Below are 41,614 nucleotides of genomic sequence, written 5' to 3'. Positions count from 1 at the left end.
AACCGAATCCTACGCCGCATCAGCGCTTTACACCACGCTCGCCAGCCTCTCATCGCCCTCTGACGAATAAGACGGGCTAACTGGGACCTGCTCGGCGTTCCCGGCGCTGCCGATTTGCCCGCAATCAAGTGGAAACAGATTAATCTCGAAAAACTGAGCTCCGCTGCGAGGAGTGCCCTCGTTGCGCAGCTCGAAAAAACATTGAACGAAGCCTAACGAAGGGCAGTCCATCCCATGCCAACCGGCAACATACGCGACGATCAATCCGTTCGGTGCTGTCCGTATTTAAGCCCCCGCGCAGAAAAAGCGCGGAACTCCATTGACCCACGGAGAACCCCGGTAACACTTCTCCTCTGGAGGGAGAACAGTTGGCGGACCATAAGAATTGCTAAGGGCAGAACATTGGATTGCCGACTCAGTAGTCCTACCGAGAACACCGACCAAGCAGGACAGCACCATCCGTTCAGACGGCGGTGAGAAATATTTTTTTGGGAAGTGCTCCCGAGCGAGAATCCGATCTGTCGCAGATGTGGGTGGACCTTGACCCGAAATTCCAGCTGACGCCAGACACCCATGAAGGCGAAAATATCATCATGGATGCGGGCGCTTATCGTTATGTCCGCTTCAACCATCGCGTCCTGCGCGCATTTTGGATCGCCGGATACACTGCTTGGGAGGGCTACCGCCTGATTGCCGAAAGCACACCGCTTGAGACACTCCAGCAGATCGCTTTACCAGCCTGATCGCAGCCTTTGAGAAAACCATTTCTAGCGATCAGCCTGAATTGGAGGCCCTGCCTGCGGGCGTTGCCGAGCCGGGCAGCTACGCGGATGCCGGCACGGAACCCCAGAGTCGCGCGGCTGGCGAGCTCGCGACTATAGCGGTTGCTTGGGCGCTGCTGCACGAAGTTCGCCATATCCGGCATCAGCGTGAAGGAACGGGCGCTGCTCCATATGGATCGGACGCGACCGAAAAACACAGGGAAGAGTTCTCCTGCAATGAGTTCGCCACGGCGTTTCTGTTAGAGCAAATCGAGCAGGAAACGAAACAACCCGCGGAGCTGGTAAGGCAGAAACGCCAGCTGGGTAAGGCAGGAGACCAAAAACGTCCCGATTACGTCCGTGGTGCTCTTAGCCGTCGCGGGTTCATGCAGCGCAATTAGGAGACCTTACGCATGTTAACGAGCGATGACATTTGTGGAAGTCAGCGCTCGCTGACATTTTTCAATTGTCGTCGAACGCGGACATATGGTAATGTAAGCGAACGACAACATTTTGAATTGCCATGCTCATACGCACATCGGCCGATCTCGGGGCCATCATTCGGGATACCCGCAAACGGCACAAGCTTGATCAGTCCAGCCTCGCCAAGCGCATTGGCGTCAGCCGTCAGTGGGTCATCGAGGTCGAGCGCGGCCACGCGCGCGCCGAACTCGGCCTCGTACTCCGCGCTCTTGACGCTCTCGGCATCCATCTAGACGCAGGCAGCGAACAACCACATGGCCGCGGTTCAGAAAAGTCAGCCGTCGATATCAATGCAATCGTGTCAAAAGCCAAAAGAAGCAGACCATGACCAGCGAACTCGTCGCGCTCCTGGACGGCAGGGAAGTCGGCCGCGTGCACAACGACGCTCGTGGCCGCCTCACCTTCGTCTATGACAGCGATTGGCGTCAAACGAGGGGCGCGTACCCCATTTCGCTCTCCATGCCACTCGCGGCCGAGGAACACGGTCCCGCCGCTGTTCAGGCCTTTCTATGGGGACTGCTCCCGGACAATGAGCGCGTTCTCGATCGTTGGGCGAAGAAGTTTCAGGTCTCGGCTCGCAACGTCTTTGCCCTGATTTCCCATGTCGGCGAAGATTGCGCCGGCGCCATTCAATTCGTCACGCGCGATCGTTTGGAGGAATTGCGAAGCGGTACGAATGACAAGGTTGAGTGGCTTGACGAAACCGCCGTCGCAAAACGTCTGCAAGCATTGAGAGAAGATCATGCCGCGTGGCGGTTGCCGCGTGACACGGGGCAATTCAGTCTTGCCGGCGCCCAGCCGAAAACCGCGCTGCTTCTGCAAAAGGGGCGATGGGGGATACCGTCTGGACGCATTCCGACAACCCATATCCTTAAGCCGCCGACCGGCCATTTCGACGGCCATGCCGAGAACGAGCACATCTGCCTCAATCTCGCGCGCAATCTCGGCTTGCCCGTCGCCGGAACCAAAGTCGTGCGGTTTGAGAAAGAGATCGCCATTGTCGTCGAACGCTACGATCGGCAGTTCAGTGGCAATGACGTCATTCGCGTCCATCAAGAGGACGCGTGCCAGGCACGCGGCATCATGCCAACCAAGAAGTATCAAAGCGAGGGCGGCCCGTCCGCTGCGGATATTATCGAACTTTTACGCACCTACTCCACCGACAGTGTTGATGATCTCGATACATTCATCGATGCCCTCGGCTTAAATTGGCTCATCGGAGGCACCGATGCACACGCTAAGAACTACTCACTACTCCTAGCCAGCGGCCCCACGGTGCGACTTGCGCCACTCTACGATGTTGCCAGCATCCTTCCCTACGACGATGTCGACTTGCAGAAGATGAAGCTTGCTATGAAGGTCGGCGGGGAATACAGGCTAGCCCAGATAGGTGCGCGCGAATGGCAGAAATTCGCCCGCGAGACCCGTTTCGATGCGGAAAAAGTGATTGCCGGATTGAACTCGCTGGCCGAACTGCTCCCCGACAACGTGAGCGACGTGTGCGCTGCCGCGCAAGCGGAAGGGCTAGATAACGCCATTATCGAGCGCCTTTCCGCCAAGTTGATCGAGCGAGCCAAAGACTGCCAACGCCTTCTGAAAGGCTCCTAAGCTTGCACAAGCTCGCGGTTCGCGGTCCGCAAGCACCGACGGAGTCGACGTTCATTCGCGGCCAACTCAAGAAACCACGCTGGGCGGCTGTCTGCGAACTCGGACTTTCCAAATTGTCGCGCTGGGTTACCAAGGGGAGTATTGCCCGACTCGAATGCGCACTTGGTTCGTCGGATAGCTTCGAATCGATAGCTGACAGCGCCCTAACTGCCTTTTGTTCTTTGGAGTGTAGGCCGTGAGGCCTTACTCTTCGTCTTCGTAGAACACTCCAGCTGACCAGCGACTTGCCGATCCAGTCCCGCGCGATCACGTTGGAGGGGCCCATCGCAATCGCCGCGCACGCATCGCGGAAGGAGCCCAATTTGGAGATACTCCGACAGGGCCGCTAACCGAGGGGCAGCAGGTCCTAGGACTGCCATCTGGGCTTGATCCGGTTTCCTGGAGCACCGGGCGCAACTTGGCGCTTCAGGGACTCCAAGCAAATCGTCCGTTTCGTAGTCGTAGGCCGCCGATTGCACCACCCACGCTGCGGCGGGCCCCTCGAAGAGCAGATTTCGTATACACGTAAGCCCTAGCGCCTGATCCAAAGGCAGTGCGAACTAACGAGCACCGCGTTCAAGACATGCCGAAGCGCAAGATCGATAAGCTCGCCCGCGCAAAAGCTCGCCCCGATCCGACCCAATGGGGCGACGATGAAGTAATGACCCTTATCGAGGCCGGCGCCGTGTTTTTTCCGCACGGTCCGCTGACATTATCATCGTTGCGCAGGGCTGCGGCCTCAGGGGCTCTTGAAGTCGCCAAAGTGGCAGGCAAAGATCTCACGACACCTCGCGCAATCCGCAAATTAGTGAAGCCGTCATGCCGGGCCGCAAAGCCAAGCCGCCACGACTCTGGTTTAGAGAGGACGACGCCACCTGGATCATCCTCGATCGTGGCCGGCAAATCCGCACAGGCTGCAGCCGCGACGACGTTAACGGAGCTGCGAAGGCGCTCGAGACCCACATTAGCGAGCGGCATACCAGCACTATCGGGGCCACTGATCCGAACGTCCTCGCAATAGCCGACGTTCTCACAGCCTACGAAATTTCAAAGCGGCCCAAGGACGAGGGGGACGAACGCCCGTGGGCGCAACATGACCTGCTTCTCATTCGCCTGCTCGATCTCAATAACTTTTTTGGCGATAGAACCGTCAGTGAGCTCAAAGCGCAGCTTTGTCGCGACTTTGTCGATTGGTCTACCGGCACTGCGAACGACAACAATAGGAGAGCCGGCATCTCGCCACGCAACGCGACCGTCTCCGATCAAACCGCGCGGCGCCGGCTCGAAGATCTACGCGCTGCGGTGAACGCCTACCACGCCGAACACACGCTCAGCGTCGTTCCAAAGATCACTCTTCCCCCTAAAGCTGAAGGACGACGCCGCTGGTTGACCCGTAACGAAGCCGCACGCCTGCTCGGAGCGGCAATCGGCTACGTTTGGGATACCGAGCAGGAGAGGTGGAAGCGCAGAGACGATGGCGCGCTCGTGCGCCGAGAACGGTGGATCATTCGTCGTCGCTATCCCGCGGTGCGCTTCTGCTTGATTGGCCTCTACAGCGCTCGTCGAGAAGAGACCATCCGGCGCACCCAGTGGCTGCCATCAACGACCCATCCGTGGATGAACCTGGACGCGATGGTCTACCAGGGTAAGGGAGCACTGGAGCGATCAACCAAGAAGCGGCGACCGCCAGCAAAGATCGCGAACCGCCTGCGTCCCCACTTGGTTCGTTGGCACAGGATCGACCAAGCTCGGTCTGCAGAACTCCGCGCCTCAGGGGTCATGAGAGACGGTGAGCAAATCCGGTTCGTCGTGAGCCGCATGCACGACGGCCAGCCGCTTGCCGGAAAGATCAGGTCGGCTTGGGAAGGTATTCTGGAGGATGCGGGGCTGGGCGATGATGTCGTTCGGCACTCATTGCGTCACACAGCGGCGACGTGGCTGATGCAGGCGGGCGTTGACATGTGGGAGGCTGCCGGCTGGCTCGGAATGACGGTTGAGCAATTAGAGGCCAACTACGGCCACCACCACCCGGATTTTCAGGTAGAGGCGGCGGAAGCGTTCGGGGGCAGGCGCTGAGCTGAGGACTACTCGCCGCGAGCTATTCGTGCTTTGATGTCCAAGGTGCAAAGGGAGGACATGTGGTGCTTGGCGATGTCCCGCGCAACGTCGCGACAGGGCCCGTTTCCCTTGCGCTACCCAATTGCCCCGCGTCTGGTTCCGAGCAGCGCAAGATCCTAGCGGCTCTGTCTCACGATTGGCCGACCTCGAGTGGGTCCGAAACTCGACGGACAAGGCTGCCGTGCCTCAAATCATTGCGCATTTCGTTGCGCGCGAAAAACACAGAAACTATAAGTGCTTGGAAGAATGGTCGGAGTGGCAGGATTCGAACCTGCGACCCCTGCGTCCCGAACGCAGTGCTCTACCGGGCTGAGCCACACTCCGACTAAGAGGCCGGCTTATAGCGTCGGGCTTCAGGGACCGCAAGGGACGACAAGGCACCGAATTGAGGAATCTAGTCACAGTGGAAACAGGCCTGAAAACACACGTTCTGCCGGCTGGCGCAGCCGCCACGGCAACCGCTGCCGGGGTTTTGGCCGAGGGCGGTCTGGTGGCCTTTCCGACCGAGACGGTTTATGGCCTTGGCGCCGATGCCGGCAACGCCGCCGCGATCGCCCGGCTGTATGAGGCCAAGGGCCGGCCGGCCTTCAATCCGCTGATTGCCCATGTCGCCGATCTCGGCGCCGCCCGCCGGATCGCCCTGTTCGATGGCCAAGCCCTGCGGCTCGCGGAAGCGTTCTGGCCCGGTCCGCTGACCCTGGTGCTGCCGAAGGCCCTCTCCTGCCCGGTCGCGGAACTCGCGACCGCCGGGCTCGATACAGTCGCGATTCGCATCCCGGCCCACAAGGTGGCGCGCGACATCATCAAGGCGTTCGGCGGTGCCGTGGTAGCGCCGTCGGCCAATCTCTCCGGCCATGTCTCGCCAACCACCGCCGACCATGTGAACGGCGATCTTGCGGGCCGCATCGACCTGATCGTCGACGGCGGGCCGGTCGAGGTCGGCGTCGAATCCACCATCGTCGGCTGCTTCTCCGATCCGGTGCTGCTGCGGCCGGGCGGGCTGACCCGCGCCGAGATCGAGCGCGTGCTCGGCCACCCGTTGCAGTCGCCGCCGCCGGACGCCGAGACCGACGCTCAGCCGATCGCCCCCGGCATGCTCGCCTCGCACTACGCGCCGCGGACGCCGGTCCGGCTCAATGCCAGCGACGTTCATGTCGGCGAAGCCCTGCTGGCGTTCGGGCCGGCCAAGGTCGCGCGGCGCGAATGCGCCTCGGTGGAGATGAACCTGTCCGAGCGCGGCGATCTCGCCGAGGCCGCCGCCAATCTGTTCGGTTACCTCCGCACCCTCGACAAGAGAAACGCGGACGCAATCGCGGTGATGCCCATTCCCGAGGACGGGCTGGGCGAAGCCATCAATGACCGGCTGCGCCGTGCAGCGGTTGGGCGGTAAATCCCGACACACGTGAAAGACCAAGAAAAAATGAACATCGTCCAATCAGCGGTGCCACCGCTTCCGCCCGAATTGCTTGCAAAATTCCGCGCCATCGTCGGCGACAAATATGCGGTGACCGACGCCGCCGACATCAAGCCTTACGTCACCGAGGAGCGCGACCTGTTCCAGGGCCGCTCACCGCTGGTGCTGCGCCCCGGCTCGACCGCCGAGGTCGCTGCGATCTGCAAGCTTGCGACCGAACACAAGATCGCGCTGGTGCCGCAGGGCGGCAACACCGGCCTGGTCGGCGGCCAGACACCGCATAATGGCGAGGTGGTCGTGTCGCTGCGGCGCCTCGACAAGATCCGCGACATCGACGTCGAATCCAACACCATGACCTGCGAGGCCGGCGTGGTGCTGCAAATCGCGCAGCAGAAGGCCGCCGAAGTCGATCGCCTGTTCCCGCTGTCGCTCGGCGCGGAAGGCAGTTGCACCATCGGCGGCAACCTCTCGACCAATGCCGGCGGCACCACGGCGCTCGCCTATGGCGTGGCCCGTGAAATGGCGCTCGGGCTCGAAGTCGTGCTGGCCGACGGCCGCGTGCTGAACGCGCTGTCGAAGCTGAAGAAGGACAACACCGGCTACGATTTGCGCAACCTGTTCATCGGCGCCGAGGGCACGCTCGGCATCATCACCGCGGCGACGCTCAAACTGTTTCCGCAGCCGCGCGCGATCGAGACCGCCTATGTCGGCCTGAAGTCGCCGGCGGCGGCGCTCAAATTGTTGTCGATCTCGCGCAACGAGGCGGCAGGTAGCCTGACGACCTTCGAACTGCTCGCCGACATCGCGGTGGATTTCTCGATCCGCCACGGCATCGATATCCGCGATCCGCTTGAGAGCAAGCACCCCTGGTACGTGCTGATGGAATTGTCGTCGCCGCGCGACGACGCGCGCGACACGCTGGAGGCGATCCTCGCCCAGGGCATGGAGGACGGCATCGTCGATGACGCCGTGATCGCCGCCAATTTGAGCCAGTGCCAGGCGTTCTGGAAGCTGCGCGACGAGATGTCGGCGGCGCAGAAGCCGGAGGGCGGCTCGATCAAGCACGACATCTCGGTGCCGGTGGCGGCCGTGCCCGCCTTCATCGAGGAGGCCAATGCGGCGGTCGTGAAGCTGATCCCGGGCGCGCGGCCGGTGCCGTTCGGCCATCTCGGCGACGGCAACATCCACTACAATGTCAGCCAGCCGGTCGGCGCCAATACCGCTGACTTCCTGGCGCGCTGGCATGACGTCAACGCCGTGGTGTTCGAGATCGTGCTGCGGATGGGCGGCTCGATCTCGGCCGAGCACGGCATCGGCGTGCTTAAGCGCGACGAACTGCCCGACGTCAAGGACAAGGTCGCGATCCAGCTGATGCGGCAGGTCAAGGCGATGCTCGATCCGCTCGGCATCATGAATCCGGGCAAGGTGCTGTGACCGCGCAGGCGACGATGCCCTCCCTTTCCATTGCTGCAATTGCCGATGCCGATGTGAGCAACGTCGTCGCACTGTGGCAGGCGTGCGGCCTGACGCGGCCGTGGAACGATCCCTCCGCCGACATCGCGCTGGCGCGCCGCGGACCGAATTCGGCCGTGCTGGTCGGCCGCGACGCCGGCGCGATCGTTGCAACCGCGATGGTCGGCCATGACGGCCATCGCGGCTGGGTCTATTACGTCGCGGTCGACCCTCGCTGCCAGGGCAAGGGGCTTGGCCGCACCATGATGCAGGCGGTCGAGGACTGGCTGCGCCAGGCCGGCGTGCCGAAGTTGCAATTGCTGATCCGCCGCGAGAACGCCAAAGCCAGCGCGTTCTACCAGACGCTCGGCTACGAGGAGTCGACCTCGGTCATGCTGGCGAAATGGCTCGACGGCCGCGAAGCGACGCCGTAAGGGAGTTGAAGGGTAACGCATGAGCATCGCCGACCGCGTTCGCGTCAAGGACGTCCGCGTCCTCTCCAAGGCCCGTTACCTGCTCACCAGCACCACGTTCGACTACCGCCGCCGCAATGGCGAGTGGCAGACCCAGGTCCGCGAAAGCTATGACCGCGGCAACGGCGCGGTGCTATTGCCCTACAATCTGAAGACCCGCAGCGTCGTGCTGGTGCGCCAGTTCCGCTATCCCGCTTTCGCCAACGGCTATGACGATCTCCTGATCGAGGCCGCCGCCGGCATGCTCGACGACGCCGCGCCGGAGGCACGCATTCGCGCCGAGGCGGAGGAAGAGATCGGCTACCGGCTCGACCACGTGCGGAAGGTGTTCGAAGCCTTCATGACGCCGGGCGCGGTGACCGAGAAGCTGCATTTCTTCGTTGCCGAATACGACGCCGCGATGCGCATTGGCGAAGGCGGCGGACTCGCCGACGAGGGCGAGGACATCGAGGTGCTCGAACTCTCGATCGACGACGCACTCGCCATGATCGGCGATGGCCGCATCGTCGATGCCAAGACCATTATGCTGCTGCAATACGCGGCGCTGCATCTGTTCAGGTGAACGCCCTCCGTCCCGCCCTGTTGCCGGGACGGCATCGCGCGCGCACTCAATGCTCTACCGCATCGTGATCGCAAGGCCGCTCAGATCGGCATTGGCCATCAGACCGACCTGGTGGCCGGTCAATTCGAGCACCGCGCCTTTCTGATTGGTCAGCACGATCGCGCGGGCACCGCGGCCGACCGCAAGCCCCGCGCCCGCTGCACCGTAGACGCCGGCAACATCGGACGGGCGGTTGATGTTGCTGACGCGACCGCGCAGCACCGTCTTGGAGCCGCCGAACACAAGGCCGTAGTCGAGACCGCCGGTGGAGAGCGCATAGGAGCGGCCGCGGAAGGTCAGGACACCGCTGCCGCCGGAGCCGCCAATGATCCATCCCGCCTTGTAGATCGTCAGCGTCACGAAGCCGCTGTCGGCACGGGCCGCCGAAGAGAAGGCAAGGCCGGTGAACGCCATCAGCGCGACCAGCGCGGCGCGAAGGGTGGATGAAAGTTTCATGTACGGTCTCCCCAGGATTTACTCAGTCGATCTGCTCACATCGATTTGCGCGCGTCGCGACGCGGGTGCGAATCGCAACGCGCCGACTGTAGCAAGCGCATCACCCGGCGCAATTTGGCACGGCGCCGACCGGTTTGCTGACGGATATTTCCGCGCAATCGGCGTTGAACCTGTTCCCGGGGTTGTAACACTCACTGCATGTCCGGGGCGATCGGCCCCAGGGCTCCACAATTGCCTTGCGGAGCGTGCATTTTTTCACACCGGAGATTTCCCCATGCGTCGTCTTGCGATCGCCTGTGCCGCCATTGCCGTCACCGTGCTTGCCGCGGCAAGCCCGGCCAGCGCCAACCCCTATCACCTGATCCGCTGGCAGGACACCGGCTTCTGCCAGATCTGGGACCAGAGCATCCCGACCACGCCGTGGCCGGCGAACTTCTCGGTCGTCAGCGAGGAATTGCCGACCTTCGATGCCGCGTTCGTCTACAAGACGGGCCTCCTGAACAACGGCACCTGCGCGTTCTGAGCCGTATTCGAACTGTGGGGTGGGCAACGGCGCGCTCGCGCCATGCCCACCATTTCGTTTCGAACGTGAGATGGTAGGCACGCTGGCGATTTGCCCACGCCGCGTTATGCTGTCGTAGATCCCCCTGTTCAACCTTTGGGACGGTGCGACATGCTCACACTCTATTCCTACCCGCCGCTGTTCGGCGTCGCCGACAACAACGGCTACGGCTTGAAGGTGTTTGCCTTCCTGAGACTCGCCGGTGTGCCGTTCCGTCACGAGCACATCTTCGACGCCTCGAAGGCGCCGCGCGGCCAGCTGCCCTATATCGTCGACGGCGCCGACACGGTCGGCGACAGCGAGACCATCCTCGCTTGGCTCACCCGGAAATATCGCCTTTCGATTGATGCCGCGCTGACGCCGCAACAGCGCACGCAGAACTTGCTGATCACACGGATGCTCGACGACCTCTATTGGGTGATGTCGTATTCGCGCTGGAAGGACGAGCGCTACTGGCACTTGTTCCGCGATGAGTTGAGGCGAGAGCACCCGGCGCTGACGGACGAGGGCCTGCTCAAGGCAAAAGAATACAATGCCCAGCGCTACTACTACCAGGGCATCGGCCGCTTCGATCCCGATGCGGCGATGGCGCGCGGCCTTGCAGATCTTGCCGCGATCGCGGCGCTGATCCCGCAGCAAGGCTATGTGCACGGCGACACGCCGACCGCGATCGATGCCGGACTCTATGGTTTCATCGCCAACATCTATTTCTACGATATCGAGACGCCGCTGAAGCAGTTCGTCGTCGCCCACGACAACATCGTGCGGCATTGCCGCGCCATCCATTCCGCCGTGAGCGCCTGACGCCTAGAGCCTTCTCTAGTGATGCTTGATCAAGGCGTCGCGCGCGGCGGTGAGTTCGAGGAACGCCGCGCCGTTGCCGCCACCGTCGGGATGCACCGTCTTGGCGGCGCGCTTGAAGGCCTGATGGATTTCGGTCGCCGCGAGGTGGCGGCCAAGCGGCAGGCCGAGCAATTGCCGGTACCGCTCTTCCTGGGTCAGCGCCCTCGGCGTCAGGCCACGCCGGCCGAACCGCGGCGCAGACAGCGTATGCAGCGCATCGTTGACGATGCCGAGACGGCGCAGCGCCATTGACCTGGTGCGGCGGTCGGCCGATTTCAGCGCCGCCTGGCGCAGGATCGGCAGCACCTGTGCGGCCGCATGCCGCAGCGTCTCGTCGATGTCGGTCGCGGCGATCTCGGCGATCATCCTGGCCATCTCGCGATAGTCGGGGTCCGGCACCGCGCAGAAGTGCTCGATCGCAACTTTCCAGTGTCTGATATGCGGGTCCATGTCCGCCGTCCGTCCTGTCATCCGAATCCGGATAACAGCAACGCGCAAACGCGGCTTGGCGTTTCGCTTGGCGCAGTTTTGAATAGTGTTGTCGACAACGCTCAAAAATCAGAACGAGGAAACGCCATGGCCCTTCTCGACAATCACATCGCCGTCATCACCGGTGCAGGCTCGGGCATCGGACGCGCCATCGCGCTGGGTTACGGCCGCGAGGGTGCGCGTGTCGTGCTGCTCGACATGAACGGCGATGCGGCAACGGAAGCGGCCAGGGAGATCCGCAGCGCCGGCGGCAAGGCGGAGAGCTTTACGCTCGACGTGACCGATCGCGACGCCTGCGTCGCGATGGCGAAGCAGGTGGCCGACAAGGTCGGAGCCGTCTCGATCCTGGTCAACAACGCCGGCATCGCGCGTCGCAACGGCATGCTCGGCACTGAGGAGGCCGTGATCAAGGATTGGGAAGACATCATCTCGATCAATCTCACCGGCGTCTTCAACGTGACGCATTCCTTCCTCGCGCCGCTGCGCAAGAACAAGGGACGCATCGTCAATATCGGTTCGATCCAGTCCTTCGTGCATCTGCGCACGCCGAGTTCGCCGGCCTATACCGCCTCCAAGCATGGCGTGCTCGGCTTCACCAAGGCGCTGGCCGCCGAGCTCGGCAAGGATGGCGTGCGCGTCAATGCGATCGGCCCCGGCTTCATCGAGACGCCGCTGAACGAGAAGGTGCGCGCCACCAATCCCGACCTGGTGAAGGTCTTCATGGACCACACCCCGCTCGGCCGCGCCGGCAAGCCGGAGGACATCGTCGGCCCCGCGATCTTCCTCGCCTCGGACCTGTCGGCCTACGTCTCGGGATCGATCCTGATGGTCGATGGCGGTTACCGGACATTGTGACGGATGGAACCGCAATCATGGCGATTTCTGGGTATTTTGCTTACAGAGCAGGGAGTTAGGTGGATATTAAGGACTTGTTAACCAAACCGGCACACCGTTGATCTACGGGGTAGTTGTTTCTCGATGTCTTCGCTTCACCGACGAAGCGGGCGTTGATCGGGAGGAGTACATGTCCTACGCGTCCACCGTGCCGTCGCCGGAAGCACTGCTGCCGTCGCTGGCTCCAAATGAAATCGTTCCACTTCTGATCGGCGCGACCGTCGATGAAGTCGAGCGGGAACTCGTGCTGCAGACGCTCGCGCGCTGCGACGGCAACCGCACCCGCGCTGCACGCGTGCTCGGACTGTCGGTCCGGACCTTGCGGAACAAGATCCGCGAATATTCCGCCGAAGGCATCGACGTGCCGTTGAGTGAGCACGCCGCAGCCTGAGTGGACTTTAGATCAGGTCGATCGCAAGGCGCCGCCAGCGCGACAACAGCTGGCGGTCATCGTCACCGAGACAGCGTGCGAGATGCACGTCGGTCGTCGCTGTCAGTTGCAGCGTTCGGGCGACCAGTGCGGTCGCATAGTCCCAATAGTCGCGGCGGCCGATCGGGTCCGCCGCGACCAGGGATTTTGCGAGGATCTCGACATAGATCGCGGTCGTGGCCTGGTGCCACAGCGGAGCTGCGCGCATCTCCGCAGAGGGCGCGCCGGTCCGTGCCTGCCGCATCAGCCAGTAGCTCTCCTCTCCATTCGCCCAATCCGATGACGGCAGGGACGGATCGAGGCACGGCGAGCAGCATGCAAGCGGCCGCATCGTGCGCGCGTCGCAGAACACGGAATAGCCGAGCCTGTCGTACCAGCTGACGCGGAGCAATTTGCGGAGCTCGGCTTGCTCGTCCGCCTCGAGCTGCCGCCTGCCGGTTCGTTCGAGACTGGCGATGATCGCTTCCAGGCGGTCGCGATCGAACGGCTCGACTTCGAGCACCACGCCGATGTTGCGCGGAAACAGCGCATCGAGCATGCCGACCATCTGGCGATAGAACGCGTGCGCCAGGCCGCCGCCGCGCCACGCCGTCCCGATGCCGACATGGTTGCAATAGATCAAATCGCTTGCATGATCATAGGTGAAGAAGCCGAGTCCGATCGCACGCCCGGCGGCGCGCAGGATGAAGCAGCGCGAGTCGAGCCGATAGGACATCTCGCGGCCGCCGACGCTGAAATGCCGCCGCTCGCCGACATCATCCGACAGCAGCCAGCGCACGATGTCGTCAGCGCTGTCGCGCTCACTTGCGGGAAACAGCTCCTCATAGAGATCGAGCACGCCCGTGCTGCGAAAGCTCGCTTCGTCAAGCACATCGCGTCGCGTCACGACAATGTCGAGCGGTTGCGGTCCTTCCCCTGCGGCTTCGCCGTGCCTGTCGTTCGGAAACCGCAACCCGCCCTCCGTTGTCATATGCACATGGAATTATGACTGTTGATCGCTTGCATCCGTGCGGACGGGCAGAATTGAAGCCGTCCTCCAACCTCTGTTACAAGCGGCTTCACATCGCGACGGAGCATATCAGTGGCTGACGAAACAACTTCCCGCCAGGGGTCACGAGGAGCGCAGGGGCCGCAGGGTCGTCAGGGCGAGCCGGGACGGCCCGGTCCGCAAGGACATCCGGGCCGGCCGGGGCCGGAAGGTGTGCGCGGCAAGCCGGGTCCGCAGGGCAAGGCCGGAGCGGTCGGAAAGCCAGGCCCCCAGGGCAAGCCGGGCGCGCAAGGCAAGGCGGGTGTGCAGGGTCCGCGCGGCGAAGCCGGCCCTCAGGGGCCGCAGGGTCCGGCCGGCCCGCGTGGTGAAGCCGGCCCGCCCGGACAATTGCCGTCGATCGAGCAGGTGATGCCGTGGCTGCACATGATCTTCGACGCCTGCAAGACTACAAGCGCACCAGGGAGCGCGAAGCCGCTGAGCTCGCCGAGCGCGATGCCGCCGAGCGCGCCGCCGCGGAGGCGATCGCGCTTGACGTCGATGCGATCGACTTCGCGGAAGATGACGACGAAGACGACGACCACAAGAAAAAGAAGAAGCACCGCAAGAAGGACAGGAAGTAACCGTTCCTGTCTCAAGAGCGTTTTCGAGCGAAGTGGCCGCCGGTTCGCGTGAAGAAAACGCGTCAAAACAAAAGCTCTATCCGCGCGGGCACTCCTTGTACCCGAAGCGGTCGATGATCATTGCGCCCGGGATCGCGTGGAATTCCAGCGTGTCCATGTAGTGGCGCGCGAGGACGTATTGCCGCAGCGCAGGCTTGTAGGCGTCCAGCATCCGCTGGGTCGACATCGCATTGATGTTGCGCTGACGGTCATGGCCGGCATGAAACAACAGCGTCGCGCTGCGCTCGACACAGACGTTGCGCAGCCCGAGAAACAGCGTGCAGTTCGACTGGCAATGCCCCTTGATGCGGAACAGTTCGCCGGAGGCGTTGGCGCGATCGATCTCGGGCTGGAATTTCGCGATCCAGCCGCCCATGCCGTAGCCTTCGGACGTGCCGGCAAAAGCAGCTGACGACGTCAGCGCGACGACGAGCGCGATGATGATGCGCATGGTGCCCCCCAGGTCGCAACAAACAACGCCCGTTGCAGCCGGTTTGCAAGGGTGAGACGCCCTGTGTGACGCCCTGCTTATCGCTCCGGGTCCGGATTGGCCGGGGGATCGGGGGGCCGGACGAGGTGCATGAACTGGAAAGCCCAGCGCATCGCGTAGTACCAGGCGACGCCGGCGAACGCCCCGCAGACCGACAGGATGATGACGTTGGCAAGGTCGATCGTCCCGCTCGACCACAGCATGCCGCTCGTCCACAGGATGGCGAACGCGATTGAGCAGAGGGCGAGCAGGACGGCACGCTTCATCGTGTTGCTCCGGGGCCGGGATGAACGGCAAATCATGCCCCGGGGGTGGACGCCGTACCGTGACCTGCATCACGGACTGGCGATGGCCTCAGCCGAACCGCAGGCGCGAACGCTCCCTCGCCTTCTCCGCCTCCACCTCGCGATCGCGGGTGGGCGCCGCGGTCTGCAACGAGATCAGGAGCTTGCGCGCGGCGTCCGAGACCTCGGTCACCGCAAGATTGAAGGCAGCCTCATTGGACTGCGACGGCCTGTTAAAGCCGGACAGCTTGCGCACGAATTGCAGCGCGGAGGCGTGGATTTCGTCCTCGGTGGCGGGCGGCTCGAAGTTGAACAGCGTCTTGATATTGCGGCACATGTCGGTCTCCCTCGCCCGCAGCAGCGGGGCGGCTCTCTCAAAGACGATCGGCTGCTGCAAAATACGACATCGTGGGCTATTCTGGCAGCCTCATCGTCCCACGGCGCAGCGAGGTTCCGGATGAGCCACGTGATCTACAAGGTCGTCCAGCACGATGGCGGCTGGGCCTATACCGTCAACGGGGTGTTCTCGGAACCGTTTCCAACCCACGCCGCGGCGCTTGCCGCGGCCCGGCGCGCCGCCAATGAGCAACGTGTTCCCGGGCGCACCGAGGCGATTCAGTATGAGACGTCGGACGGCAAATGGCTGACCGAAACCGCCGCCGGCAACGACCGCCCGGAGACCGAGGTTGAAGACGGGCGCTAATTTGCTTCCGCGGCTCAGAACGGAACCTGCACGCCAAGCCGATCGAAGAACGCCCGTCCCCGGTCGGTGATCCGCAACGCCCGCGGAATCCGATGCGGCGCAACGCCGCGCATCTCGACCAGCCGCGCCAGCACGGCATTGGCGAAGGGACCGGCGAGATGCGGTACGCGCTCGGTCCAGTCGTTGCAAAGCCGCAGATGCGGCTGCCGCGCAGGATCGAAATCGATCTCTTCGGCCCGGCACCAGGCCAGCCCCTGCTCGGTCACGCGACCATCGCGGCCGTCGATGACGACAAGCCGACGGCGGATCAGCGCATTGGACAACAGCACCCCGAGCTGGCCCGCAAGGTGATGGTAGCAGGTGCGAGATTGCCTGAGCTGCTCGGCCGGCATCGCACGCCGGCGCCCCGTGCTCTTTGCGGCGAGATCGACGAGGTCCTCGATCAGCGCCGCGACATCGTCGTCCCTGATCCGGTAATATCTGAACCTGCCCTGCGCCCACACCGACAGCACGCGCGCATCCACCAGCTTCTGCAGATGCGCGCTGGCGCCTTGCGGTGAAATGCCGGCAACCGCGGCAAGCTCGCCCGCCGGCAGCGCCTTGCCGTCGGCCAGCGCACTGACCATAGCCTCGCGCACCGGATCGCCCAACGCCTCGGCGATCTGCGAAAATCCCGTCTGCACCGATTGGGATGATCCCACCGCATCGTCCTCCGTATCGGACCGGAAGGTCCTACAAGCATTCGCAAGGCCGCGAAACTCATTTCAGATTTTCCTGAAACGTCGCGGCCGCCTGATCCGGTCAGATCGGCGCCGTTCAACGAAGCCCAAGGGAACAATCATGACGGCCAACAGCACCGACGCGGAACGCATCTACAAGCTCTGGGACGAAGCCCTCGGCAACAAGGACCTCGAGGCGGCACTGGCGCTCTACGCATCCGACGCCTCGATCGAGAGCCCGTTGGTTCAGCACCTGATGCAAACCAGGGACGGGATCGCCCGCGGCCGCGAGGCGCTGCGCGAGTTCATCACGCGCGTGTTCCGCACCAACCCGCCACAACGCCGCCGCTTCAAGCAGGGCTTCTTCAGCGACGGCCGGATCCTCACCTGGGAATATCCGCGGCAATCGCCCGACGGCGATCAGATGGATCTCGTCGAGATCATGGAGATCGAGAACGACCTGATCCAGCGTCACCGTGTCTATTGGGGATGGTATGCGCTTAACGTGCTGAAGGGGAGCTAGCTAGAAGGACACATCTCCGTCAGCCGCGCCGCGCAGCTCTCGGACATCGCTTTCCGTCATGTTAGGCTTGCGGCCAAGCGGCTGGACAAACGTGCCGCGCGTGGGAAGAAGCATGATGTTCCGTTGGTGCGCGGCGCTTGTGGCCGCTTTCGTCTCGATGTCGGTAATGGCCATGGCTGCAGATTATCCCGCCCCGCAGGATGGCGAGTGGATCGCGAAGGACTTCGGGTTTCACAGCGGCGAGGTGATGCCGGAACTGCGGCTGCACTACACCACGCTCGGCCCGCCGACCGGGCAGCCGGTGCTGGTGCTGCACGGCTCCGGCGGCTCGGCCGCCAGCATGCTGACGCCGACCTTTGCCGGCCAGCTGTTCGGCCCGGGCCAGCCGCTCGACGCGTCGAAATACTACATCATCATCCCGGACGGCATCGGGCACGGCAAGTCCTCGAAGCCGTCGGATGCAATGCGGACGAGCTTCCCGAAATACGACTACAACGACATGGTCGATGCGCAGTACCGGCTCGTCACCGAGGGGCTCGGCATCAAGCATCTGCGGCTCGTGATCGGCAACTCGATGGGCGGCATGCACAGCTGGATCTGGGGCGTGCGCTATCCGCAGATGATGGACATTTTGGTACCGATGGCCTCGCAGCCATCAGCGATGGGCGCGCGCAACTGGATCCTGCGGCGAACGATGCTGGAAACAATCCGTAACGACCCCGACTACAATGGCGGCAACTACACCAGCCAGCCGCGGATGATGAAATACGCCATCGCGGCCTACCGCTTCGCGAGCGCCGGCGGCACGCTCGGCTATCAGACGCTGGCGCCATCGGCGCCGCAGGCCGACAAGATGGTCGATGACCAGCTGGCCCTGCCGGTCACGGCTGACGCCAACGACTACATCTACCAGTGGGAGGCCTCGCACGATTATGATCCGTCCACCGGGATGGAGAAGATCGAAGCCAACCTGCTCGCGATCAACGCTGCCGACGACGAACGCAATCCACCGGAGACCGGCGTCACCGAAGCCGCGGTGAAGCGGATCAGGAACGGCAAGATCTATCTGATCCCGGCGAGCACCGAGACGCGCGGCCACCTCACGACCGGCGACGCCAGGTTCTATTCCAGGCAATTGCAGGAATTGCTGCAGACCGCGCCCCAACACGCGACGTAGCGATCGAGGTCAGGCGATGTCGGCAAATCGCTTCCGTCGCGTTGCGCTGAGCCTGCCCGAGGTGGTCGAAGGCGCGCATCACGGCCACGCCGATTTCCGTATCGGCAAGCGCATCTTCGCAACGCTCGGCTATCCCGACCAGGATTGGGGCATGGTGAAGCTGACGCCGGAGCAACAAGCGATGGTGGTCGAGGCCGAGCCGGAGATCTTCCGGCCGGTGCCGGGCGGCTGGGGCAGGAACGGCAGCACCAACGTCCGTCTCGCGAAAGCCGATCAGGTCACGCTGCGCAGCGCGCTCAGCATGGCCCGGGACAATATCGCGGTGAAGCCCGCGAAGAAGGCGCGCGCGAAGACAGCATCCTGAGCGCAGCGACCTCGCACCGCATCAAGCCGTGCCGCGTTGCTTCGCTCATTCTTTGAGCATGCATCTCGCGTGCGGTTCGTGCCTAATCGCGCAAACACCGGATTCGCGCACGACCCGCGCGGGTGACGCAGAAGTTTTCGCCGGAGGAAGGCAATGCGAAGGCTCACGCATATCGCGGTGCTTGGGTGGCTCGCCATGATGGCGGGCGCTGCGCTGGCTTTCGACAACGGTCAATACGAGAACGTGCCGCCGGATATCCGCGCCTGGTTCAAGAGCGTGATCGCACCGAATGGCGTGCCGTGCTGCGACATCTCCGACGGCCATCGCACCAGTTACGACGTTCGGGGCGGCGCCTATTGGGTGCCGATCGAGGGCGAATGGATGATGGTGCCGGAACGCGCCGTGATCCGCGATCGCGGCAATCCGGTCGGCGAAGCCGTGGTGTGGTACGTGCATCACCGCGGCGGCATCATCATCAGCTGCTTCGTTCCTGCCGATGCGGTCTGACAGCCTCCGCCGGCTGCGCCGCGCGACGGCGCGATCAGATCGCGCCAATTTGAAACATTTACCTCCTGTTAACCTTACTTTTTAACCAATAATTAAGGATGAGTTTGCCGGCGCAACGCGGCCCGTCCTAGCGTCCGCACAATGCTCCGTAACCGAATGGTGCGTGCCATGGCTTATCGAACAATGGCGTATCGAACTTATGGGGCGCTGATTGCGTCCCTTGGCGTTGCAGCGCTGCTTGCTTCCTCGACCGAGACCTATGCGAGATCCGGGACGGCGCCACGCGGCACGTTTAGCTCGCACCATCCAGCCTTCCGCCATCACCTGCGCGTGCCCGGCATCGTCCTGCCGGATGCGGGCGGATATTATGACGGCGCCGCCGGCGTGCCCTTCGCCGCCGACGTCCCCCCTCCGGTCTCGAACGACGTTCGCTACACCTACACCCAGGACGTGCCCTGGGATTGGGCGCATCGATATCCACCGGCCGTGGTGCCGTCGGATCGCCCCTATGTGTCGAGCTGCCCGACGGAGAGCGTCACGGTGCCCGGGCGCGGTGGCGACCGCACCATCAACATCATCAGGTGCTACTGACCGGCGCCGCTGCAATCGGAAGCGCGAAAGCAGAAGAGGCCGCCGGCAAGGACGGCCTCTCGCAGTTTGGGAGCCGCTCTCCGAGCGAGGGAGCCGATCAGGACTCCTCGCCCTTCAGATGACCGACGTGCTTCTGGGTATAGAGTTCAAGACCGATGCGCTTGATCAGGTCGAGCTGGGTCTCGAGGAAGTCGATGTGGTCTTCCTCGTCCTTCATCAGCTTCTCGAACAGGTCGCGGCTGACGTAGTCCTTGACGCCGTGGCAGTAGGTCGCCGCCTCCTGATAGAGCGTGCGGGCGCCGATCTCGGCGGCCAGATCGCACTCGATGATCTCCTTGACGTCCTGGCCGATCTTCAGGGGATCGAGCACCTGCAGGTTCGGGAAGCCGTCGAGGAACAGGATGCGATCGACGAACTTGTCGGCGTGCTCCATCTCCTCGATGGACTCCTTGCGCCAGACCTTGGCCATCTCCAGAAGGCCCCAATTGTTGAGCATCCGGTAGTGCAGCCAGTACTGATTGATGGCGGTCAGTTCGCTGCGCAGCCCCTTGTTCAGATAATCAATGACCTTCGGGTCGCCTTGCATGATCCACTCCACCTGTCGCGGCCAACGCTGGCCGGTTTGAATTTAGAATGTTTCTAAATCAGATTCACGGCAAGAGCAACCCTGCGCAGAAACGGCGCCTGGATAACCGGATTCGGGTGGATTTGCGGGGCGTTTTCGCGCGAAGCGGAAGCCGGTTCGCGTGAAGAATAAAGCGTCGAAAAAAGGCAGCCTTAACAGGCCGCGAGCGCGAATTCGGCCGGCTCGGCGTCGTCCTCGTTGGCAGCATGCGGATGGCCGGCGTGGGGGCAGCCGGCGCAGCAGGCCTTGGCGCAGGGACCGAGCGCCTCGTCGATGATCGCCTTGATGGTGCGCGCGCAGCGGCCGCATTCGGCACTGCAGCCGAGGCAGCCATAGACCTGCTTGGCATTTCGTGTCACGGGCCCGCCGGCGCTCACGGCATTGCGGACATCGTGGTCGCTGAGGACGTTACAGGAACAGACAATCATCGGAGAAAGGCGGGTCCATCGGTGATGCTTGGCAATATGGATATTGTCGCCCCCGGCGGGATGCAAAAGGAAAAAGCAGTTCTTGTAGCAATTCCAAACTGATGCGGGATTCATATTGGAACGAGTCTAAATCGAAACCGGGGTTCGCCGCGGATTCGGGGCGGTTTGTGGCTCAATTCCCCGCTCCACCGCCTGGCTCGGTTTGTGCGGTGCAAGATATGCAACTGACCGGAGGGATTTGGACGCGATTGCGGCGGCCTCGTTCATTGATCATTCAAGCAGAATATGGAACCCTTGAGCTCGACAGATTGCTTGCATACGCTGTCCTCGGCTCCCGTGAGAAAGGTCATGCCATGAAGAAGACATTGCTGGCGCTCGGCGCCGCCGCCACTCTGGCGATTTCAGCTGTGGCGATGCCCGCCCCGGCCCAGGCACAACGCGGTGTCGCCGCCGGCGTCGCCGCGGGATTGATCGGTGGCGCCATCGTCGGCGGCGCGATTGCATCGCAGAACGGCTACTACGCGCCCGGCTACGCACCCGGTCCGGCCTATGTCGCCGAGCCCGGTTACGGTGCCGATTGTGTCTGGCAGCGCCAGCGATTCTGGGACGGCTACTCCTGGCGCGTGCGCAGGGTCCGCGTTTGCGACTGATCGCCGTTCATCTCGATTAAATCGAACCAGATGTCCCGGAAAACCGACTGTTCTCCGGGACATCCGCTGTTGAAGGCCAGAAAAAACCGCTTTTCTACGCGATGAGCCTGCGGACGTTTACTTTCGGTTGACTGTTCTGCGCTGTTTAGCAAGACAGCAGTTCGAGATCAGCGTGCTGAGTCACCCAAGCCCGGCGTCGAACCAAGACGCCACCACCTTTCCAGGAGAGCCAAAGACATGAAGAAGACTTTAGCTGCCCTCGTTGCCGTTACCACGATTGCCGGTTCGCTGGCGGTTGCTCCGGCTGCCAAGGCTGGTGACGGCGGCGCCGTCGCGGCCGGCGTTGCCGGCGGCCTGATCGGCGGCGCCCTGCTGGGCGGCGCGATTGCAGGCGCCCGTCCGGCCCCGGTCTATGTTGCACCGGCGCCGACCTACGTCGAAGAAGCTCCCTGCCGCTGGGTTCGCGAGCGGTTCTGGGACGGCTACGGCTGGCGCTTCCGTCGCATCCAGGTTTGCGACTGATCGATCGGGCTATCTGCATCACCCTCGAAAACCCGGCCTCGCGGCCGGGTTTTTGTTTTCTGGAGCGTTTTCGAGCAAAGCCTGTCCCGCACTTGATGCGGGATGGACACCGGTTCGCGTGAAGACAACGCGTCAAAAACAAAAAGCTAGAGCCTCAGCGCGCCCCGTTCATCGCGCGCAGCACCGCCTCGCTCGGCCAGCAATCGACCTTCAGCCCGGCCTGCTTCTGATAGGCGCCGAGCGCCGCGCGGGTCTGCATCCCGGCCTTGCCGTCGAGCTTGTCCTTGTAGAGACCGATCCGCGTCAGTTGCTGCTGCATCGCCTCGACATCGGCCGAGCGCAGCTGCTTGGAGGCCGCCCATGGCGTCGCGAATGGCTGCGGGCTCGTCATGCGGTCGGCGAGATGGCCGACGAACAGCACGTAGAGATCGGAGAAATTGTACTCCTTGATCACGAAGTAGTTCGGCGTGGTCAGGAACGCGGGACCGTAGATGCCCTCGGGCTGCAGCAGCGAGGCCGATTGCGCCTGCTCGGTGGCGTTGAGCTTCTGTCCGCGTACCGGCACGAAGCCTGCCCGCAGCCACTGGCTGATGGGCTTGGTCACTTCGGGCACACCCATCGTGCAATCGACATTGGCAGGCGGGGTCACCTCATAGGCCCAGCGCACGCCGGGCTGCCAGCCCTTGTTGACAAGCTGCTGCGCGGCCGAAGCGAGCGCGTCCGGCACCGAGTGCCAGATGTCGACCCGGCCGTCGCCGTCGAGATCGACGCCGTGCTTGTAATACTCCGACGGCAGGAACTGGGTGTAGCCGGTCGCGCCCGCCCAGGATGAGCGCAGCTCCTTGCGCGTCACCGCGCCCTCGCCGAGGATCTTCAGCGCGAGGATGAACTCGGTGCGATACTGATCCTTGCGGCGGCCGACATAGGCCTGCGTCGCCACCACGCGCAGCGTGTCGTAGGGCAGCGAATAGCGGCCGTAGTCGGTCTCGCGGCCCCAGATCGCCAGCACGATGGTCGAGGGAACGCCGAACCGCTTCTCGATCGCATCGAGCGAAGGACGATACTTCTGCAACAGCCTCTGGCCCTCCGCCGCGAGCCGCGCGATCGAGGCTTCCTTGATGTAATCGGCCGGCACCTGCACGAACTCGGCCTGCGCCGGCGCGCCGGTCTTCGGACGTCCGGGCAGGATCAGATCGGGCAGCTTGTAATCGGGCTCGAGCGAGCGGGTCTCGCGATCAAAGGTTTCTCGCGACACGCCGGCCTCCCTGGCTTCCGGCCAGAGCGAGGCGATGAACTGCGTGAACGCCGCATCGGCCGCGTGCGCGGGCCGCTGCAACGGCGCACACAGCAGCAGCGCGAATGCGGCAATGGTTGCTGGCCACTTCATGATCGATCTCATCCCGCGGAAACAGGCATTGCAATGTGAACTCGGCAATTGTCAGAATTCAATTCTGGGTGGTAGGTTTTGCCATGCGCATATTTCTGTCGTTTCCCTCCGAACTGGAATCGCAGGCTGACAGCATCGCCCAGTCGCTGCGCAATTGCGATCATGACGTTTTCTTTTCACACGACGATCTTCCGCCGGGCGACAGTTTCGATGCGCGCGTCGAAAAAGCCATCGAAAGCAGCGATTTTATGGTGTTCCTGATCAGTCCGGAATCGGTGACCAAGGGGCGATACACGCTGAGCGAACTCGCCTTTGCCCGGACCAAATGGCCGAACCCGAGCAACCGCGTGCTGCCGGTGATGATGGCGCCGACCCCGCTCGACCAGGTTCCGACCTATCTCAAGGCGGTCACAATCCTCGAACCGCAAGGCAGCGCCGCCGCCGAGACGCGGGCCGCGGTGGACCGCATGCTGGCGGCCGAAAGCGCGCAGTCGCGAGGCCGGGCCAGCTTGCCCTTCGTCGTGCTGGCGCTTGCATCCGCCGTCATCTGCAGCCTGATCGCGACCTATGCGCTCAACGTCCTGCAATATTCGTTCGTCGTCTCCGACGCCGGCGGGATCACGATCCTGCCCGGCGTGGTCTTTGGCATGGCGGTTGCAACGTGCAACGTCATGTTTGGCGCCAGGGACCGGCTTCAACTGGCGCTGGTGGTCGCCATCACGACTGCGGCATGGATCGCGGCCTACGATGCCAGCGCCGTCACGCTTCAGGCGCTCGGCCAGTATGCGAGGACCGTCCCAATCGACGGCAATGCCGCCAACTCGGCGCAGATCACCGAGACGCTCGGCAACAATCCCTACATGGGTTATCTGATCGGCGGCATCGGCGGCGCCGTCGGCGGAGCCATCACCATTCTCGGCGTGCTGCTGACCAACCCGGCGTTCAGGCGGATCGACAGCGTCGTGGTGACATGGATCGCGGCCATCGCTGCCGGAATCATTTACGGCGCGATCGTCAGGCTGCCGACCTTGCTGGGTTGGCTGGTGCTGTTCGGCGTCTGGCAGACCGCGTTCATCCTCGCCATGGCCCGCGGATTTCCGCGCGGCGCGGCGCAGATCCCCGAATGGCTCGGCAGATCCGCGCCGGCATTGTTCGGCTCACGCGCGGCGCGGTGACGCCGCGCCGCCGTTAGCTAGTGCGTGACCTGCTGCTTGGCACCTTCGATCGAGTCGTTCGACAGCTTGTCAACGATGGCGATGCCGATGGCCGACAGGATGAAGACGCAGTGGATGATGGTCTGCCACATCACGCCGGTTTCGGTGTAGTTGCCCTTGCCCGACGACAGCGCGCCGGCCTCGATGAAGGTGCGCAGCAGATGGATCGAGGAGATGCCGATGATCGCCATCGCCAGCTTGATCTTCAGCACGCTGGCGTTGACATGACTGAGCCATTCCGGCTCGTCGGGATGTCCCTGCAGGTTGAGCCGAGACACGAAGGTCTCGTAGCCGCCGACGATCACCATCACCAGAAGGTTCGAGATCATGACGACGTCGATCAGGCCGAGCACGGCCAGCATGATCTGCTGCTCGCTGAAGTCGAAGGCGTGGGCGAACAGGTGCCAGAGTTCCTTCAGGAACAGCACGACATAGACGCCCTGGGCGATGATGAGGCCGACATAGAGCGGCAATTGCAGCCAGCGCGATCCGAAGATCAGCATGGGAACGGGACGCAGCGACCGGCCCTTCGCGGGCGCGCGCGCGTCTGAAATAGCGGACATATTGGAGTGCTCGCGGGATTCGATTTGCGGAACGCTTTATCTACGCAATCCCGCGCCGTTGAAAAGCGACAACTGGCCGCAGATTGCGCCGCGATGCCGTCACGTCCTGCAAACGAAGAGCGGTCGAACGCGGCGCGATGGCCGCGCTCGACCGCTCGAACCGATCAGCGCGTCAGCTTCTTGTATTTCACGCGATGCGGAATGATGCTGTCCTGGCCGAGCCGGCGCATCTTGTCGTTTTCGTAATCCTGGAAATTGCCTTCGAACCATTCGACATGGCTGTCGCCTTCGAAGGCCAGGATGTGGGTCGCGATGCGGTCGAGGAACCAGCGATCATGGCTGATGATGACGGCGCAGCCGGCAAAATCCTCCAGCGCCTCTTCCAGCGCGCGCAGCGTGTCGACGTCGAGGTCGTTGGTCGGTTCGTCGAGCAGCAGCACGTTGGCGCCCGACTTCAGCATCTTGGCGAGATGCACGCGGTTGCGCTCACCGCCGGACAGCGCGCCGACCTTCTTCTGCTGGTCGGCGCCCTTGAAGTTGAACGACGAGCAATAGCCGCGCGAGTTGACTTCCTTCTTGCCGAGCAGGATCAGCTCGTTGTTGCCTGAAATCTCCTCCCACACCGTCTTCTTGCCGTCGAGCGCGTCGCGCGACTGGTCGACATAGCCGAGATGAACGCTTTCGCCGACCGTGATGGAGCCCTTGTCCGGCTCTTCCTGCTTGGTGATCATCCTGAACAGCGTGGTCTTGCCGGCGCCGTTGGCACCGATCACACCGACGATGCCGCCCGGCGGCAGCTTGAAGGTAAGGTCGTCGATCAGCATGCGGTCGCCAAACCCCTTGCTGAGGCCTTCGAAGTCGACGACGTTCTGGCCCAGCCGTTCGGCGACCGGGATCGTGATCTGCGCGGTCTGGGTCTGCTTTTCACTGGCCTGTTTCAGCAGCTCTTCGTAGCGCTGGTAGCGCGCCTTGGACTTGGCCTGACGCGCCTTTGGCGAGGACGCGATCCACTCCTGCTCGCGGGCCAGCGTCTTCTGGTGGGCGGCGTCTTCGCGGCCTTCCTGCTCCAGCCGCTTCTGCTTCTGCTGCAGCCAGGACGAATAGTTGCCCTCGTAGGGGATGCCGCGGCCGCGGTCGAGTTCGAGGATCCAGCCGGTGACGTTGTCGAGGAAGTAGCGATCGTGGGTCACGATCAGGATCGCGCCCGGATAGTTGCGCAGATGGCCTTCCAGCCACGACACCGACTCGGCGTCGAGATGGTTGGTCGGTTCGTCGAGCAGCAGCAATTCCGGTTGGTCGAGCAGCAGGCGGCACAGCGCAACGCGGCGGCGCTCGCCGCCCGAGAGCTTGGTGACGTCGGCATCGTCGGGCGGGCAGCGCAGCGCGTCCATCGCCTGGTCGACCTTGCTGTCGAGATCCCACAGGCCCTGCGCCTCGATCTCGTCCTGCAGTTTGGTCATCTCATCGGCGGTCTCGTCCGAATAATTGACCGCGAGCTCGTTGTAGCGGTCGAGGATCACCTTCTGCTTGGCAACGCCGAGCATGACGTTTTCACGGACGTTGAGCGCGGGATCGAGGTGCGGCTCCTGCTCGAGATAGCCGACGCGGGCGCCCTCGGCGACCCAGGCCTCGCCGTTATACTCCTTGTCGAGGCCGGCCATGATCTTGAGCAGCGTCGACTTGCCCGAGCCGTTGACGCCGAGCACGCCGATCTTGGCGTCCGGGTAGAACGACAGATGGACGTTATCGAGCACTTTTCGGGTCGGATATGCCTTGGTCAGACCCTGCATGAAATAGATGAACTGGCGAGCCATCCGCTGTCCCTGGAATTGATCCGATTTGTGGAAATTTTGCTGCCGCCGATGTAGCGGCCGGCCCCCGAAAGCGCAACCGCGGGTCCTCTGTTTTCCGTCCGTTCACCACGTTTCGTCTGTTCACCACGGGTGACTACGGGTTCGCCACCATGTGTGCGCCCGATCATGACAATTGAAACCATCTTTTAATAAATCAGGCGAAAACTCGTTCTCAACGCCGAAAAATGGCGTTTTTCGCGGCAGAACCGCGAGCAAGACAGCAGAGGCCGCGTCATGGCTACCATCATTTCAGCACCTCTTTCGCGTCCGGCGATCAAGGGCGAGGCGACGCCGTTCGCCGAATTCCGCGCCTTTTTGCGCGCCTTCGTCGCCAAGGCCTTCAACCCCTACCGGCCGGAACTGCACTATATGCGTGGTCCGGGTCCGGCCTGCCGCGCCAAGCAGATGGCATTGTCGCCGGTGGTCCGGACGATGCTGGCCGACATCCGCTCCACCAAGGCCGAGAGGCCGTCTCGGCCGGTGTGACAATCGCCGCTTTTTGAAACCGCACCCGCTTGCGCGCCTGCCGATTGCGCGCGACCATCAGGGATCCCCGGCGGTTAATGTCCTTGCCGTCGCCCTCACCCTGAATGGATCTTCCCGATGACGCGGCTGCGCTGTGCAATCCTCGACGACTATTTTGACATCGCGCTTTCGTTGGCCGACTGGCCGGCGGTCAAGGACCGGGTCGACGTGACAGTGTTCGACAAGCCGTTCACGAGCGAGGCGGATGCGGCAGCGAAGCTGAAGGATTTCGAGATCGTCTGCGCGATGCGCGAGCGCACGGCGTTCCCGCGCAGCCTGCTCGACGCGCTGCCCAAGCTCAAGCTCCTGATCACCTCGGGCATGCGCAACGCCGCAATCGACATGGAGGCCGCCAAGGACCGCAAGGTCGTGCTGTGCGGCACGCAATATAGCCGCGATCCCACCGCGCCCCTGACCATGGGCCTGATCCTGGAATTGACGCGCGGCATCGGCCGCGAGAATGCGCGCATGCACGCCGGCGAACCCTGGCAGACCTTTGCCGGCACCGAGATCGAGGGCAAGACGCTCGGTGTCATCGGCCTCGGCAAGCTCGGCAGCAAGGTCGCCGGCATGGCCAAGGCGTTCGGCATGAACGTCATCGCCTGGAGCCCCAACCTCACGCCGGAAAAGTGCAAGGAGGCCGGCGTCGGCTATGCCAGCAAGGACGAGTTGTTCGCGACCGCCGACATCATCACCATCCATGTCGTGCTGAGCCCGCGCTCGCGCGGACTGGTCGGCGCCGCCGATCTCGCGCGCATGAAGCCACAGGCCTTTCTCGTCAACACCGCGCGCGGGCCGATCGTCGACGAAGACGCACTCCTTGTCGCTCTCCGTGAGAAGAAGATCGCCGGCGCCGGCATCGACGTGTTCTCGGTCGAGCCGCTGCCGTCAGATCACCCGCTGCGCAAGCTCGACAACGTCGTGATCACGCCGCATCTCGGCTACGCGACGCGCGAGAGCCTGCAGATTCACTATCAGCAGATGGTCGAATGCATCGACGCCTTCACCAAGGGCGCCGAGCCGCCGCGGCGACTGGGCTGAGACCAGGCGTATATCAGCAACAAAAAAGGCGCGCTGTTCGCGCGCCTTTTTCATGATGAATTGCAGGTCGGCCTAGCGCACCGTCACCGGCGCGGGCAGCGGCTGGACGGTGGTCGGCTGCGTGCCGGGCAGCGGCGCGGCTTGAGCCTGGGTCGGCGCCATCGGGTTGGCGGGCATCGGCGCGGCGGAGGCCGTCGCCGTTCCCGGGGCAGCGCCGCCAGGCAGGACAACCACGCGGGTGCCGACCTTGGTGCGCTCGAACAGATCCGAGACGTCCTCGTTCAGCATGCCGATGCAGCCCGACGAGACGAACTTGCCGATGGTCGACGGCTGGTTGGTGCCGTGGATGCGATACACCGTCGAGCCGAGATACATCGCGCGAGCGCCGAGCGGATTGCCGGGTCCACCGGCCATGAAGCGCGGCAGATAGGGCTGACGCTCGATCATCTCCGTCGGCGGATGCCAATCCGGCCATTCGGCCTTGCGGGTGATCTTCTGCACGCCGGTCCAGGTGAAGCCGTCGCGGCCGACGCGGACGCCGTAACGGATCGCCCGGCCATTGCCGAGGATGTAATAGAGGTAGGTGTTCGGCGTATCGACGACGATGGTGCCGGCCGGCTCCTTGGTCGCGAACGCCACTTCCTGCCGACGCAGGTTCGGCGCCAGTTGCGCCGGCCCGTCTTCCGGCTGCTCGTCCGCCGGCAGCGACGCGATTTGCAGCGGCTTGCCATTGGCATCGACCGGCGCCTGCTGCTGCGGCACCGTTCCGGTGACACCGGCGGCGCCAACCGCCTCGGGCGGACGCATGCCGTTGCGGTCGTCGCCATAGGCAACGCCGGCGGCCGGAACACCATTGTCCCGGTAGCCCTGCGGCGGCGCGCCCGGCGAGCGATCGCCATAGATCACCGGGGGCGGTCCCATCGGCCGGCCATAGCGCGGATCATCGGGCGACATCACCGGGCCAGTCGGCGCACCACGGTCGGAATAGACCGGGGCGTTCATCGGACGGCCGTAGCGTGGATCGTCAGGCGACATCACCGGACCGGTCGGTGCGCCACGGTCGGAATAAACCGGCGGAGCGTTCATCGGGCGGCCATAGCGCGGGTTGTCCGGCGAGATCACCGGGCCGGGCGGCGGCAGCCCAGCCGAATTGCGCGGCTCGTCTTCATCGTCGAGCCCATCGAAGTCCGGCATGCTGCCCTGCGAGTAGGGCTGCGGCGCGGCCGAATAGGCCGGGCCCTGGGGCGCCGGATAACCCTGCTGCGCATGCGCAAGCGAGGTTCCTGCCACGCCAAGAGCCGCGGCAGCGCAAATCGTCAGAATGCGGTTGATCATCATTGCTCTTGTATAGTCCCCAAGCCACACCGGACCGTTAACGGCCCAATGCAGGAAGATAGCGGCGCATTCAAGACAAATCCGCGAAACCCGGGCTGTTTCGGGCCTTTTGTGATGTCGCGTTATCGTTGCGGCAAAGATGTCTCATGGGTCGGGAATGTTTGTCCACGTGCCCAAAGTCATCAAGCACCCGCATTTTGTAACAAACAGTCTTCGGGCGTTGCGATATCCTCGAATCGGCCTGATTCGCGCTCGCGACACCGGCTTTCTCGTGTGGTCACCGCGTTCCCTCGACATCAAAGACCCTCCCGCAGAAGGGGGAACCCGCGCCCATGCTCCCCGGCCTTCGTTTCCTGTTCGCTGCGATCGTGCTGGCGACGTCGCTTCTGGTGTTCGGGTTAGGCGCGGCCGCGCTGCTGCGCGCCGCACATGAGGAATTCGCCAGCATTCCGGCTCGCCGGGCGCCGCCCGAGCCGCAGTTCGCGCAGCAGCCGGAACCATCACCGGTGCTCGCCATGGTGCGCGTCGAGCCGCCCGCCGCCGACAAGGTGACGGCCGATATTGCGTCCCCCGCGACCCCGGCTGTGTCGGAGCCCTCCGCTCGCGCCGAGGCCGCGCCTCCGGCCGAGCCGGAGCAGCTCGCCGCCGTGAAAGCCGACGATCCGTCCCCGCCCTGCCCGCCCAAGCCGGAAGCGGCGGCGGTGGAAACGTCAGCGCCAGCGCAATCAGCCGAGACTGCCTCGGAGGCCCCTGCCACAGATCCCTCGCCGACATCCCAGCCGGCACCGGCACCCACCGAAGCGGCGCCGGCCAGCACTGAGGTCAAGGTCGCCGCAGTGGCCGATCCGCCCGCCGCAAGCAGCGAGCCCGCGCCTGCCGCACCGGCACCAGCAATGGCTGCGCCGGAGCCGGCACCGCCGCCTTCACCCGAGGCGATCGCGGCCGCGACGAAGATCGCAACGCTGGGCGGACCGGAGGTGGTCGTCGCACAGCCGGCGGCGCCGAAGGCCGTTGAGGCGAAGAGGCCGGAGCGCAGCGCGACCAGCAAGCCCGAGCACCGCAAGAAACGGCGTCGGATCGTCCGCGCGCCGCCAGCGCGGCAGGTCGTTCAGCAGCTCGATCCGTTCGGCCAGCCGATACCGCTCACCCGGCGCTAGGGATTGGCAATCAGGCAGGTCCGGTCGCGATCGGCGGGCCGCTGGCCTGTCCCCATTCCGACCACGAGCCGTCATAGAGCGCGGTGTCGGTGACGCCGATCCGGTAGAGCGCGAGCGTCAGCACGCCGGCCGAGACGCCCGAGCCGCAGCTCGTGACAACAGGCGCATCGAGCTTCACGCCGGCACCGGTGAACGACTTGCGCAGATCGTCGAGCGGCTTCATCTCGCCGGTCGCGGCATCGAACAGATTGTTGTAGGGCACGTTGCGCGCGCCCGGGATGTGACCGGCGCGAATGCCCGGCCGCGGCTCCGGCGCGCGGCCCTCGAACCGATCTGCGGCGCGCGCATCGATCACCTGCTCGGCACGGCTTTCGACATTGGCGATCATCTGCTCGATGCTGCGCACGCGCTTCGGATCATAGCTGGCCGTGAAGGTCGCAGGCTTCGGCTTCACCTCACCGCTCTCGACCGCCCCGCCCTCGGCGCGCCATTTCTTCAGACCGCCGTTGAGAATGCGCACGTTGCGATGGCCATAGGACAGGAACATCCACCAGGCGCGCGGCGCGGCGACCCAACCGCCGGCGTCATAGATCACGACGGTGTCGGCATTACTGACACCGAGCGCGCCGATGTCGCGGCCGAACTGCTCGGCGCTCGGAAACATGTGCGGCAGCGGATTTGAATGGTCGGACACCGCGTCGACGTCGAAGAACACAGCACCCGGCAGATGCGCGGCGAGGTAATCGTCCTTCGGCAGCGGCAGCACGCCCGGAAGCTTGAAGGTCGCGTCGAGCACCTTCACATTGGCGTCACCGAGATGCGCAGCCAGCCATTCGGTCGAAACGAGCGGATCGTCGGTGGCCGTCATCTTGCATGTCTCTCCATCGTCATTGCCGGACTTGATCCGGCAATCCATCTTCCTTTTGAAACGATGGACACGCGGGTCAGGCCCGCGTGTGACATCCACTAGCCCTTCTTCTTCGGCTCCCACGCCTCGATCGGCCCGCCGGCTTCGCGCCAGGCGGCGAAGCCGCCGCCCATATGCGCGACCGGATTCAGACCCATGTCTTTCGCGGTCTTGGCGGCGAGCGCCGAGCGCAGGCCGCCGGCGCAGTGGAAGATGAACTTCTTGTCTTCCTGGAAGATCGGTTTGGCGTAGGGGCTGTTCGGATCGATCCAGAACTCCAGCATGCCGCGGGTGCAGGAGAACGCGCCGGGGATCTTGCCGTCGCGTTCGATCTCGCGGGGATCGCGGATGTCGACAATCACGACGTCGTTCTTGCCGATCAGCGTGATCGCATCGGCCGCGCTGATGGTCTCGATCTCGGCATTGGCCTCGTCGATCATCACCTTGATGCCGCGGTGGATGTTCTGGGGCATGGCGCTCTCCCTGACGTTATTGGCGCGCCCACAGGCGCGCGACGCATTGCGCGTTTACCGCACCAGCTCCCGCATCGCATGCTCCAGACCCTCGATCGTGATCGGATACATGCGCTCGGAGAACAGGCGGCGGATGATGGTGGTCGATTCCGAATAGTCCCAGTGCTTCTGCGCCACCGGATTGAGCCACACCGCGTGCGGATAGGTGCGGGTGATGCGGTCGAGCCAGACCGAACCGGCCTCCTCGTTGACGTGCTCGACCGAACCGCCGGGAACCATGATCTCGTACGGCGACATCGAGGCGTCGCCGACGAACACCACCTTGTAGTCGTGCGGATATTTATGCAGCACGTCCCAGGTCGGCGTGCGATCGGTGAAGCGCCGCTTGTTCTGCTTCCAGACGCCTTCATAGAGGCAGTTGTGGAAGTAGAAATATTCCATGTGCTTGAATTCGCTCTTGGCGGCCGAGAACAGCTCCTCGACCTGCTCGATATGCGAATCCATCGAGCCGCCGATATCGAAGAACACCAGCACCTTGACCGCGTTGCGCCGCTCGGGCCGCATATGCACGTCGAGATAACCGTGGTTGGCGGTCTCCTTGATCGTGGTGTCGAGGTCGAGTTCATCGGGCGCGCCGGTGCGGGCGAACTTGCGTAGCCGCCGCAGCGCCACCTTGATGTTGCGGATGCCGAGCTCGACATTGCCGTCGAGATCCTTGAACTCGCGCTTGTCCCACACCTTCACGGCGCGGTTGTTGCGGTTCTTCTCCTGCCCGATGCGGACGCCTTCGGGATTGTAGCCATGGGCACCGAACGGCGAGGTGCCGGCGGTGCCGATCCACTTGCTGCCGCCCTGGTGACGGGCCTTCTGTTCCTCGAGCCGCTTCTTCAAGGTCTCCATGAGCTTGTCCCAGCCCATGGCCTCGATCTGCTTCTTCTCTTCCTCGGTGAGATATTTCTCCGCGAGCTTCTTCAGCCACTCCTCGGGGATCTCCGCCTTGCCCATGGCGTCGAGTAGGCTCTCGAGCCCCTTGAACACGGTGCCGAACACGCGGTCGAACTTGTCGAGATTGCGCTCGTCCTTCACCAGGGCGGCGCGCGACAAATAGTAGAAGTTCTCGACCGTCTGTTCGGCGAGATCGGCGTCGAGCGCTTCCATCAAGGTCAGATATTCCCGTAGCGTCACGGGGACCTGGGCGTCGCGCAGCGATGTGAAGAACTGCAGGAACATACCCACCTAGATCGCCCGCTGGACCGGTGACGTCAAGGGGCACAGCCATGTCAGGGCCGGCGATCGGCTTTGATCTGTCCCCCTGCAGCCATATTTTGCCGGGGCCACCCCAGCGACGTCGCCCCCGCGCATCTGTGCCGCAGTCATTCCGCAGGGCGGAAACATGATGCCCAACATTCCATGCACCCGGTGCCGTTCAGGGTACCGCTGCGCTGCGGAATCCGCCCTAGACCGTCCGGCTTTTTCAATTACAATTGCGCCTGACAAGACATTGGGCAGGACGTTTGAATGGGCATCATTGCGGCACTGGTGATCGGTGCGATTGCCGGCTGGCTCGCTGGGCTGATCGTGCGCGGCGCGGGCTTCGGGCTGATCGGCAACATCGTTGTCGGCATCATCGGCGCGCTGGTGGCGAGCTGGCTGTTGCCGCAACTCGGCATCAGCCTCGGCGGCAGCGCGATCCGCGACATCGTCAACGCGACCATCGGCGCGGTGGTCGTGCTGGTGATCGTGTCGCTGATCAGACGCGCGTGACCAGAAAATTTGCATTCCCAACGGCCGCTGCGAGAGCGGTCGTTTCATGTTGAGGCCCAAGTGGCGGCCCATGCGGCCAACGAACCAAGCAAGGCAAAGAGATCGATGAAATTCACGGGTACCAAGGACTACGTCGCCACCGATGACCTCAAGGTCGCCGTCAATGCCGCCATCGTGCTCGAGCGCCCGCTGCTGGTGAAGGGCGAGCCCGGCACCGGCAAGACCGTGCTGGCCGAGGAAGTCGCCAAGGCGATCGACGCGCCGCTTTTGACCTGGCACATCAAGTCGACCACCAAGGCGCAGCAGGGTCTCTACGAATACGACGCCGTCTCGCGCCTGCGCGACAGCCAACTCGGCGACGCCCGCGTGTCCGACATCAAGAACTACATCAAGCGCGGCAAATTGTGGGAGGCCTTCACCCACGGGAAGCGCCCGGTGCTCCTGATCGACGAGATCGACAAGGCCGACATCGAATTCCCCAACGACCTCTTGCTCGAGCTCGACCGGATGGAGTTCCATGTCTACGAGACCGGCGAGACCATCAAGGCGAAGCTGCGCCCGATCGTGATGATCACGTCGAACAACGAGAAGGAACTGCCGGACGCCTTCCTGCGCCGCTGCTTCTTCCACTACATCAAGTTCCCCGACGCCGACACCATGGGCAGGATCGTCGACGTGCACTTCCCCAACATCAAGAAGCGGCTGGTGGAAGAGGCGCTGCGGATCTTCTTCGAGGTGCGCGAGGTGCCGGGCCTGAAGAAGAAGCCCTCGACCTCCGAGCTGCTCGACTGGCTCAAGCTGCTGCTGAACGAGGACATCACGCCGGAGATGCTGAGGGAGCGCGACCCGCGCAAGCTGATCCCGCCGCTGCACGGCGCGCTGCTCAAGAACGAGCAGGACGTCCATTTGTTCGAGCGGCTGGCGTTCCTCAGCCGCCGCGAAGTCTAGTTCCGATATCGGCAGGCGCCGGGGCATTCGCTCCGGCGTTTTGCTTCCACAGCTCAAACAAAAAGAAGACCAGGGAAGATGAACGTCCAGACCCAAATCCGCGCTGCCGAGCCTGTCACGACCGAGCATTTCGACGTCCTGATCGCAGGCGCCGGCATCTCTGGCGTCGGCGCCGCCTATCACCTCACCACGCAATGCAAGGGCACCAGCTTCGTGGTGCTGGAAACGCAGAAGACCTTTGGCGGCACCTGGTCCACCCACCGCTATCCCGGCATCCGCTCCGACAGCGACCTGCACACTTTCGGCTATCGCTTCAAGCCGTGGACCAGCGCGCCGATCGCCAGCGCGGCCGAAATCCTGAAATACATGGGCGAGGTGATCGAGGAGAACGATCTCGCCCGCCACATCCGCTACCGCCACACCATCACCGCGGCGAAGTGGTCGAACGAGACCAACCTCTGGACCGTCGATGCGACGCGTATCGACACCGGCGAGAGGCTGCGCTTCACCACCAACTTCTTCTGGATGTGCCAGGGCTATTACAGCCACACCGAGGGCTACACCCCCGAGTGGACCGACATGGCGAAGTTCAAGGGTCCGATCATCCATCCCCAGACCTGGCCCGATGACCTCGACTACAAGGGCAAGCGCGTGGTCGTGATCGGCTCCGGCGCCACCGCCGCGACGCTGATCCCGGCGATGGCCAAGGATGCCGGCCATGTCACCATGCTGCAGCGTTCGCCGACCTACTTCCGCACCGGCCGCAACGCGATCGAGATCGCCGAGGAACTGCGCAAGCTGCAGGTCGACGAGAGCTGGATCCACGAGATCACTCGCCGCAAGATCCTGCTCGACCAGGACACCTTCACCCGCAAGACCTTTGCGGAGCCCGAGGCTGCCAAGAAGGACCTGCTGTCGGCGGTGGAAGCCTATCTCGGCAAGGACTACGATATCGCCACCCACTTCACGCCGCGCTACCGGCCGTGGCGGCAGCGCATCGCCTTCATTCCGGACGGCGACCTGTTCCAGGCTATCAAGGGCGGCAAGGCCTCCGTCGTCACCGATGAGATCGACCGCTTCACCGAGAGGGGCATCCTGCTCAAGTCCGGCAAGGAGCTCGAGGCCGACATCATCATCACCGCGACCGGCTTCCACCTCTCCGCCAATGGCGGCATCGACTTCGAGATCGACGGCAAGCCGCTCGAGTTCAAGGACACCGTGACCTATCGCGGCATGATGTTCACCGGCGTGCCGAACCTGGTCTGGGTGTTCGGCTATTTCCGCGCCAGCTGGACCTTGCGCGTCGATCTGGTCGCCGACTTCGTCTGCCGCCTGCTGCAGCACATGAAGGCAACCGGCGCGAACAAGGTGACGCCGGCGCTCCGCCCCGAAGACCACAACATGCCGCTGCAGCCGTGGATCGATCCGGAGAACTTCAACCCCGGCTACATGATGCGCGGCATGCACCTGTTGCCGAAGCGCGGCGACAAGCCGGAGTGGCAGCACAACCAGGACTACTGGGCCGAGAAGGACGAATTCCCGGCGATCGATCTCGAGGACAAGGCGTTCGTCTACGGCTGAGCTCCCTCTTTCAACTTCTCATTGCGAAGAGCATAGCGACGAAGCAATCCATCTATCGGCTGCGCGGCGATAGGGATCGTTTCGCTCGCACTGACATTGGCGGTGGCTACGCATCTACCAGTGTACCGGCAATTGCATTGAACAACTCAATTAGGGCTCTGACGCCGAGAACATAGTCGAGGTCACTGCCCCATCGCCCGTACATGCCCGCCCCGGGAACTAGCCGGTCGAGTACGGGGGTTCCCTCGGTATCGAACGCATACTTTGGTTCATCCACGTGGAAGATTCGAAACTTGAGTGGAGACCACATGCGAAAAACATTACCACCGAGCCACACGCCAACCTCAAAGACAAGACCGCCGCTCACCTTCTTCCGCCAACGGTTGCGCGAACGAGCCTCGAATCCCAACGCGCCACAGAACTGATCGATGAAAGGGACAACATCCGTCTTCTTGATCAATCTGCGCTCAACGTCGAGGCCCAGCCGCGCCCCTTCCGCCTTCTGCAATCCACTGTAGAGCGTAATCCGGCTTTCTCGGAATTCCCGATCCTCCGACACCTTCTTGGTGTGGTCGAGCAAACACCTGAGAAGCGGTGGATTCCGATATGGCAGTTCAATCGGCGGTCTAGCGGCAAACAGTTCGTCCAAGAAAACAGAACGATATTGTGGCTCAATGACGAAGGCGCGCTGGTCTGAATTTCCTTGCCCGAGCGACTGCATCGTTTCAATAGCCACTTCGTCCCAGTATCGATTGAGCAACTCCGAATGCTTTTCTCCGCAGAATTCGCCGATTTCCTCTTGCCAAGCTCTGTGGATCGAAAACCCAAGCGCCTCAAATGCGAGCTGCGCCGGGCATCGACCCGGCCAACCCGCCACCGCCCTCAGCAGCGGATGCTCGTCCATTCGTTCTCCCTAGCCAATGCATGTCGAAGTCCTTCCTCACGCATACTCCGGCAGTTTCGCCGCCACCTCGGGCGTCTTGCCGCGGATCATGTCGGAGGCCTTGTCGGCGATCATCAAGGTCGAGGCGTTGAGGTTGGCGGAGATCATCCGCGGCATGATCGAGGCGTCGATCACGCGCAGGCCCTGCATGCCATGGACCCGGAGCTGGTCGTCGACCACGGCCCATGGCGCGTCGGCCGGTCCCATCCGGCAGGTGCAGCCGGGATGGAAGGTGGTGGTGCCGCGCTGGGTCGCGGCGGCGAGCAGCTCCTCGTCGCTCGTCACCTTCGGACCCGGAAAATCCTCGTAGGCGTAGTACGGCTTGAGCGGCTCGGAGGCGAGCAGCCGGCGCGCCAGCTTCATGCCGGCGACGACGACGCGGCGGTCGATCTCCTCGGCGAGATAGTTGGTCTGGATGATCGGCGGCGCGAACGGATCGGCGGAGCGGATCCGGACATAGCCGCGGCTCTCCGGCCGCTGCTGCCATGACGCCACCGTCATGCCGGGCTCGTCCTCGAGCTGGCCCTGCACGCCTTCCTTGTAGCTCGCCGGCGTGAAGGTGAGCTGCAAATCGGAGCTCTCGGTGGTCTCGCCGGAATGCCAGAAGCAGTAGACCATGGTCGGCGACAGCGACAGCAGACCGCGCCGCGTCGTCGCCCATTTGATTGCTTCGCCCCACAGGCTGAAACCGCGGCGCATTTCGTTGATGGTCCGGATGTTCTTGACCCGCGCCACCGAGCGCGGCGCGTAGTGATCCTGCAGGCCTTCGCCGACACCCGGCAGTGCGTGCCGCACCTCGATGCCGTGCGCCTGCAACAGCTCAGGCGAACCGACCCCGGAGAGCTGCAACAGCTGCGGCGAGTTGTAGGCGCCGCCGGAGAGGATGACCTCCTTGGTGGCGCGAATCTCGAGCGGGTCGCCGTATTTGCCGCCGCGGTTGTAGCGCACGCCGACCGCACGCTTGCCCTCGAAGATGATCCCGGTGACATGGGCATGCGTACGCACATCGACATTCGGCCGCCGCCGCGCCGGATGCAGATAGGCGGTCGCCGCACTGACGCGCAGGCCGTTCAGGATGGTACGCTGGCAATAGGACACGCCCTCCTGGATCTGGCCGTTGTAGTCGGGATTGCGCGGAATGCCGAGGCTGACTGCGCCGGCCATGAAGGCCTCGCAGAGCGGGTCCTGCCAGTCCATCGTGGTGACGGTGAGATTGCCGTCACGGCCGCGATAGGTATCGTCGCCCTCGCCGATCCTTCGCTCCATGCGCCGGAAATACGGCAGCACGTCGGGATAGCCCCAGCCGCGATTGCCGAGCTGCGCCCAGGTGTCGAAATCCTGGCGCTGGCCGCGGTTGTAGATGTGGCCGTTGATCGACGACGAGCCGCCGAGCGTCTTGCCGCGCGGCGCATAGATGCTGCGCCCGCCGGTGTAGGGACCCACCTCCTGCTGGTAGGCCCAGTTCACGCTCTTCATGTGGAAGGTCTTGATGAAGCCGGCCGGCAGATGGATGTAGGGATGCCAGTCGCTCGGCCCCGCCTCGAGCACGCAGACCCTCGTGCCCGCATCTTCGCTCAACCGGTTGGTCAGCACGCTTCCGGCGGAACCTGCGCCGATGATCACATAATCGAACGTTTCCATCGTCTCGTTTCTGGCGCCGACTGCGGTCTCAGCGCGGTTTTTCGTTGAGTTGATAGTTGAGATGGGCCTTCACCGTCGGCCATTCGCTGGCGATGATGCTGTAAACCACGGTATCGCGCAACGTGCCGTTGGGCGCGATCTGATGGCTGCGCAGGATGCCGTCCTGCTTGGCGCCGAGACGCTCGATGCCGCGCCGGCTCTGGTGATTGAAGAAATGCGTGCGGAACTCGACCGCGATGCAATCGAGCTTCTCGAAGGCATGTTGCAGCAGCAGCAGCTTGCACTGCGTGTTGACCGCGCTGCGCTGCACACGCTTGGCGTACCAGGTCGAGCCGATCTCGACGCGGCGGTTCGGCGTGTCGACATTCATGTAGGTCGTCATGCCGGAAATCTTGCCGTCGGCATCGAACACCGTGAACGGCAGCATCGTGCCCGCGGTGTGCAGGCCGAGCCGGCGGTCGATCTCCTTCGTCATGTTCTCCGGTTGCGGAATCGCGGTGTACCAGAGGTTCGAGAGACCGCCGTCTTTCACGGCTTCCGTCAGTCCATCGACGTGAGCGTGCGACAGCGGTTCAAGCCGCGCATGCGCGCCGCGAAGGGTGACAGGTTCAAGCCAGGGCATTCGAACATCCTCTACGTAGAAGCAGGACCTCACTTTAACCCGTCATTGCGAGCGAAGCGAAGCAATCCATCTATCCGCGCATGTGGAGGGATGGATTGCTTCGTCGCTGCGCTCCTCGCAATGACGGCAAGTGCATCATTTGTTCAAGAAGTTGAGCGGCAATCCCGGCCGCGGCCAGTCCATCGCGATCAGCTCGCCCTTGCCCGACAGCGTGATGTACGCGGTCTTCAGCTCGGGGCCGCCGAAGGCGATGTTGGTGGTGACGCGATCGCCGGTCGGCACCTGCTCGACCACGGTGCCGTCGGGCGCGATCACCGAGATGCAGCCCGAGACCAGCGTCGCGACACAGATATTGCCTGATGCCTCCACCGCGAGCGAGTCGAACATCTGGTAGCCGCCGAGGCCCGCGATCGGCTTGCCGCGCTCGCCGCGATAGATGATGTCGCGCGGTTTGACGGTGCCGGGCTCGGACACCTCATAGGCCCACAGCCGCGCAGTCGGCGTCTCCGCGATGTAGACGGTCTCCTCGTCCGGCGACAGGCCGATACCGTTGGCCGGCAGGATGCCGTGCACGGCTTCGACGATCTCGTTCATGCCGGGCTTCAGATAGTAGAACGCGCCGACATCCATGTCGCGGGCGCGGCGCTTGCCGAGATCGGAGAACCACAGGCCGCCCTGCCTGTCGAACACCAGATCGTTCGGGCCGCGCAGCCCATGCTCGCCGCATTTCGTCACCACGGTCTCGACCTTGCCGGATCGCAGATCGACGCGCTGGATCGAGCCGCCGAGATAATCCTCGGGCTGCGGACCCGGCATGATCATGTGCTTGGTCGGGATCCAGGAGAAGCCGCCATTGTTGCAGATGTACATCTTGCCGTCGGGACCGAGCGCGGCACCGTTCGGGCCGCCCGGCACCTTGGCGACGATCTCCTTGCGCCCGTCGGGATAGACTCGCGTCAGCCGCTGGCCGCGGATTTCGACCAGCACGACCGAACCGTCGGGCATCACGACCGGGCCTTCGGGAAACTCCAGATCAGTGGCGAGAACTCGGATATTGGCCATGGCATCCTCCCGGCTCTTGGGCTGCAGGCGGATTCCGAACGGCCCCGCACGCGCAACATGTTATTTCCCCTGTTATGGCAAAGTGGGTTTGGCTTGCCAAGCAATCAGCGGCGCAACGCTGCCCGGCGTTGAGGTGGCGGGCTCCATCATGACCACACCAACGGCGTCGTCCTGGCGAAAGCCAGGACCCATAACCACCACACTTGGTGATGAATGGGATCGTTGCCCCCGACATCGCACAACAATTCTCATTTGGGGTAATGGGTCCTGGCTTTCGCCAGGACGACGATGAAGATGGTCTTCGATTCGACCGGCCAAACAGCTTGTTCGGTGTCATCACCCGCGCATGCGGGTGATCCAGTATTCCAGAGACGCCGGTGCTTGAACCGAGGGGCCGCGGCGTACTGGATCGCCCGGTCGAGCCGGGCGATGACAGATGTGGTGGGGACGCGGCTTCGCATTCTCGCGACATGAATTGTCCGAGCTTTGCTCTTCGTTTCGCCCCCTCTCTCGCAGAGGGCGCAGGGAAAGCCGGGTGCCGATCGCACCCATGGGCCCCGAGCAATGGGTAGAAAGCTCGGGGGTAGGACCACAGGTGTAACCGGAAACTCCGGCTTTCCCTGCGCGATGGGTTACGGCTTACTTCGCGCTCTCCCCGGCGAGACTGGGCTTGTTTGTCACCGCCTTCGCAAGACGCAATTGCGTCTTACAAGGGGACACCGGCCGCTAGGGCGTCAGGACCACG

General features: G+C 63.5%; 49 protein-coding genes, 1 tRNA gene and 1 pseudogene. 29 read left to right on the top strand and 22 right to left on the bottom strand.

Translation table 11 applies throughout. The annotated features are described in order from the left end of the window. The first annotated feature begins 473 nt into the window (after positions 1-473). The 5 genes from K359_RS0138915 to K359_RS0138895 all read left to right on the top strand — a co-directional run bounded on the left by K359_RS0138915 (position 474) and on the right by K359_RS0138895 (position 4,967). Entirely contained in the window at positions 474-743 is a 270-nt protein-coding gene (locus K359_RS0138915; protein WP_156928901.1) for a hypothetical protein, read from the top strand. A 41-nt stretch (positions 744-784) separates the two neighbouring features. Beyond that, positions 785-1,162: a phage exclusion protein Lit family protein gene (locus K359_RS0138910; protein ID WP_029084073.1), complete on the top strand. Its 378-nt coding sequence runs from the start codon at positions 785-787 to the stop codon at positions 1,160-1,162. Between the two features lie 122 nt (positions 1,163-1,284). Continuing rightward, complete coding sequence (locus K359_RS0138905) at positions 1,285-1,572, top strand: helix-turn-helix domain-containing protein (RefSeq protein WP_029084072.1); 288 nt, start codon at positions 1,285-1,287, stop codon at positions 1,570-1,572. Further along, a complete protein-coding gene (locus tag K359_RS0138900; RefSeq protein ID WP_029084071.1) occupies positions 1,569-2,852 on the top strand; it encodes a type II toxin-antitoxin system HipA family toxin in 1,284 nt (427 codons plus the stop codon). Before K359_RS0138905 ends, K359_RS0138900 begins: the two co-directional genes overlap by 4 nt. 858 nt (positions 2,853-3,710) lie before the next feature. Further along, positions 3,711-4,967, top strand: a complete 1,257-nt coding sequence (locus K359_RS0138895) for a tyrosine-type recombinase/integrase (protein ID WP_029084070.1) — start codon at positions 3,711-3,713, stop codon at positions 4,965-4,967. A 289-nt stretch (positions 4,968-5,256) separates the two neighbouring features. Here the strand turns inward: K359_RS0138895 and K359_RS0138890 are convergent. After that, positions 5,257-5,333: transfer RNA gene (locus K359_RS0138890), tRNA-Pro, on the bottom strand. 79 nt (positions 5,334-5,412) lie between these two features. Here K359_RS0138890 and K359_RS0138885 point away from each other — a divergent pair. Genes K359_RS0138885 through K359_RS0138870 form a run of 4 tightly spaced genes read left to right on the top strand, consistent with a single transcriptional unit; the run spans position 5,413 to position 8,910 of the window. Continuing rightward, positions 5,413-6,399, top strand: coding sequence for an L-threonylcarbamoyladenylate synthase (locus K359_RS0138885; protein ID WP_029084069.1), 987 nt, complete (start codon positions 5,413-5,415; stop codon positions 6,397-6,399). Between the two features lie 30 nt (positions 6,400-6,429). Continuing rightward, on the top strand, positions 6,430-7,857 hold the full coding sequence (locus tag K359_RS0138880) for an FAD-binding oxidoreductase (RefSeq protein WP_029084068.1): 1,428 nt from the start codon (positions 6,430-6,432) through the stop codon (positions 7,855-7,857). 14 nt (positions 7,858-7,871) lie between these two features. Continuing rightward, positions 7,872-8,309 carry a GNAT family acetyltransferase gene (locus tag K359_RS0138875; RefSeq protein WP_029084067.1) on the top strand — a complete coding sequence of 146 codons (438 nt, stop codon included), beginning with the start codon at positions 7,872-7,874 and terminating at the stop codon, positions 8,307-8,309. Positions 8,310-8,328: 19 nt separating this feature from the next. After that, complete coding sequence (locus K359_RS0138870; protein ID WP_029084066.1) at positions 8,329-8,910, top strand: GDP-mannose pyrophosphatase; 582 nt, start codon at positions 8,329-8,331, stop codon at positions 8,908-8,910. Between the two features lie 54 nt (positions 8,911-8,964). Here K359_RS0138870 and K359_RS0138865 read toward each other — a convergent pair whose 3' ends face one another. Then, entirely contained in the window at positions 8,965-9,405 is a 441-nt protein-coding gene (locus K359_RS0138865) for a hypothetical protein (protein WP_029084065.1), read from the bottom strand. Between the two features lie 274 nt (positions 9,406-9,679). Here K359_RS0138865 and K359_RS0138860 point away from each other — a divergent pair, with 274 nt between their 5' ends. Both K359_RS0138860 and K359_RS0138855 read left to right on the top strand, forming a co-directional pair. Further along, positions 9,680-9,928: a hypothetical protein gene (locus K359_RS0138860; protein ID WP_029084064.1), complete on the top strand. Its 249-nt coding sequence runs from the start codon at positions 9,680-9,682 to the stop codon at positions 9,926-9,928. A 150-nt stretch (positions 9,929-10,078) separates the two neighbouring features. Beyond that, entirely contained in the window at positions 10,079-10,771 is a 693-nt protein-coding gene (locus K359_RS0138855; RefSeq protein WP_029084063.1) for a glutathione S-transferase family protein, read from the top strand. 15 nt (positions 10,772-10,786) lie between these two features. Here K359_RS0138855 and K359_RS0138850 read toward each other — a convergent pair whose 3' ends face one another. Next, the gene (locus K359_RS0138850; RefSeq protein WP_029084062.1) at positions 10,787-11,260 is read right to left on the bottom strand and encodes a hypothetical protein; all 474 of its coding nucleotides are present in this window, start codon (positions 11,258-11,260) and stop codon (positions 10,787-10,789) included. Positions 11,261-11,386: 126 nt separating this feature from the next. Between K359_RS0138850 and K359_RS0138845 the strand changes: the two genes are divergently transcribed. Next, positions 11,387-12,154 carry an SDR family NAD(P)-dependent oxidoreductase gene (locus K359_RS0138845; RefSeq protein WP_029084061.1) on the top strand — a complete coding sequence of 256 codons (768 nt, stop codon included), beginning with the start codon at positions 11,387-11,389 and terminating at the stop codon, positions 12,152-12,154. Positions 12,155-12,323: 169 nt separating this feature from the next. After that, complete coding sequence (locus K359_RS0138840; RefSeq protein ID WP_029084060.1) at positions 12,324-12,584, top strand: helix-turn-helix domain-containing protein; 261 nt, start codon at positions 12,324-12,326, stop codon at positions 12,582-12,584. 7 nt (positions 12,585-12,591) lie between these two features. On the opposite strand, the gene K359_RS0138835 is transcribed toward K359_RS0138840, so the two are convergent. After that, positions 12,592-13,575: a hypothetical protein gene (locus tag K359_RS0138835; RefSeq protein WP_029084059.1), complete on the bottom strand. Its 984-nt coding sequence runs from the start codon at positions 13,573-13,575 to the stop codon at positions 12,592-12,594. 129 nt (positions 13,576-13,704) lie between these two features. Between K359_RS0138835 and K359_RS59505 the strand changes: the two are divergent. Further along, positions 13,705-14,231: pseudogene (locus K359_RS59505) on the top strand (collagen-like protein). Positions 14,232-14,307: 76 nt separating this feature from the next. Here the strand turns inward: K359_RS59505 and K359_RS0138820 are convergent. The 3 genes from K359_RS0138820 to K359_RS0138810 all read right to left on the bottom strand — a co-directional run bounded on the left by K359_RS0138820 (position 14,308) and on the right by K359_RS0138810 (position 15,381). Next, positions 14,308-14,721 carry a hypothetical protein gene (locus K359_RS0138820; protein ID WP_029084056.1) on the bottom strand — a complete coding sequence of 138 codons (414 nt, stop codon included), beginning with the start codon at positions 14,719-14,721 and terminating at the stop codon, positions 14,308-14,310. Positions 14,722-14,798: 77 nt separating this feature from the next. Beyond that, positions 14,799-15,026, bottom strand: a complete 228-nt coding sequence (locus K359_RS0138815; RefSeq protein ID WP_029084055.1) for a hypothetical protein — start codon at positions 15,024-15,026, stop codon at positions 14,799-14,801. Positions 15,027-15,114: 88 nt separating this feature from the next. Beyond that, on the bottom strand, positions 15,115-15,381 hold the full coding sequence (locus tag K359_RS0138810) for a DUF2277 domain-containing protein (protein ID WP_029084054.1): 267 nt from the start codon (positions 15,379-15,381) through the stop codon (positions 15,115-15,117). Positions 15,382-15,501: 120 nt separating this feature from the next. Here K359_RS0138810 and K359_RS0138805 point away from each other — a divergent pair, with 120 nt between their 5' ends. After that, positions 15,502-15,747, top strand: coding sequence for a DUF2188 domain-containing protein (locus tag K359_RS0138805; protein ID WP_029084053.1), 246 nt, complete (start codon positions 15,502-15,504; stop codon positions 15,745-15,747). Positions 15,748-15,761: 14 nt separating this feature from the next. Here K359_RS0138805 and K359_RS0138800 read toward each other — a convergent pair whose 3' ends face one another. Continuing rightward, complete coding sequence (locus K359_RS0138800; RefSeq protein WP_245284851.1) at positions 15,762-16,448, bottom strand: helix-turn-helix transcriptional regulator; 687 nt, start codon at positions 16,446-16,448, stop codon at positions 15,762-15,764. 139 nt (positions 16,449-16,587) lie between these two features. Here K359_RS0138800 and K359_RS0138795 point away from each other — a divergent pair, with 139 nt between their 5' ends. After that, positions 16,588-16,989, top strand: a complete 402-nt coding sequence (locus tag K359_RS0138795) for a nuclear transport factor 2 family protein (protein WP_035977869.1) — start codon at positions 16,588-16,590, stop codon at positions 16,987-16,989. Here K359_RS0138795 and K359_RS63615 read toward each other — a convergent pair whose 3' ends face one another. Further along, positions 16,990-17,163, bottom strand: coding sequence for a hypothetical protein (locus K359_RS63615; RefSeq protein WP_165123008.1), 174 nt, complete (start codon positions 17,161-17,163; stop codon positions 16,990-16,992). Between K359_RS63615 and K359_RS0138790 the strand changes: the two genes are divergently transcribed. The 4 genes from K359_RS0138790 (at position 17,105) to K359_RS0138775 (ending at position 19,628) form a co-directional block, all read left to right on the top strand. Next, positions 17,105-18,166: an alpha/beta fold hydrolase gene (locus tag K359_RS0138790; protein ID WP_029084050.1), complete on the top strand. Its 1,062-nt coding sequence runs from the start codon at positions 17,105-17,107 to the stop codon at positions 18,164-18,166. The genes K359_RS63615 and K359_RS0138790 overlap by 59 nt on opposite strands. Before the next feature lie 16 nt (positions 18,167-18,182). Then, positions 18,183-18,530, top strand: coding sequence for an MmcQ/YjbR family DNA-binding protein (locus K359_RS0138785; protein ID WP_029084049.1), 348 nt, complete (start codon positions 18,183-18,185; stop codon positions 18,528-18,530). 153 nt (positions 18,531-18,683) lie between these two features. After that, positions 18,684-19,037, top strand: coding sequence for a hypothetical protein (locus K359_RS0138780; RefSeq protein ID WP_029084048.1), 354 nt, complete (start codon positions 18,684-18,686; stop codon positions 19,035-19,037). A 168-nt stretch (positions 19,038-19,205) separates the two neighbouring features. Then, the gene (locus K359_RS0138775) at positions 19,206-19,628 is read left to right on the top strand and encodes a hypothetical protein (protein ID WP_245284850.1); all 423 of its coding nucleotides are present in this window, start codon (positions 19,206-19,208) and stop codon (positions 19,626-19,628) included. Between the two features lie 97 nt (positions 19,629-19,725). Here the strand turns inward: K359_RS0138775 and bfr are convergent, their stop codons facing one another. Continuing rightward, positions 19,726-20,214: a bacterioferritin gene (gene bfr, locus K359_RS0138770; protein WP_029084046.1), complete on the bottom strand. Its 489-nt coding sequence runs from the start codon at positions 20,212-20,214 to the stop codon at positions 19,726-19,728. Between the two features lie 191 nt (positions 20,215-20,405). Further along, positions 20,406-20,681 carry a bacterioferritin-associated ferredoxin gene (locus tag K359_RS0138765; RefSeq protein WP_029084045.1) on the bottom strand — a complete coding sequence of 92 codons (276 nt, stop codon included), beginning with the start codon at positions 20,679-20,681 and terminating at the stop codon, positions 20,406-20,408. 353 nt (positions 20,682-21,034) lie between these two features. Between K359_RS0138765 and K359_RS0138760 the strand changes: the two genes are divergently transcribed. After that, positions 21,035-21,331: a hypothetical protein gene (locus K359_RS0138760; protein WP_029084044.1), complete on the top strand. Its 297-nt coding sequence runs from the start codon at positions 21,035-21,037 to the stop codon at positions 21,329-21,331. Between the two features lie 237 nt (positions 21,332-21,568). After that, on the top strand, positions 21,569-21,853 hold the full coding sequence (locus K359_RS0138755; protein ID WP_029084043.1) for a hypothetical protein: 285 nt from the start codon (positions 21,569-21,571) through the stop codon (positions 21,851-21,853). 154 nt (positions 21,854-22,007) lie between these two features. On the opposite strand, the gene K359_RS0138750 is transcribed toward K359_RS0138755, so the two are convergent. After that, entirely contained in the window at positions 22,008-23,240 is a 1,233-nt protein-coding gene (locus K359_RS0138750; RefSeq protein ID WP_029084042.1) for a lytic murein transglycosylase, read from the bottom strand. An 83-nt stretch (positions 23,241-23,323) separates the two neighbouring features. On the opposite strand from K359_RS0138750, the gene K359_RS0138745 reads away from it, so the two are divergent. Continuing rightward, complete coding sequence (locus K359_RS0138745) at positions 23,324-24,415, top strand: toll/interleukin-1 receptor domain-containing protein (RefSeq protein ID WP_029084041.1); 1,092 nt, start codon at positions 23,324-23,326, stop codon at positions 24,413-24,415. Positions 24,416-24,432: 17 nt separating this feature from the next. Here K359_RS0138745 and K359_RS0138740 read toward each other — a convergent pair whose 3' ends face one another. Together K359_RS0138740 and ettA are read right to left on the bottom strand one after the other, a co-directional pair. Then, positions 24,433-25,017, bottom strand: a complete 585-nt coding sequence (locus K359_RS0138740; protein ID WP_029084040.1) for a TIGR00645 family protein — start codon at positions 25,015-25,017, stop codon at positions 24,433-24,435. A 164-nt stretch (positions 25,018-25,181) separates the two neighbouring features. Next, positions 25,182-26,831 carry an energy-dependent translational throttle protein EttA gene (ettA, locus tag K359_RS0138735; RefSeq protein WP_029084039.1) on the bottom strand — a complete coding sequence of 550 codons (1,650 nt, stop codon included), beginning with the start codon at positions 26,829-26,831 and terminating at the stop codon, positions 25,182-25,184. A 273-nt stretch (positions 26,832-27,104) separates the two neighbouring features. Here ettA and K359_RS0138730 point away from each other — a divergent pair, with 273 nt between their 5' ends. Both K359_RS0138730 and K359_RS0138725 read left to right on the top strand, forming a co-directional pair. Continuing rightward, positions 27,105-27,356 carry a hypothetical protein gene (locus K359_RS0138730; protein ID WP_029084038.1) on the top strand — a complete coding sequence of 84 codons (252 nt, stop codon included), beginning with the start codon at positions 27,105-27,107 and terminating at the stop codon, positions 27,354-27,356. A gap of 117 nt (positions 27,357-27,473) precedes the next feature. Continuing rightward, entirely contained in the window at positions 27,474-28,436 is a 963-nt protein-coding gene (locus K359_RS0138725) for a D-2-hydroxyacid dehydrogenase family protein (protein WP_029084037.1), read from the top strand. Positions 28,437-28,508: 72 nt separating this feature from the next. Here the strand turns inward: K359_RS0138725 and K359_RS0138720 are convergent, their stop codons facing one another. Beyond that, positions 28,509-29,771: a L,D-transpeptidase gene (locus K359_RS0138720; protein WP_029084036.1), complete on the bottom strand. Its 1,263-nt coding sequence runs from the start codon at positions 29,769-29,771 to the stop codon at positions 28,509-28,511. Between the two features lie 332 nt (positions 29,772-30,103). Here K359_RS0138720 and K359_RS54410 point away from each other — a divergent pair, with 332 nt between their 5' ends. Further along, positions 30,104-30,928, top strand: a complete 825-nt coding sequence (locus K359_RS54410) for a hypothetical protein (RefSeq protein ID WP_035977868.1) — start codon at positions 30,104-30,106, stop codon at positions 30,926-30,928. 10 nt (positions 30,929-30,938) lie between these two features. Here the strand turns inward: K359_RS54410 and sseA are convergent, their stop codons facing one another. From sseA to K359_RS0138700, 3 genes are all read right to left on the bottom strand, one after another. Next, on the bottom strand, positions 30,939-31,796 hold the full coding sequence (gene sseA / locus K359_RS0138710) for a 3-mercaptopyruvate sulfurtransferase (protein ID WP_029084035.1): 858 nt from the start codon (positions 31,794-31,796) through the stop codon (positions 30,939-30,941). A gap of 98 nt (positions 31,797-31,894) precedes the next feature. Beyond that, the gene (locus tag K359_RS0138705; protein ID WP_029084034.1) at positions 31,895-32,308 is read right to left on the bottom strand and encodes a rhodanese-like domain-containing protein; all 414 of its coding nucleotides are present in this window, start codon (positions 32,306-32,308) and stop codon (positions 31,895-31,897) included. Between the two features lie 54 nt (positions 32,309-32,362). Continuing rightward, positions 32,363-33,538: a VWA domain-containing protein gene (locus tag K359_RS0138700; protein ID WP_029084033.1), complete on the bottom strand. Its 1,176-nt coding sequence runs from the start codon at positions 33,536-33,538 to the stop codon at positions 32,363-32,365. 288 nt (positions 33,539-33,826) lie between these two features. On the opposite strand from K359_RS0138700, the gene K359_RS0138695 reads away from it, so the two are divergent. From K359_RS0138695 to K359_RS0138685, 3 genes are all read left to right on the top strand, one after another. After that, a complete protein-coding gene (locus K359_RS0138695; protein WP_029084032.1) occupies positions 33,827-34,072 on the top strand; it encodes a GlsB/YeaQ/YmgE family stress response membrane protein in 246 nt (81 codons plus the stop codon). A 105-nt stretch (positions 34,073-34,177) separates the two neighbouring features. After that, positions 34,178-35,020, top strand: a complete 843-nt coding sequence (locus K359_RS0138690; protein WP_029084031.1) for a MoxR family ATPase — start codon at positions 34,178-34,180, stop codon at positions 35,018-35,020. Between the two features lie 78 nt (positions 35,021-35,098). Further along, positions 35,099-36,601: an NAD(P)/FAD-dependent oxidoreductase gene (locus K359_RS0138685; RefSeq protein ID WP_029084030.1), complete on the top strand. Its 1,503-nt coding sequence runs from the start codon at positions 35,099-35,101 to the stop codon at positions 36,599-36,601. A gap of 106 nt (positions 36,602-36,707) precedes the next feature. Here the strand turns inward: K359_RS0138685 and K359_RS0138680 are convergent, their stop codons facing one another. From K359_RS0138680 to K359_RS0138665, 4 genes are all read right to left on the bottom strand, one after another. Then, positions 36,708-37,505: a hypothetical protein gene (locus tag K359_RS0138680; protein WP_029084029.1), complete on the bottom strand. Its 798-nt coding sequence runs from the start codon at positions 37,503-37,505 to the stop codon at positions 36,708-36,710. A gap of 36 nt (positions 37,506-37,541) precedes the next feature. Next, positions 37,542-39,185 (bottom strand): GMC family oxidoreductase, encoded by a 1,644-nt coding sequence (locus K359_RS0138675; protein ID WP_029084028.1) that lies wholly within the window; start codon positions 39,183-39,185, stop codon positions 37,542-37,544. Positions 39,186-39,213: 28 nt separating this feature from the next. Continuing rightward, the gene (locus tag K359_RS0138670; protein ID WP_029084027.1) at positions 39,214-39,807 is read right to left on the bottom strand and encodes a GNAT family N-acetyltransferase; all 594 of its coding nucleotides are present in this window, start codon (positions 39,805-39,807) and stop codon (positions 39,214-39,216) included. Positions 39,808-39,942: 135 nt separating this feature from the next. Further along, complete coding sequence (locus tag K359_RS0138665; RefSeq protein WP_029084026.1) at positions 39,943-40,869, bottom strand: SMP-30/gluconolactonase/LRE family protein; 927 nt, start codon at positions 40,867-40,869, stop codon at positions 39,943-39,945. Positions 40,870-41,614: the final 745 nt, after the last annotated feature.

Source organism: Bradyrhizobium sp. th-b2 (genome assembly GCF_000426785.1).
GTDB lineage: Bacteria > Pseudomonadota > Alphaproteobacteria > Rhizobiales > Xanthobacteraceae > Bradyrhizobium > Bradyrhizobium septentrionale.
Note: the sequence above shows the minus strand (reverse complement) of the source record. Positions and strands in the feature narration are given on the sequence as shown.

Excerpts from the sequence above, each read along its gene's own strand:
- K359_RS0138745 (WP_029084041.1), top strand. The coding sequence starts at position 23,324 with ATGCGCATATTTCTGTCGTTTCCCTCCGAACTGGAATCGCAGGCTGAC.
- K359_RS63615 (WP_165123008.1), bottom strand. The coding sequence starts at position 17,163 with ATGGCCATTACCGACATCGAGACGAAAGCGGCCACAAGCGCCGCGCAC.
- K359_RS0138675 (WP_029084028.1), bottom strand. The coding sequence starts at position 39,185 with ATGGAAACGTTCGATTATGTGATCATCGGCGCAGGTTCCGCCGGAAGC.
- K359_RS0138765 (WP_029084045.1), bottom strand. The coding sequence starts at position 20,681 with ATGATTGTCTGTTCCTGTAACGTCCTCAGCGACCACGATGTCCGCAAT.
- K359_RS0138685 (WP_029084030.1), top strand. The coding sequence starts at position 35,099 with ATGAACGTCCAGACCCAAATCCGCGCTGCCGAGCCTGTCACGACCGAG.
- K359_RS0138880 (WP_029084068.1), top strand. The coding sequence starts at position 6,430 with ATGAACATCGTCCAATCAGCGGTGCCACCGCTTCCGCCCGAATTGCTT.
- K359_RS0138740 (WP_029084040.1), bottom strand. The coding sequence starts at position 25,017 with ATGTCCGCTATTTCAGACGCGCGCGCGCCCGCGAAGGGCCGGTCGCTG.
- K359_RS0138760 (WP_029084044.1), top strand. The coding sequence starts at position 21,035 with ATGAAGAAGACATTGCTGGCGCTCGGCGCCGCCGCCACTCTGGCGATT.
- K359_RS0138860 (WP_029084064.1), top strand. The coding sequence starts at position 9,680 with ATGCGTCGTCTTGCGATCGCCTGTGCCGCCATTGCCGTCACCGTGCTT.
- K359_RS0138720 (WP_029084036.1), bottom strand. The coding sequence starts at position 29,771 with ATGATCAACCGCATTCTGACGATTTGCGCTGCCGCGGCTCTTGGCGTG.
- K359_RS54410 (WP_035977868.1), top strand. The coding sequence starts at position 30,104 with ATGCTCCCCGGCCTTCGTTTCCTGTTCGCTGCGATCGTGCTGGCGACG.
- K359_RS0138665 (WP_029084026.1), bottom strand. The coding sequence starts at position 40,869 with ATGGCCAATATCCGAGTTCTCGCCACTGATCTGGAGTTTCCCGAAGGC.
- K359_RS0138700 (WP_029084033.1), bottom strand. The coding sequence starts at position 33,538 with ATGTTCCTGCAGTTCTTCACATCGCTGCGCGACGCCCAGGTCCCCGTG.
- ettA (WP_029084039.1), bottom strand. The coding sequence starts at position 26,831 with ATGGCTCGCCAGTTCATCTATTTCATGCAGGGTCTGACCAAGGCATAT.
- K359_RS0138750 (WP_029084042.1), bottom strand. The coding sequence starts at position 23,240 with ATGAAGTGGCCAGCAACCATTGCCGCATTCGCGCTGCTGCTGTGTGCG.
- bfr (WP_029084046.1), bottom strand. The coding sequence starts at position 20,214 with ATGCAAGGCGACCCGAAGGTCATTGATTATCTGAACAAGGGGCTGCGC.
- K359_RS0138845 (WP_029084061.1), top strand. The coding sequence starts at position 11,387 with ATGGCCCTTCTCGACAATCACATCGCCGTCATCACCGGTGCAGGCTCG.
- sseA (WP_029084035.1), bottom strand. The coding sequence starts at position 31,796 with ATGACGGCCACCGACGATCCGCTCGTTTCGACCGAATGGCTGGCTGCG.
- K359_RS0138900 (WP_029084071.1), top strand. The coding sequence starts at position 1,569 with ATGACCAGCGAACTCGTCGCGCTCCTGGACGGCAGGGAAGTCGGCCGC.
- K359_RS0138840 (WP_029084060.1), top strand. The coding sequence starts at position 12,324 with ATGTCCTACGCGTCCACCGTGCCGTCGCCGGAAGCACTGCTGCCGTCG.
- K359_RS0138780 (WP_029084048.1), top strand. The coding sequence starts at position 18,684 with ATGCGAAGGCTCACGCATATCGCGGTGCTTGGGTGGCTCGCCATGATG.
- K359_RS0138810 (WP_029084054.1), bottom strand. The coding sequence starts at position 15,381 with ATGTGCCGCAATATCAAGACGCTGTTCAACTTCGAGCCGCCCGCCACC.
- K359_RS0138795 (WP_035977869.1), top strand. The coding sequence starts at position 16,588 with ATGACGGCCAACAGCACCGACGCGGAACGCATCTACAAGCTCTGGGAC.
- K359_RS0138820 (WP_029084056.1), bottom strand. The coding sequence starts at position 14,721 with ATGCGCATCATCATCGCGCTCGTCGTCGCGCTGACGTCGTCAGCTGCT.
- K359_RS0138805 (WP_029084053.1), top strand. The coding sequence starts at position 15,502 with ATGAGCCACGTGATCTACAAGGTCGTCCAGCACGATGGCGGCTGGGCC.
- K359_RS0138680 (WP_029084029.1), bottom strand. The coding sequence starts at position 37,505 with ATGGACGAGCATCCGCTGCTGAGGGCGGTGGCGGGTTGGCCGGGTCGA.
- K359_RS0138695 (WP_029084032.1), top strand. The coding sequence starts at position 33,827 with ATGGGCATCATTGCGGCACTGGTGATCGGTGCGATTGCCGGCTGGCTC.
- K359_RS0138705 (WP_029084034.1), bottom strand. The coding sequence starts at position 32,308 with ATGCCCCAGAACATCCACCGCGGCATCAAGGTGATGATCGACGAGGCC.
- K359_RS0138870 (WP_029084066.1), top strand. The coding sequence starts at position 8,329 with ATGAGCATCGCCGACCGCGTTCGCGTCAAGGACGTCCGCGTCCTCTCC.
- K359_RS0138790 (WP_029084050.1), top strand. The coding sequence starts at position 17,105 with ATGTTCCGTTGGTGCGCGGCGCTTGTGGCCGCTTTCGTCTCGATGTCG.
- K359_RS0138895 (WP_029084070.1), top strand. The coding sequence starts at position 3,711 with ATGCCGGGCCGCAAAGCCAAGCCGCCACGACTCTGGTTTAGAGAGGAC.
- K359_RS0138730 (WP_029084038.1), top strand. The coding sequence starts at position 27,105 with ATGGCTACCATCATTTCAGCACCTCTTTCGCGTCCGGCGATCAAGGGC.
- K359_RS0138855 (WP_029084063.1), top strand. The coding sequence starts at position 10,079 with ATGCTCACACTCTATTCCTACCCGCCGCTGTTCGGCGTCGCCGACAAC.
- K359_RS0138725 (WP_029084037.1), top strand. The coding sequence starts at position 27,474 with ATGACGCGGCTGCGCTGTGCAATCCTCGACGACTATTTTGACATCGCG.
- K359_RS0138850 (WP_029084062.1), bottom strand. The coding sequence starts at position 11,260 with ATGGACCCGCATATCAGACACTGGAAAGTTGCGATCGAGCACTTCTGC.
- K359_RS0138785 (WP_029084049.1), top strand. The coding sequence starts at position 18,183 with ATGTCGGCAAATCGCTTCCGTCGCGTTGCGCTGAGCCTGCCCGAGGTG.
- K359_RS0138690 (WP_029084031.1), top strand. The coding sequence starts at position 34,178 with ATGAAATTCACGGGTACCAAGGACTACGTCGCCACCGATGACCTCAAG.
- K359_RS0138865 (WP_029084065.1), bottom strand. The coding sequence starts at position 9,405 with ATGAAACTTTCATCCACCCTTCGCGCCGCGCTGGTCGCGCTGATGGCG.
- K359_RS0138670 (WP_029084027.1), bottom strand. The coding sequence starts at position 39,807 with ATGCCCTGGCTTGAACCTGTCACCCTTCGCGGCGCGCATGCGCGGCTT.
- K359_RS0138755 (WP_029084043.1), top strand. The coding sequence starts at position 21,569 with ATGAAGAAGACTTTAGCTGCCCTCGTTGCCGTTACCACGATTGCCGGT.
- K359_RS0138875 (WP_029084067.1), top strand. The coding sequence starts at position 7,872 with ATGCCCTCCCTTTCCATTGCTGCAATTGCCGATGCCGATGTGAGCAAC.
- K359_RS0138775 (WP_245284850.1), top strand. The coding sequence starts at position 19,206 with ATGGCTTATCGAACAATGGCGTATCGAACTTATGGGGCGCTGATTGCG.
- K359_RS0138815 (WP_029084055.1), bottom strand. The coding sequence starts at position 15,026 with ATGAAGCGTGCCGTCCTGCTCGCCCTCTGCTCAATCGCGTTCGCCATC.
- K359_RS0138905 (WP_029084072.1), top strand. The coding sequence starts at position 1,285 with ATGCTCATACGCACATCGGCCGATCTCGGGGCCATCATTCGGGATACC.